At 35.8% G+C, this 57671-nt stretch carries 47 protein-coding genes, 3 tRNA genes and 1 pseudogene (1 of these 51 running past the window's edge); 12 read left to right on the top strand and 39 right to left on the bottom strand.

Going from position 1 to position 57671, the window contains the following annotated elements:
- Positions 1-2905: the 5' portion of a TonB-dependent receptor gene (locus IWX83_RS06750; RefSeq protein ID WP_196828544.1), read on the bottom strand. It extends 83 nt beyond the left edge of the window; 2905 of the gene's 2988 nt are visible here — the first part of the coding sequence; it begins with the start codon at positions 2903-2905; the stop codon falls past the left edge of the window.
- Between the two features lie 444 nt (positions 2906-3349).
- On the opposite strand from IWX83_RS06750, the gene IWX83_RS06745 reads away from it, so the two are divergent.
- The gene (locus IWX83_RS06745; protein WP_196828542.1) at positions 3350-4645 is read left to right on the top strand and encodes a TIGR00341 family protein; all 1296 of its coding nucleotides are present in this window, start codon (positions 3350-3352) and stop codon (positions 4643-4645) included.
- Between the two features lie 46 nt (positions 4646-4691).
- On the opposite strand, the gene IWX83_RS06740 is transcribed toward IWX83_RS06745, so the two are convergent.
- The 6 genes from IWX83_RS06740 to IWX83_RS06715 form a co-directional block, all read right to left on the bottom strand.
- Entirely contained in the window at positions 4692-5750 is a 1059-nt protein-coding gene (locus IWX83_RS06740; protein ID WP_196828540.1) for an ArsO family NAD(P)H-dependent flavin-containing monooxygenase, read from the bottom strand.
- 124 nt (positions 5751-5874) lie between these two features.
- Positions 5875-6948, bottom strand: a complete 1074-nt coding sequence (gene arsB, locus IWX83_RS06735; protein WP_073353420.1) for an ACR3 family arsenite efflux transporter — start codon at positions 6946-6948, stop codon at positions 5875-5877.
- Between the two features lies 1 nt (position 6949).
- Positions 6950-7582: a low molecular weight phosphatase family protein gene (locus IWX83_RS06730; RefSeq protein WP_196828538.1), complete on the bottom strand. Its 633-nt coding sequence runs from the start codon at positions 7580-7582 to the stop codon at positions 6950-6952.
- Between the two features lie 16 nt (positions 7583-7598).
- Entirely contained in the window at positions 7599-8069 is a 471-nt protein-coding gene (locus IWX83_RS06725; protein ID WP_132064953.1) for a DUF6428 family protein, read from the bottom strand.
- 18 nt (positions 8070-8087) lie between these two features.
- The gene (locus tag IWX83_RS06720; protein ID WP_196828537.1) at positions 8088-8420 is read right to left on the bottom strand and encodes a helix-turn-helix transcriptional regulator; all 333 of its coding nucleotides are present in this window, start codon (positions 8418-8420) and stop codon (positions 8088-8090) included.
- Between the two features lie 263 nt (positions 8421-8683).
- A complete protein-coding gene (locus tag IWX83_RS06715) occupies positions 8684-9736 on the bottom strand; it encodes a zinc-dependent alcohol dehydrogenase family protein (protein ID WP_231379846.1) in 1053 nt (350 codons plus the stop codon).
- A 427-nt stretch (positions 9737-10163) separates the two neighbouring features.
- Between IWX83_RS06715 and IWX83_RS06710 the strand changes: the two genes are divergently transcribed.
- From IWX83_RS06710 to IWX83_RS06700, 3 genes are all read left to right on the top strand, one after another.
- Positions 10164-10529, top strand: a complete 366-nt coding sequence (locus IWX83_RS06710; RefSeq protein ID WP_196828535.1) for a hypothetical protein — start codon at positions 10164-10166, stop codon at positions 10527-10529.
- A gap of 35 nt (positions 10530-10564) precedes the next feature.
- Positions 10565-11125, top strand: a complete 561-nt coding sequence (locus tag IWX83_RS06705) for a DNA polymerase ligase N-terminal domain-containing protein (RefSeq protein ID WP_196828533.1) — start codon at positions 10565-10567, stop codon at positions 11123-11125.
- A 486-nt stretch (positions 11126-11611) separates the two neighbouring features.
- The gene (locus tag IWX83_RS06700) at positions 11612-12520 is read left to right on the top strand and encodes an SH3 domain-containing protein (RefSeq protein WP_196828531.1); all 909 of its coding nucleotides are present in this window, start codon (positions 11612-11614) and stop codon (positions 12518-12520) included.
- 85 nt (positions 12521-12605) lie between these two features.
- On the opposite strand, the gene IWX83_RS06695 is transcribed toward IWX83_RS06700, so the two are convergent.
- From IWX83_RS06695 to thrA, 5 genes are all read right to left on the bottom strand, one after another.
- Complete coding sequence (locus tag IWX83_RS06695; protein ID WP_073353430.1) at positions 12606-14030, bottom strand: hypothetical protein; 1425 nt, start codon at positions 14028-14030, stop codon at positions 12606-12608.
- A 371-nt stretch (positions 14031-14401) separates the two neighbouring features.
- Positions 14402-14524, bottom strand: coding sequence for a hypothetical protein (locus IWX83_RS17380; RefSeq protein WP_255546279.1), 123 nt, complete (start codon positions 14522-14524; stop codon positions 14402-14404).
- A 230-nt stretch (positions 14525-14754) separates the two neighbouring features.
- A complete protein-coding gene (thrC, locus tag IWX83_RS06690; protein ID WP_196828529.1) occupies positions 14755-16047 on the bottom strand; it encodes a threonine synthase in 1293 nt (430 codons plus the stop codon).
- Positions 16048-16174: 127 nt separating this feature from the next.
- Complete coding sequence (locus IWX83_RS06685) at positions 16175-17101, bottom strand: homoserine kinase (protein ID WP_196828527.1); 927 nt, start codon at positions 17099-17101, stop codon at positions 16175-16177.
- 84 nt (positions 17102-17185) lie between these two features.
- Positions 17186-19633: a bifunctional aspartate kinase/homoserine dehydrogenase I gene (gene thrA, locus IWX83_RS06680; protein WP_196828525.1), complete on the bottom strand. Its 2448-nt coding sequence runs from the start codon at positions 19631-19633 to the stop codon at positions 17186-17188.
- A gap of 726 nt (positions 19634-20359) precedes the next feature.
- Between thrA and hutH the strand changes: the two genes are divergently transcribed.
- Genes hutH through IWX83_RS06665 form a run of 3 tightly spaced genes read left to right on the top strand, consistent with a single transcriptional unit; the run spans position 20360 to position 23882 of the window.
- On the top strand, positions 20360-21874 hold the full coding sequence (gene hutH / locus IWX83_RS06675) for a histidine ammonia-lyase (protein WP_196828523.1): 1515 nt from the start codon (positions 20360-20362) through the stop codon (positions 21872-21874).
- Positions 21875-21923: 49 nt separating this feature from the next.
- Positions 21924-22568 carry a DUF47 domain-containing protein gene (locus tag IWX83_RS06670; protein ID WP_066078630.1) on the top strand — a complete coding sequence of 215 codons (645 nt, stop codon included), beginning with the start codon at positions 21924-21926 and terminating at the stop codon, positions 22566-22568.
- Positions 22569-22598: 30 nt separating this feature from the next.
- Complete coding sequence (locus IWX83_RS06665; RefSeq protein WP_073353440.1) at positions 22599-23882, top strand: inorganic phosphate transporter; 1284 nt, start codon at positions 22599-22601, stop codon at positions 23880-23882.
- A gap of 106 nt (positions 23883-23988) precedes the next feature.
- Here the strand turns inward: IWX83_RS06665 and IWX83_RS06660 are convergent, their stop codons facing one another.
- The 4 genes from IWX83_RS06660 to IWX83_RS06645 all read right to left on the bottom strand — a co-directional run bounded on the left by IWX83_RS06660 (position 23989) and on the right by IWX83_RS06645 (position 29317).
- A complete protein-coding gene (locus tag IWX83_RS06660; protein ID WP_196828522.1) occupies positions 23989-24381 on the bottom strand; it encodes an OsmC family protein in 393 nt (130 codons plus the stop codon).
- 281 nt (positions 24382-24662) lie between these two features.
- On the bottom strand, positions 24663-25169 hold the full coding sequence (locus tag IWX83_RS06655) for a DUF421 domain-containing protein (protein WP_073353443.1): 507 nt from the start codon (positions 25167-25169) through the stop codon (positions 24663-24665).
- An 81-nt stretch (positions 25170-25250) separates the two neighbouring features.
- A complete protein-coding gene (rimK, locus tag IWX83_RS06650) occupies positions 25251-26633 on the bottom strand; it encodes a 30S ribosomal protein S6--L-glutamate ligase (RefSeq protein WP_196828520.1) in 1383 nt (460 codons plus the stop codon).
- Between the two features lie 137 nt (positions 26634-26770).
- Positions 26771-29317 carry an ATP-dependent Clp protease ATP-binding subunit gene (locus IWX83_RS06645; RefSeq protein WP_196828518.1) on the bottom strand — a complete coding sequence of 849 codons (2547 nt, stop codon included), beginning with the start codon at positions 29315-29317 and terminating at the stop codon, positions 26771-26773.
- A 256-nt stretch (positions 29318-29573) separates the two neighbouring features.
- On the opposite strand from IWX83_RS06645, the gene gyrA reads away from it, so the two are divergent.
- Complete coding sequence (gene gyrA, locus IWX83_RS06640) at positions 29574-32198, top strand: DNA gyrase subunit A (protein ID WP_073353448.1); 2625 nt, start codon at positions 29574-29576, stop codon at positions 32196-32198.
- A 47-nt stretch (positions 32199-32245) separates the two neighbouring features.
- Positions 32246-33517, top strand: a complete 1272-nt coding sequence (locus IWX83_RS06635; protein ID WP_073353450.1) for a tetratricopeptide repeat protein — start codon at positions 32246-32248, stop codon at positions 33515-33517.
- A gap of 55 nt (positions 33518-33572) precedes the next feature.
- On the opposite strand, the gene IWX83_RS06630 is transcribed toward IWX83_RS06635, so the two are convergent.
- Positions 33573-34334, bottom strand: a complete 762-nt coding sequence (locus IWX83_RS06630; RefSeq protein ID WP_196828516.1) for a C40 family peptidase — start codon at positions 34332-34334, stop codon at positions 33573-33575.
- A 71-nt stretch (positions 34335-34405) separates the two neighbouring features.
- Entirely contained in the window at positions 34406-35584 is a 1179-nt protein-coding gene (locus IWX83_RS06625) for an acetyl-CoA C-acyltransferase (protein ID WP_196828635.1), read from the bottom strand.
- 228 nt (positions 35585-35812) lie between these two features.
- Here IWX83_RS06625 and IWX83_RS06620 point away from each other — a divergent pair.
- The 3 genes from IWX83_RS06620 to IWX83_RS06610 all read left to right on the top strand — a co-directional run bounded on the left by IWX83_RS06620 (position 35813) and on the right by IWX83_RS06610 (position 36082).
- Positions 35813-35896: transfer RNA gene (locus IWX83_RS06620), tRNA-Ser, on the top strand.
- Positions 35897-35912: 16 nt separating this feature from the next.
- Positions 35913-35987, top strand: a tRNA-Pro gene (locus tag IWX83_RS06615).
- 21 nt (positions 35988-36008) lie between these two features.
- Positions 36009-36082 (top strand) — tRNA-Arg (locus tag IWX83_RS06610).
- A 589-nt stretch (positions 36083-36671) separates the two neighbouring features.
- Here the strand turns inward: IWX83_RS06610 and IWX83_RS17445 are convergent.
- The 21 genes and pseudogenes from IWX83_RS17445 to IWX83_RS17440 form a co-directional block, all read right to left on the bottom strand.
- A pseudogene (locus IWX83_RS17445) lies at positions 36672-37595 on the bottom strand (recombinase family protein); the annotation flags it as partial.
- 35 nt (positions 37596-37630) lie between these two features.
- Positions 37631-37819, bottom strand: a complete 189-nt coding sequence (locus tag IWX83_RS06600) for a hypothetical protein (protein WP_231379844.1) — start codon at positions 37817-37819, stop codon at positions 37631-37633.
- A 72-nt stretch (positions 37820-37891) separates the two neighbouring features.
- A complete protein-coding gene (locus tag IWX83_RS06595; protein WP_196828514.1) occupies positions 37892-38176 on the bottom strand; it encodes a hypothetical protein in 285 nt (94 codons plus the stop codon).
- Between the two features lie 50 nt (positions 38177-38226).
- Entirely contained in the window at positions 38227-39030 is an 804-nt protein-coding gene (locus IWX83_RS06590) for a hypothetical protein (RefSeq protein ID WP_196828512.1), read from the bottom strand.
- Between the two features lie 27 nt (positions 39031-39057).
- On the bottom strand, positions 39058-39903 hold the full coding sequence (traN, locus tag IWX83_RS06585) for a conjugative transposon protein TraN (RefSeq protein WP_196828510.1): 846 nt from the start codon (positions 39901-39903) through the stop codon (positions 39058-39060).
- Between the two features lie 18 nt (positions 39904-39921).
- The gene (gene traM, locus IWX83_RS06580) at positions 39922-41151 is read right to left on the bottom strand and encodes a conjugative transposon protein TraM (protein WP_370568392.1); all 1230 of its coding nucleotides are present in this window, start codon (positions 41149-41151) and stop codon (positions 39922-39924) included.
- Positions 41152-41221: 70 nt separating this feature from the next.
- Entirely contained in the window at positions 41222-41719 is a 498-nt protein-coding gene (locus IWX83_RS06575) for a hypothetical protein (protein WP_196828506.1), read from the bottom strand.
- Between the two features lie 14 nt (positions 41720-41733).
- A complete protein-coding gene (traK, locus tag IWX83_RS06570; RefSeq protein ID WP_196828504.1) occupies positions 41734-42354 on the bottom strand; it encodes a conjugative transposon protein TraK in 621 nt (206 codons plus the stop codon).
- 19 nt (positions 42355-42373) lie between these two features.
- Positions 42374-43570, bottom strand: coding sequence for a conjugative transposon protein TraJ (traJ, locus tag IWX83_RS06565; protein WP_196828502.1), 1197 nt, complete (start codon positions 43568-43570; stop codon positions 42374-42376).
- Between the two features lie 12 nt (positions 43571-43582).
- Positions 43583-44218 carry a TerB family tellurite resistance protein gene (locus IWX83_RS06560; protein WP_196828500.1) on the bottom strand — a complete coding sequence of 212 codons (636 nt, stop codon included), beginning with the start codon at positions 44216-44218 and terminating at the stop codon, positions 43583-43585.
- Entirely contained in the window at positions 44215-44844 is a 630-nt protein-coding gene (locus tag IWX83_RS06555; protein ID WP_196828498.1) for a hypothetical protein, read from the bottom strand. The genes IWX83_RS06560 and IWX83_RS06555 overlap by 4 nt, the downstream gene beginning before the upstream one ends.
- Before the next feature lie 4 nt (positions 44845-44848).
- The gene (locus IWX83_RS06550; protein ID WP_196828497.1) at positions 44849-45550 is read right to left on the bottom strand and encodes a conjugal transfer protein TraI; all 702 of its coding nucleotides are present in this window, start codon (positions 45548-45550) and stop codon (positions 44849-44851) included.
- 59 nt (positions 45551-45609) lie between these two features.
- A complete protein-coding gene (locus IWX83_RS06545) occupies positions 45610-48078 on the bottom strand; it encodes a TraG family conjugative transposon ATPase (protein ID WP_196828495.1) in 2469 nt (822 codons plus the stop codon).
- A 39-nt stretch (positions 48079-48117) separates the two neighbouring features.
- Positions 48118-48435: a DUF4133 domain-containing protein gene (locus tag IWX83_RS06540; protein WP_196828493.1), complete on the bottom strand. Its 318-nt coding sequence runs from the start codon at positions 48433-48435 to the stop codon at positions 48118-48120.
- Positions 48436-48444: 9 nt separating this feature from the next.
- The gene (locus IWX83_RS06535) at positions 48445-54027 is read right to left on the bottom strand and encodes a helicase-related protein (RefSeq protein ID WP_196828491.1); all 5583 of its coding nucleotides are present in this window, start codon (positions 54025-54027) and stop codon (positions 48445-48447) included.
- A 38-nt stretch (positions 54028-54065) separates the two neighbouring features.
- A complete protein-coding gene (locus IWX83_RS06530; RefSeq protein ID WP_196828489.1) occupies positions 54066-54494 on the bottom strand; it encodes a DUF1896 family protein in 429 nt (142 codons plus the stop codon).
- 11 nt (positions 54495-54505) lie between these two features.
- Complete coding sequence (locus IWX83_RS06525; protein WP_196828487.1) at positions 54506-54844, bottom strand: DUF4134 domain-containing protein; 339 nt, start codon at positions 54842-54844, stop codon at positions 54506-54508.
- Positions 54845-54975: 131 nt separating this feature from the next.
- Positions 54976-55464 (bottom strand): hypothetical protein, encoded by a 489-nt coding sequence (locus IWX83_RS06520; RefSeq protein WP_196828485.1) that lies wholly within the window; start codon positions 55462-55464, stop codon positions 54976-54978.
- Between the two features lie 272 nt (positions 55465-55736).
- Complete coding sequence (locus IWX83_RS06515) at positions 55737-56300, bottom strand: hypothetical protein (protein WP_196828483.1); 564 nt, start codon at positions 56298-56300, stop codon at positions 55737-55739.
- 30 nt (positions 56301-56330) lie between these two features.
- Positions 56331-57011, bottom strand: coding sequence for a hypothetical protein (locus IWX83_RS06510; RefSeq protein WP_196828481.1), 681 nt, complete (start codon positions 57009-57011; stop codon positions 56331-56333).
- Between the two features lie 112 nt (positions 57012-57123).
- Entirely contained in the window at positions 57124-57411 is a 288-nt protein-coding gene (locus tag IWX83_RS17440) for a helix-turn-helix domain-containing protein (RefSeq protein WP_370568393.1), read from the bottom strand.
- Positions 57412-57671: the final 260 nt, after the last annotated feature.

Below are 57671 nucleotides of genomic sequence, written 5' to 3'. Positions count from 1 at the left end.
TTCTTGCTTCAGGATCATAACCAGAATAGTTTGTAAAAGTAAGCAAGTTAACGCCGGTTGCATAGAGACGTACGCTTGTCATCCCAAGTTCTTTTATAGCATTACCTGATAAGGAGTAGCCTAATGTTAAGTTTCTTAGACGAACAAAATCAGATTTATCTAAAAATCGGGTAGACGCTCCAGTTCCATTACTACCATATAATCGGGCTTGGGGAACATTAGTGATATCTCCAGGATTTTGCCAGCGATCCAATTGATCAATTGTTTGGTTGTCAAAATAATCTGCAGCAACGGATTGATAAATACCAGCAGAATTATAGATACTAGCACCCCATTCTCCCTGGAATGTAAAAGAAAAATCAATTCCTTTGTAGTTGATTGTATTGGTTAAGCCAGCCATTAAGGTAGGAAAAGGATTTCCTGATATTACTCTTTTAGCTGTAGCGTAATTGTTGGTTGTTGATTTGTCTAGGGAGCCATCTGTATTAAGTGTGTTTTTAACAAACAAAGCATCTCCATTAGCAGGATCTACTCCAGCATATTCTACAAGATAAAAGGATGAAATATTTTCTCCTACGCGGTTAATAGTGAAGGTTCCTACGATATCCTTATTGTTATTAGGCATAGACAATACTTCGGATTCATTAGTTGTAATATTGAAACTTGTATTCCATTTAAGATTGTCAGAGTCAATGTTCTTTGTATTCAAAGTAAATTCCACTCCACTACTTTGTACTTCACCGATGTTTTGGTTGATTGAAGTTGCTCCAGAACTAATGGATAAGGGAACACTAAAAAGTAATCCATTTGTATTTTTTCTGTAATAATCCGCTTCAACGCTGATTCTGTTTAACAAACCAAATTCAACACCAAAATCAATTTGAGTTGATTTTTCCCAAGTAAGATTATCATTTCCAGCTTGAGCGAATGAAAGTCCTGATTTCAGGTTGTAAGGATTTGATCCAAACAATTGGCGTGAAGCAAAATTACCCAATTCAGCATTTCCTAATTTTCCCCAGCTTCCTTTTAGTTTTAAGAAAGTTAGCGTAGCATTGTCTTTTAAGAAGCTCTCTTCCGAAATAATCCAACCTGCCGAAAACGCGGGAAAAGTACCAAATCTCTCGTTTTTACCAAAACGGGAAGAACCATCACGACGGATACTGGCTTTGAAAATGTATTTGTCAGCAAATGAGTAAGTAAGTCTGCCGAATTGAGAGACGAAGGTGTAATCCGTTTCATTTCCAGATCCTGCATTTACTTCTGCACCACCATCAACGGTTTGAAAAGAGTCGTTTGGAAAGTAAATACTAGTAACACTTTGAAATCTTCGGTTGAATTTATTAAATTCTATACCAGCTACCGCATTAATATCGTGTTTTTCACCAAAGGTTTTATCGAAGGTCAAATAGTTACTGTAGATATACGTCTCATTATTTACAGAAGTTGCAAAAACTTCTCCATCAGTGGCCATGAAAGGGGTATTTCTACCAGACCAAGCATCTTCTGTTTGTGACAACAAGTCATAAGAGAAATCTGAATTGGCTTTTAAAGAGGGAAGAATTTTAAATTCTCCATATACTTTACCAGTAACTCTTCTCATGAGTGTTTTCCAAAACGCATTATCAATAGCTAATAAGTAATTCGCATATAAGGTATTTGGATTAGCAGTTCCGTCTGCTAAACGAGCAGGAGATAACGGAGATTGCGCTACAGCTTGTAAAGGAGTTGTAAAAGAGTTGTCATCTTGCACACGATCAATTTGGGATCTCGAAAAACTTAAATTCATACCAGCTGTAAAACGGTCTGAAATTTTGTGAGAAACATTGCTTCTCGCTGTTATTCTTTCTAATGCGTTACTATTGATAATACCAGTGGTATTGTTGTAAGCACCAGAAAAGAAATATCTTGTCTTCGCATCTCCTCCAGATACTGAAAAATCAGCATCGGTATTATATCCATCTTGAAAGGCAGTATCCTGCCAGTCTGTATCTACTTCTCGGTTTCTCCAGTCTGTTCCTTGCGCTAAAAACTCAAAAGTATCTTCAGCCTCAGCAGCATCGCCAAGTCCATTGATAGATGCCTCAGTAAACAATTCAATGTACTGATCTGCATTCAGCCATTTTCTTTTATTAGTAGCTTGGCTAACTCCTTGAGAAAGGTTGATGGAGAACGTTCCTTTACCTTCCTTACCTCTTTTTGTAGTAATTAAAACCACACCATTTGCTCCTCTAGCGCCATAAATGGCTGCTGATGATGCATCTTTAAGGACATCAATAGATTCGATTTCGTTTGGGCTTAATGTGAGCAATGGATTGGTTGGTGCTCCATTACTAGATTCATTCGTAGTCACCAAAGGAATGCCGTCCAAAACATAAAGGGGTTGTGTACCTGCACTAATACTTGCTGCACCTCGTACTCGAATGTTTATTCCTCCATCTACTTTACCATTAGTTTGCGTAATTTGTACCCCTGCTAATTTACCAACTAAGGCATTTTGAACATTAGATACTGGAATTTGTTGGATGTCTTTTGCTGTTACACGAGCAATATTATCTGTCAATTTCTTTTTGCTTTGGGTTCCATACCCAACTACAACAACTGTTTCTAGTTGATTTGAAGCATCACCGAGCTTTATCAGCATTGAGGTAGTTGCAGTAACTTCTACAGTTTTCATCCCTACAAAGCTCACTACTAAAATTTGCCCTCTTTGCGCATTTATGGTAAACTCACCATCAAAATTTGTTTGCGCGCTAATGGTTGTTCCTTTAACAATAATGTTAGCTCCAGGAATTGGAAGACCGCCCATATCGGTAACTTTACCAGTTAGGGTACTTTCTTGAGCAAATATCAATTGTACAAAAAGTACAAACAAGACGCTCAAAAAATGTTTTAATTTAATTCTCATTTTCGGATTATTTAAGATTAGTTACTTCAAATATCCAAATAAAATGTTAAATAAGGTGTATTATAGGTGTTAAAAATGTTTGTTTGTCGTTTAATTAGCAATAATTTAATTTTTTTAACATAAAAGTATAGATTTCATAATAATAGACGTTTATCAAATTAAATTTGTGAATGCTTTACGAATGGCTTTTCCTTATTGCTGTTTTTTATCATGTTAAAATGGAGATTGTTTTACTTGAATGTTTTTTCCTAATTTTAAGGTTGAATTGGTTTCACTTATTTTAAATTTAGGAATCAAACAACTGTATTGTGTAACGAATTAGAATATTGAAAGTGAAAGTTTTCAATTAGTTCAAAAATGGTTATCTTGCTGCCTTGGCGGATAACAGCAAAGGCAAAATGGTGAGGTTAGACACGCTTTCAATTAAGAAATAAACGGGCTGAAATGAATAAAGTAGTGAATTTTATTGACTTACATAGCGGAGAAGAGAACAAGAAGAAAGTGTTGGATAATGTGAAATCAAACATCTCTTTTAGAGGCTCAAACCTATGGATTTTAGCTTGTGCCATTGTAGTTGCTTCAGTAGGTTTGAATGTAAATTCAACTGCCGTTATTATTGGTGCAATGCTTATTTCTCCTTTGATGGGACCAATTATTGGAGCTGGTTTTGGCTTGGGAATTTATGATTTTAATTTGCTCAAAAGATCACTTAAAAATTTACTCATCGCTACGGTGGTAAGTTTATTAGTATCTACTATTTACTTTTTCTTAAGTCCCTTCAAAGACACCCAATCCGAACTTTTAGCCAGGACGTCACCTAATATTTACGATATTTTCATCGCTTTCTTTGGAGGATTAGTGGGAGTGATAGCGATCACAAGAGTAGAGAAGGGAAATCCTATTCCTGGAGTGGCTATTGCAACTGCATTAATGCCACCGTTGTGCACGGCCGGTTATGGATTAGCTTTAGGGAATTTTAAATTCTTTTTTGGTGCTATGTATTTGTACACCATTAATTGTGTCTTTATCTGTATTGCAACCTTTATAATTGTCAAATATTTAAAATATCCAATTGTTAAACAAACGGATGTAAAGACGGAAAAGAGAGTGAAATATATGATTTCATTTTTGACTTTAGCCTTGATTGTACCGAGTGTCTTTTTTGCCTATCAACTTTTTCAAGAAAAAAAATACAAGCAAAAAGTAGAATTATTTTTAAAATTGGAATTCTTGGATAAAGGATATACAGTATTGTATAAAAAAACACAATTTACGTCAAATCCAAAAAAAATAGATATTGCTTTTTTAAGAAGAAGACTCGATAAGGATGAAATAAAAGAACTTAACGTAAAACTAAAGACCTACGAGTTAAATAATACTGTTTTAAATATTATTCAAGATACAACTGATTTGAAACAGGATATTTTAAATGAAATTACTTTTAATAACAAAACCATGAGCGAGAAAGATTTGATTATAGCCAAGTTGCAAAGCCAAATCGTTTCTTTAAAATTTGATAACAATGCCATTTTAGGGGAAACTAAAATTTTGTTTCCTGAAATTATCAATATTGCTATAGCAAATCATGTTTTTAATGAGAATAAAGAAGATAGAAAAGTGATTACTGTGGTGCTTTATGAAAGTAAAAATGATTTAGACACAATCGAAAAGAAGAAATTGACTGCGTGGTTAAAAAATAAATTTAATACTGATGCGGTAGAAATTTTCAAAAGGCAATAATTTGATGTAGAGCTGCTCTGATAGAGCGTTTATTTTTACAGCTAAATTATTGCTTGTGTAAATAGGCTAAAATTTCGCTACAAGTTTGTTTTGCATTTCTGTTTGTGCCTATAAGTGTTGCCGATGCATAACCAGTCCAGCTTCCATAACCCGCTAACCATAATCCATCAACTTCTGTTGCTTTGCTTTGTTCCGTTTTTAGGATACCTCGATTATCTGCTGCAACACTATTTTTTAGAAAAGAAGTAGCATGCCCAAAACCCGTACACCAGATTATAGCATCAAAATCTTCTTTGGATCCGTTATTCCAAATCACGCCCTCATTATAAATACTTTTAATACCACCACTAGAGAGGAGAACACCTCTAGATCGAGCTTCTTTAACCGGCGGTACCATTACAATAGTTCCTAAATCATAATTGGCTGCATTAAATGGTTTTCCTTCTTTTTCCGCATTGTATTTGGCAGTTGCTACGTTAAAAAGATAAAAACCATCTACTTCGTCTGGTAAATATTGAGGTGGTTTGCTAGTAGACCATTTAACATTGGTAACTTTAGAAACTTCGGCTACAATTTGTGCGCCTGAATTGCCTTCGCCCACAACAAGGACTTTTAAATTTTTAAAGGATTCTGAATTTTTGTACTGTGCCGAATGGATCTGAATTCCTTTGAAGGTATCTATTCCTGCTATTTTTGGTATAAAAGGATTGCTCCAAGTGCCTGTTGCGGCAATAATAACTTTGGAAAAATACATTCCTTTATTGGTTTGTATTTTGAAAATTTTATTTTCTAAAAGCACGCTTTCTACAGTTACGGATCTCTCAATTGGCAAGTCATAACGCTTTTCGTATTGGCATAAATAATCAATTACTTCTTGTTTTAGAGGAAATAGATTTTTAGATTTTGGCATGAGCCATCCCGGTAAGGAACTGTGTTCAGCAGGAGAAAAAAGGGTTAGGCTATCCCAAGCATGAAGCCAAGCGCCACCACATTTTTCCTCTTTGTCCAAGAGAAGGAAGTTCACTTTATGGCGTCGGAGATAGTACCCGCAGGCTAGTCCACTTTGTCCGCCACCAACGACTATGACATCTAAAATTTTGTTCATTTTGTTTGAATCTGTTTAAATTGTATGTTGTTTTGGTTTTTTCGCGTCAAAGAAGCTTCACTATTAATATCGTCCAATAGGAGAATCTGGGACACACTTTAAGTACTATAAATTGTTCATACAATTAGGGATTTTCAGTTTTTGTGACTACTACTGGTTTTGAATAATATTTATTTTTCAACCAAAAAGAGACATTCACTAAAATTATCAATGCAGGAACTTCTACCAAAGGTCCAATAACACCGGCAAATGCCTGGCCACTATTGATTCCGAAAACCCCTATGGAAACTGCAATTGCTAATTCGAAATTATTTCCAGATGCGGTAAAGGAGAGCGCTACAGCGTCTCTATAATTTGCTCCAATCTTTTTTGAAACAAAGAACATCAGGAAAAACATAATGGTAAAGAAAATGACAAGTGGAATCGCAATTCGAAACACATCCATAGGCAAATCAACTATCATTTCCCCTTTTAAACTAAACATAACTACAATTGTAAAAAGTAAAGCGATCAATGTAAGTGGCGATACAAAAGGAATAAATTTTTGATTGAACCATTTGTCACCAATGAACTTCTTGATGGTGTAGCGACTAATTACCGCTAATGCAAATGGAATTCCTAAATAAATCCCAACCGTTATCGCAATCTCAGCTATAGAAATGTTCAATTCTAAACCTTTTATTCCAAATAATGGCAACATGATTTCCAAATAGAAATAAGCATATAAACTAAAAAAGAATACTTGCAGTAAACTATTTATTCCAATTAAACCGGCTGTTAATTCTCTATTTCCTTCGGCTAATTCGTTCCATACAATTACCATAGCTATGCACGGCGCAATTCCTATTATAATTAAACCTGTCATATATTCAGGATAATCTTTCAAGAAGAAGGTTGCTAATAAAAACATTAAAAAAGGACCTACAATCCACGTAATTAAAAAAGAGGCTGTCAATAATTTTGGTTTGTCAAGAATTAATGGAATTTTTGAGAAATCAATTTTGGTCAATGGTGGATACATCATTACAATTAGTCCAATTGCTAAAGGTATATTAGTGGTTCCGCTGGAGAAGGAATTGATAAAGTCATCGCTTGAAGGAATAAAATAACCAATGGAAACGCCAATTATCATGGCTATGAAAATCCAAAGGGTAAGGTACTTATCTAGAAAGTTTAATCTTTTTTTATGTAATGCCATTTTATAATTTTATTTGGGAGAATACATAGCACATTTCTGTTGCAATTTGTAAACTGCGCTCTTTGTATTTTTGCTGTTGTTGTGGCGTGTTATCAAAAACTTTCGGGTCTTCAAATGTAATGGGAATCCTTTCTTCTGCACCAGCAATAAAAGGGCATCCGCCATCCGCTTGAGAGCAAGTTAATAATGCTGCAAATTCACTTTTTGGATTAAAATCATCGTCATAGGTTTTAGAAAAACCAATAATTGGAGGTTCATTCTTTCCAAATTTTATGGTGTAAATTGGGTTATTTCCTTCAGAAATAGTATTAATTTGAAATCCAGATTGCTTTAATGTTGTGGCAATCATAGGGGATAATGCAGTAGATTCTGTACCACCGGAATAACAAAAAACATTTTTAATATTGAAATACCCCGCGGCCGTCTGTGCCCAAATTTGGGACAAATGACTTCTTCTGGAATTGTGCGTACAAATAAAGTTTAGCCTTATTTCTTGCTCTTTGGAAACTTTATTTTGGATAAAATCAAGAAGAGGTTTTAAAATAATCTTACGTTCTGAAGATATATTTTCGTAATCAAAAGCACGGATTACTTGTTCAATTTCTGAAAAGAGGATGGTTTTACTTGGGCTCATTTTATAGTTTTAAGAATTAGCAACAGCCTCCGCCTGGCGTGCAGCTATTCGTTTGAGTTGGGATTGCAGACAATTTTACTTTTTGTTTATCAGCAGGAATGCCACATTGGTCTTCAGCCAAACAAGCGGTTTGTTTGTTGATTAAAGTAAAGTCCGTTCCGTTGAAACCCAAGTCGTATTTACCAATTGTTTCTCCTTGAAACTCCACTTCAACTTCATGATCTTCAATTCCTAAAATTTTTTCAGATAATTCAATGATATCCAATAATTTTTTTGGTTTAAGTCGGTGATCAAAATCATTGGCATCCCACAACTGGAAATTCACAACGTTCTCTTTTCGAACTTTTCCGCCGCAATCAATGAAGTTTCTGGTAATTAAGCCTACTTCCGTTACGTGAAAATGTTCTGGAACATAGGTTCCGTTTGGTAATATAAAAGCAACGTTTTCTAACGCGTTCAATTCTTTTTTAATTTCTGATAGTTTCATTTTTTTATAATTTAAAAATTAGCAACATTGGTCTTTCCTGTTTTCTAAATAGGTATTGATAAGGGCAAAAAAACTTTTTATTTTCTCAAACCCTTCTTCGTTCAAGCAATAACAAATTGAAGCCCCTTCGAAATTTCCTTTGATTAACCCGGCATTTTTTAGTTCCTTCAAATGTTGCGAAACAGTAGGTTGTGCTAAAGGCAATTCGTTTACAAGGTCTCCACAGATGCAACTGTCAACTTTTATAAGATGTTCAATTATGGCAATACGAGCAGGATGACCTAATGCTTTGGCAAGTACAGCCAGTTCGTTTTGCTCCTCCGTAAAATGTTGTGTTTTAGTTACCCCCATCGTAATATATTTATATTGCAATATTACGATTAATTAGGTAACAACGATTACTTTTGGTGTTAAATTAGCATTAAGTTTTGATGGTTTAGTGGTTTTATTATTTTGTAATTATAAAATGAAAAGTACCGCAAAGGAGATGGAGTATGGAGAATCCCTCTCGATTGCATTACTTTTCACTTATTCATTAGGGATAGAATAAATCTTATAATTGCTACCCATCAGAGCATGATAACAAAAAAAATAATTTAAATTTTTACTCGTTTTTACGGTTCAATAATTACTTTCATTGCTTTCTCTTTCCCTGCATTGCCAAATACTTCATACGCTTCTAGGACCTCTTTCAATTTAAAATGATGAGTTATCAGTTTAGAAGGTTCTAATTTACCGGAGGAAACTGTTTTTAAAAGCATTGGAGTAGTATTGGTGTTTACTAATCCCATTGTTATCGTGATGTTTTGGATCCATAAATCCTGAATTTGCAGTTCTACTGGCTTTCCATGCACTCCGATATTGGCAATGTGTCCACCGGGGCGAACAATTTTTTGGCATATATCAAAGGTAGCTGGCGCTCCAACGGCTTCAATAGCCACATCTACACCATCTTTTGTTTCTGATTGAATTCTTTTTGTGACATCTTCTTTGGTAGAATTAATGGTATGCGTAGCGCCAAATTTTTTAGCCATTTCCAAACGATTTTCATCGATGTCGATCATATAGATTTTTGCCGGAGAGTAGAACTGAGCTGTCAGTAAAGCTGACATTCCTATAGGACCGGCTCCTACAATCGCAATGGTGTCTCCTGGTTTTACTCCGCCATTAATCACACCAATTTCATGTCCTGTAGGTAAAATGTCACTCAGCATTACCAGCGCTTCTTCATCAGATCCGTCTGGTATCAGATAGAGGCTGTTATCAGCATGTGGAATCCGAACGTATTCTGCCTGCGTACCATTTATAAGATGTCCTAAAATCCAACCGCCGTCCTCACAATGAGCGTACATTTGTTTTTTACAGTATTCGCAACTGCCATCTGAAGTGATACAAGAGATTATGACATGGTCTCCTTTTTTAAAATTCCGGACAGAAGTACCAATTTCTTCTATTACACCAACTCCCTCATGACCTAATGTAGTTCCCGGTTTCACCGATGGAGTTTTTCCGTGTAATATACCTAAGTCTGTACCACAAATAGTCGTTTTAAGTATTTTTACCACTGCATCAGTGCTTTTTTCAATTTTAGGAAATGGCACCTCTTTTAATTCAATCTTACCTGGTCCATCATATACAAGTGCTTTCATTGTTTTAGTCTGTTTCATTTTCATTTTTTATTAAAGGTTATAGTTCCAAATCATTTTTAAATTAATCGTAAGGCTTTAAATTTTCAATTCGTTCACTATTAAAATTTATTTAGTTGTCAATCGACAATAAATATAATTAGCTATAAATCAATAATTAATAAATCTAAAGGTCGCTAATTAATACTGCTTATTATATGATATAAGTCATTAAATGAAGATTAAAGCAAATGTTTCAAAATTATGTAGCGTCTTTCTTTTTTCGAAATGATAAAGGAATGGGCTAATGATTCTGTCCTCATTTTTTTTGGAATTAATGTTAATTTAATAAATCTAGGGAGGATTTGTCTCTTGTTTTTGGTAGGAATTGCTACTTTTAGAGTTAAATAAAATACACTTTTGAACAAAAATGAGTAACTTAGTAATCAATAATTAAATAAATAGTCTAATGGAAAATCAAAATGATAAATCAGAGTCAAATGCAGCTAAATCAGAAAAATTAGATAAAAACAAAGTACCAGATTCCCTTTTGTATCCACCAAGTGAAGATATTTACAATAAATTTCATAAGGAAAGCGATATTAATCCAGAGGATATTTCTAAAAAGAAAATACCTGTTGCAATTAATAATGTTACGGATTTTAATGAAAAAGATTTTGAAGATGATAAGACTGGAGCCGACTTGGATATACCCGGTTCAGAATTAGATGATGAGCAAGAGAAAATAGGGAGTGAGGATGAAGAAAATAACCATTACAGTATTGGGGGCGACAATCATAATGATTTAGAAGACAATACAGGGGATAAGATTTAACCTTGCATTTTTAAACAAACTAGAATCCTGGTGCAATGACTTTACATGAATACAATCAAAAGCGCAATTTTGCATCCACGTCTGAGCCAGAAGGTAAAATAAAAAAATCAGTGGCGGAAATGATTTTTGTTGTTCAAAAACATGCTGCATCTCACTTGCATTACGATTTTAGGTTAGAAAGTGAAGGAGTCTTAAAAAGTTGGGCGATACCAAAAGGTCCATCAATGAATCCTGCCCATAAAAGACTAGCTATCCAGGTGGAAGATCATCCTTATGCTTATCGTAATTTTGAAGGAATCATTCCTGAAGGTAATTACGGTGCGGGAAACGTTATAGTTTGGGATAATGGAACTTATATTCTAGTTGACGATGAAAATTATGGGAATCTAAATGCCTATTTGCAAAAAGGCCAGGTCCGATTTATCATAAAGGGCAAAAAACTGAAAGGGGAATTCGTATTAGTGAAATTGAAAGCTAAAAAAGAGAATTCGTGGCTTCTGATAAAAGCAAAAGATGACTATGCAACCGAAGAAGACGTTTTGTTGCAGGATCAATCCGTGATTGCTAATACTACAATAGACAGTTTGAAAAGTTAATTGGCAATATAAACAAGTGATGCGTTTCCTTTCAGAAATATGAAGTTATTTAGCAACGATTTCACTTTTATTTTAATTTGGAACTACCATTTTTTTTTCCTAAAAGTAAGAAATGGTAAGTAGTCAATAAATTAGTAAAACAGCAAAGAAGAAAGAGGGCATGGTAAACTAAAAATTTCTAAGATTAATAACAATGTTCATTTTGACAAAGCAGGCGAGATTACAGCATAATAATTTCTTGTTAATAGAAATTAAATCGACGAGGTTGTTGAAAATGTATTAAAAAAAAGAAGTACCAAAAAGCATCAATTTTGTCTTGGAAGAAAAAAATAGCAGGTTGGATAGCGGTGTGGTAAATATGCCAGCAATTTTTGAAATTGGATTTTTTATTAAAAATATGGTAAAATAGTAGTTTCTATTGATGCTTTCTTAGTTGTTTTTAGTATTTTGCGATTTAATTATTTTTAGATTATAAATTAGATTAATATGAAATATAGAGTAGCAACTTCGTCATTAAATCTTAGGGATTTTCCTTCGGCGAATGATAATTCTAAAATTTTAACACAAATCCCTTTTAGACATACTGTTAAATTAATTGAGAAAACGACCTCAGATTGGTGGAAGGTAAAGCTTTTGAATACTGACAAAGAAGGTTTTGTGTTTTCGCAAGATATTGAACATGTAGATGAAACGACAGATGAAATTGCAGATATCGAAGTGCCTAATTTTGAACCAGGTTCTAAAGGAAGTCTGGACAACAAATTAGAAACCTACAAGCCGCTTGGTGATCCAGCTATTCCTTTCAGAGACTTAACTAGTGTTGCATCCAAGCTATCTTCCATTCGAAAAATAATAGACACACTCGATGTTTCAAAAAGTTTTAGATATGAAAAAGATGATTCTGATACCTACTGTAATATCTACACCTTTGATTATTGCTTTTTTGCCAAAGTCTATATTCCCAGACTAAGATGGACGGATACAGCAATAGAAGCGCTTGAAAACGGAAACGAAGTACCCTTAGTTTTTGGAGAAACAGTGAGGCCTTTTTATTCTAATTATATTTATGACTGGTTTTTGCAATCGGCTAGTGCCTTTGATTGGGAAAGAGTCAGTGATGTTGATGCACTCCAAAAGAAAGTTAATGATAATGGAGGTGTAGGTGTCATTTGTGCTAAACGATTCATATTAAATAAGTCAGGGCACGTTGTAGTGGTCGTTCCAGAAACCGAAACTGAAAAGGCATTTCGGTTAGAGGGCAAGGTCATTTATCCGCTGCAATCTCAAGCAGGAATGGATAATTATAATTATTTTTCAGAAGTTAGAAAGGATTGGTGGGATAGTAAAGATCCTGAAAAAGGATATTCATCTGCTATCTTTTACTATCATGATTAAATAGTAAAGGCATTTTAAATAAAAGAGACTTCTGTACGCTAGTGGTGCAGAAGTCTTTTTTGTAATATTTAATTTCTATTAACCTTTATACTGCTACTGCAATTTTAGTGATTAGCAAGGAACTACAAAAACCATTTTCATAATATCTATCATGTAAACTAGCATATATTTGACTATAGATTGCGATAGGATCATTAGATTCTATTGTTATAGACAATATGTTTTCTAAAAGGGAAATAAGGTTTGCTGGGACTGCCGTTTCTTTTCCATGAACAATAGATTCATAGACAAAGTTATTCCATTCTAAATCGCAAATCGGATTTTCGATTTCGTTTAATATGGCATGATCCATAATGAAAATCAGAAAATTTAAAACTTCCTTGAGGTGTTTTTCATTAAAATAATCAAATATTCGAAACTCAATACCGTGATTTTTGTGTTTGTGAAAATTTACATCAAGTCCAATTTTATCGATTTTCTCATAATCTGATATTTCAGAATAGCGATTCACCCACCACAACGGATTATCGTGCATTGGATGCGCATCAAAATCCATTTGGACTATTTTTCCAGTTTTCATAACATTAGTGTCATACGTTCCAATACCTATGTACCTTGACATAGCGCATCGTTGTGATGCCTTGGTTAAGTTAACGCTACTGTCATTATGGGATAGAAAGTCAGAGGATCCAAATTTGATCATAAACAACGGACTCAACCATTGAAATAACCGAATCGTACGCTGATGTTTTTTGATAAAATCTACTTTGTCTTTAATTTCACCTTCCTTATTTAACTCTGTTGGAATCGTTAAATTAAAATGATAGGTCATGTTATTGAAAACAGAATAATTTTCATTATTAGAAACAAATATGGCAAAAGGATGATTTTCCGAGCAGATTTTTATGTTGCCAAATTGCGAAAATATATTTTCTTTTAGTAATAGTTGTTGCAAGTTTACTGTAAATTCTTGCTTTATATTTGCTAGTTCCGCAATGACAGTATCGATATCTTTTTTGTAAAAATCCTGCGTTACAAATTCAATGGTGTCACCATCAAAAATGAATTTTTTTTGATGTTCGTCAATGAAATAGTTATTGTGTTTTTGTAATATTTCAAAAATACTTTCCCCAATGTATTCTGGGTTTGGCTCATTGTCTATGGGATCTAAAACTTTATGTTGATTGTTTACATCTGTTTTTGTAAACGAATGGGAGTTCATTAAAACAGGGATTGCATACTCTTTGTCTGTTAATATTTTGAGTAGCGAATTTTCAAATACGTTTTCTTTATAATTTTTAAAATGGTTGACGCTATATTTTTCACGTATGCCATTTGTTAATAAGAAATTTTTGTCAACGATACGTTGATTATCAAATTCTAAATAACATTCATTTTCGATGCCTACTCCCCAGTAAAAATCATTGGATTGATACTGGTTCCTATATTCTTTATGCTTATCTAATACCTCAATTTCAAAACTAACTTCATTCATGTTTTGATCTGTCATAAACTTCTTCGTGTTTTTTAAAAATTTGTTAATATAAGGGTAACTAATTTGTGCGGTAGTGATGCTTGAGGTAATGCATAAATCCGAAGATTTTTGTTTCTAACAAGAGCAAACCAGTATTAAATAGCTGCCAATTTTGCTTTATGAAAACTAAGCTTTTTATTACCAGGTTGAAACCTAAATTGGGTTGCTCAATTTGATTGCAAAAGTAGATAAAATTAATGGCTTTATCAATAGGTCTATTTAATTTATTTTTCTAGTAAATTTAGTATTTAGGATCTGTTCTAAATTTTTAATTTGTAGCGGTTTAGCACGTTCATTTTTAGGTAAAATGGGCGCGGAAGTTATTTGCTGAAATCGTTTTATCTCAATTAATTTTCTGCAGTTGTACCATCATCATTTTGAAAGAAAAACAGTAAAGAAATAGGCAACCATTCAGCAGTTGCATTAGGAGTACAATTTTTTCGGTTTTTCAAGACCAGTTCTCCCGCCATGCGCTATATCTTTTGCGCCGAAAAGTCGGCACAAAAGGATGCCGCTACTGTCGGGTCTAAATAACATTTCTTGCTTGTCAGCAGATTCCTGGCCTAAAAATTTAATAGGCCAAAATGTGTTTTAAAAACAAATTTAAAGGGTTGAGAAACTTTAGATCAATTTATTATTTTAAAAAAAATCGGCGGAGTGAAATGTATAACCGGTTTCATAATGGGGAATCAAGATTGCATTATGATGCTAAAAACGTTTTCAAATCCTCATACGCGCTAATTTTTGTACTGACTTTTTCTTTATTCATCACACTTTCAATTTGTGCAGGAATGGGTAGTTTTACATTTAAAATAGGTTCAACCACATCCAAAAATTTAATTGGATGAGCAGTTTCTAAGAAAATTCCAATCGCATTGGGATAGTTTTTCATTTCTTTCTTTAGCCCTAAATAGCCCACGGCTCCGTGCGGTTCAGCTATATAGCCATCGATTTCGAAAATAGTTTTCATGGCTATTTTGGTTTCTTCATCAGTAAACGTATAAGATGAAAAATCTTTTTTAAATAGCTCTAAATCATTTTGATACATTTCTTGAATGCGAATAAAGTTACTTGGATTTCCTACGTCCATCGCATTAGAAATCGTAGCTATAGAAGGGTTCGGATCGAAAACACCGTTTTCTAAAAACCTTGGAACTGTATCATTTATATTAGTCGAGGCCACAAAATGTTGAATAGGTAAGCCCAATTTTTTAGCAATAATCCCAGCGCAAATATTCCCGAAATTCCCACTTGGACAAGAAAAAACCAATTCCTTGTTTTGTTTTTTTAAAGCTTTGTAAGCAAAGAAAAAATAAAACATTTGTGGCAACCAACGCGCGATATTAATCGAATTTGCCGAAGTTAGGTTTTTGTGTTTCAGACTTTCGTCCAAGAACGCTTTTTTGACCATATCCTGACAATCATCAAAAACGCCATCGACTTCTAGCGCTTTTATATTTTGACCTAAAGTTGTTAATTGTTTTTCCTGAATGTCGCTTACTTTTCCAGAAGGATACAAAATTACCACCTCGACGCCTGCAACGCCTAAAAAACCACTGGCAACAGCTCCTCCTGTATCTCCGGAAGTTGCCACGAGAACGGTATTTTTACTGTCTTTTTTGTCTTTGTTAAAGTAGGCCAAACAACGAGACATGAATCTCGCACCTACGTCTTTGAAAGCCATTGTTGGTCCATGAAATAGTTCAAGAGAATAGATTCCTTTTTCAACTGCTACTAAAGGGAAATCAAAACACAAGGTTTCGTCAATAATTTCTTTGAGAATGGCTGTAGGGATTTCATCGCCCACAAATTGTTGAATCGCATGAAAAGCAATTTCTTCGTTGCTTAAATTCTCGATGTTATCAAAAAAATCTTGTGGTATAGGAGTAATTGTTTCAGGAAAATACAACCCTTTATCAGTTGCTAATCCTTGTATTACTGCTTCTTTGAAAGAAACTTTGGGTGCGTTATGGTTTAAACTGTAATATTTCATTTGTTTAGTAATTGTGGAATCCCTACCATAACCCTCACCAAAGGAAAGGGAGACAAAACTGGATTCAGAATGTGTTGTTGTAATTTTTAAATCAATAATTTTATTCCTTTTATTTCCCTTTCGGAGTTTAGGTGGCTATTATTTTCATCCCTTCGTCATTCACTTTTGAAACGTGAATTTCATACGGTAAATTCATTTCGTCATAAACAGCGCTCATGGCTTTTGCAATTTTGTCTGCGGTTCCTTTTCCTTTGCTTAAAGCAAAAATAGACGGACCTGAACCCGAAATTCCAGAACCTAAAGCTCCGTTTTCTAAAGCAGTTTGCTTGATTAAATCAAATCCGGGAATCAAAACACTTCGCAACGGTTCTACTATTTCATCATGCAACGAACGCCCGATTAAGTCATAATCTTTAGTGTACAATCCAGCAATTAGTCCACCTACATTTCCCCATTGCGTGATGGCACTTTTCAAGGAAACGGTTTGCTTTAACACCGAACGTGCATCAGATGTTTTTAACTCAATTTGAGGATGAACCACCGTAGCATACAATTCAGATGGGCTTTTTATTTTGATAATATCCAATGGATTTGAACTTCTCACTAAGGTAAAACCACCTAAAAGGGCAGGAGCAACGTTATCGGCATGGGCATTTCCACTGGCTAATTTTTCGCCTTGCATCGCAAATAAAACCAATTCTTTTCGTGTGAATGGTCGTCCCAGTAATTCGTTGATTCCAAAAACAGCTCCCGCTGAACTTGCAGCACTGCTTCCAATTCCGCTACCAGCTTTGATGTTTTTATAGATTTCTATTTCGAATCCAAATTCGGTTTCAATAGTTTCTAGCATTGCCAAAGCAGATACTCCAGCCACATTTTTTTCGGTTTCCAAAGGTAAATCGGCACCCACAATTTTAGTAATGCGAATCCCTTTCACATCTGATTTCCGAATAATCATTTCATCGCCAGCAGTTTCTAAACACAGTCCAAGTACATCAAATCCACAGGAAAGATTAGCGATTGTAGCAGGGCAAAATATTTTTATTTCATTCATGATTTTTTGTTTCAGGTTTAAAGTTTAAAGTTGTAGCCAGTTCTTGAACTTGAAACTTTAAACAAAGAAAACTATAAACTATTTTTATACGTTTCCAATTCTAATCACATCAGCAAATATTCCAGAGGCGGTTACTGCCGCTCCGGCACCGGCACCTTTTATCAATAAAGGCTGGTCTACATAACGGTCTGTAAAAAATAATACGATATTGTCTTTTCCTTCCAAATTGTAAAAAGGATGATCTTTTGGAATAAAACGCAACCCAACATTTGCTTTTCCATTTTCAAATTGTGCCACGTATTTCAAGCGAGATTCCTTGCTTAATGCTTCTTTGTAAATAGCTTCAAAATGAGAAGCGTGTGCTTCTAAAGATTCGAAAAACGCTTCATTTGAAGTGGTATCCAAACATTCTGCAGGCATAAACGATTCGTTTGTAATTTCCTCAATTTCCATTTTATATCCACTTTCCCGAATCAAGATTAATATCTTTCTGGCTACATCAATTCCACTCAAATCTATTTTAGGATCTGGCTCTGTAAATCCTTGTACGCCAGCTTCTTTAACGACATTATGAAAAGTGTTGTTTTCGTCAAAATTATTAAAGATAAAGTTTAGACTTCCTGATAAAACGGCTTGAATTTTATTGACTTCATCGCCCGAAGCAACTAGATTTTTTACGGTATCAATAATTGGCAATCCTGCTCCCACATTCGTTTCAAAAAGAAAAGGAGCATTGAATTGTTGCGATAATTTCTTTAGTTTTTTGTAATTATCGTACTCGGAGGCACAAGCAATTTTGTTGCAGGTTACTACTGCAATATTTCTTTTTAAGAACTGTTCGTAGGTTTTAGATACGCTTTCATTTGCTGTTATATCCACAAAAATACTATTGCGTAAATTGAGTTGTTTTACATTAGAAATAAACTGTTCTTTATCCGCAGGTTCTCCGGTTTCTAATAAAAATTGCCATTCCTTTAGAGAAATTCCATCTTCATCAAAATACATTTTTCGGGAATTGGACAATGCAATAACGCGCATATTTATTTTCAGACTTTCTTTTAAGAATTTCTTTTGTTGGTGAATTTGCTCGATGAATTTCTCTCCCACATTTCCAACGCCCATTACAAATAGGTTTAACTGTTTGGTGTTTTCTTCGAAAAAGTTTTCGTGCAGCGTATTTAGCGCTTTTTTTACATCTCTTTCATTGATTACAGCCGAAATATTTCTTTCGGAAGCTCCTTGTGCAATCGCTCGAATATTGACATTATTTTTACCTAAAGTGCTAAACATTCTTCCGCTTAACCCTTGATGATTTTTCATATTTTCGCCTACCAAAGCAATAATGCAAAGGTTTTTCTCAACAATACAAGGTTCTATTTTATTTTGTGAAATTTCCACCTCAAACGCTTTGTTGATAACCTCTTCCGCCACATCAGCATCCGAATTTAGAATTCCGATACAAATAGAATGTTCCGAAGAGGCTTGAGTGATGAAAATTACATTGATATTTTTATTAGACAATACTTCAAAAAGCCTTTTGGAAGAGCCGGAAACACCAATCATTCCGGAGCCTTCAAGCGTAATCAATGTGATTGCATCAATATGTGTAATTCCTTTTACGGGATTGGATTGCGCAAAAACCTGATTGGAAATATAAGTTCCTTCAGCTGCTGGTTCAAAGGTATTTTTGATCAGAATAGGAATATTCTTTGTCAAAACGGGTTGAATTGTTGGCGGATATAAAACTTTGGCACCAAAATGAGACAATTCCATCGCTTCCTGATAGGAGATGAAGGCAATAGGTTGTGCTTGTTTTACAATTTTTGGATTGGCAGTAAACATACCGTTTACATCAGTCCAGATTTCTAAATCAGTGGCATGCAATGCACCGGCTACTATTGCCGCTGTGTAATCCGATCCACCGCGACCTAATGTAGTATTGATTCCGTCTAATGAAGCTGCAATAAATCCCGGCATCACCACTACCTGATTTTCATTGGAAGTAAAAAAATCAGCAATCAATTGATTTGATACTTCAAAATTTACGGCTGCTTTCCCAAAATGATTGTTGGTTTTGATTAGTTCTCGGCTGTCCTTATAACTGCTATTTTTTAGGTTTTGTTTTAATGCTTCAGCTATAATATAGGAAGAAAGTAATTCTCCAAAACTCAAAATCGTATCTGAAGTTCGTGGTGATAATTCACCTAAAAGAAAGCAACCATCCAGTAAGGTTTCAAGATGATTAACAATCCTTTTGATGTGACTCAAAAGACTGCTTTGTTCGGATACTGGAATAAGTTCTTTTAAAGCATCTAAATGTTTTTTCTCAATATCGGCAAGAATCTCTTTAAAACTTTCGTCACCAGCAGCAGCTTTTTTAGAAGCCAGTTGCAATAAATCAGTCACTTTGCTAAAGGCAGAAACGACCACGATTAATTTTTCGTCTTTTGCTTTGTTGCTAATAATATCTAAAACTAGTTTTATGTTTTGTGCATTGGCAACCGAAGTTCCGCCAAATTTTAATACTTTCATACGAAGTTTATATTTGTTTTTTAATGTAAAAAGGTACCGTCATTTGTAAAATTAACTGACTATTGAGTTACCACGATACGAATGTGTGTGTTGTGTTGTGTCTTGAAAAATCCAACTGTTTAGTATACGCCCAATAACTTTCTATCTTCCGAAAAAAAAGATATAACAATAGGATTATATGTAGTTTGTTTACCCCAATGGGGTAGTTGTTGTAGTAAACGTAACAGCAGTTGCAACCCGAATTTGAGTTGTTATCGAAGCGCGATATGTAGGTCTGTTATTTGTCATTTTTATATTCCAAAAGTACAATTTTTTATAAAAATGGATGTCTTTTAGTGTGTTTTTACGAATAATTGAAAATTCCAAGTCCTATTTGGCGATACTATATTTTTGTTTGTGTAATATCGTTCCTAGCAGAGCTATTCGTATAAATTTCCTGATTTTCTAACTCCTATACTTTGTTTGAATAAATTATATGATGCCGATAAAGTATTCAATTCCGCCTTATTGCGATTGTAAATGCTTAAAATTCGGTTAGATTTAGTACGAGCCGGAGTATAGTATTAAGGATACAATAAAATAGGAATAGTAATTAACGAACTATTTGTAATTATAGGAATGAAATTTAGTATTTGGATTTGTTTACCGATACTTTTTAAATTATCATCAATATATGTTGTGTATTTATAAAGATTTAGTCAATTTTACCATTTAAACAGGATCAAAATGGACAATACACATTACATTAGTACTGAATTACTTAGCCTCGAAATATTAAACGAAATTGTTTCGCATTATAAAGCTTTGGCTTTGTCTGATGAAGCAAAAATTAATATTCAAAAATGTAGGGACTATTTAGACAAAAAAATGGCTTCCCATTCGGAACCTATTTATGGAATAAATACAGGTTTTGGATCACTCTGTAATGTCAAAATATCTAATGAAAATCTATCAAAACTACAGGAAAACTTGGTAAAATCGCATGCTTGCGGTACGGGTGAGGAAGTGCCATCCCAGATTGTAAAGCTGATGCTATTGCTTAAAATCCAATCGTTGAGTTATGGTCACTCTGGAATACAATTGCAAACCGTCGAGCGGTTAATTGAATTTTATAATAATGATATTCTGCCTGTAATATACACACAAGGTTCGCTTGGTGCCTCCGGAGATCTAGCTCCTTTAGCGCATTTATCACTGCCTTTATTGGGCGAAGGGGATGTGTATTATGAAGGTAAAAGGGTGCATTCCAGTGTCGTTATGAAACATTTTAATTGGGAGCCAATTGTGCTACAATCCAAAGAAGGGTTGGCTTTGCTAAACGGAACTCAATTTATGAGTGCTTATGGAGCGCATATTTTGATGAAAGTAAGTAAATTTTCATATTTGGCCGATTTGATAGGAACCATTTCTCTGGAAGCTTTTGATGGAAGAATTGAACCTTTTCATGAGTTGATCCACTTTATCAGACCGCATAAAGGACAAATCGTAACTGCAAACCGCATAAAAGGTTTTCTAGATGGAAGTGAAATTATTGAACAGGCAAAAATGCACGTTCAAGATCCGTATTCTTTTAGATGTATGCCACAAGTTCACGGTGCCTCAAAAGATGCTTTTGAATATGTAAAAAAAGTTTTCAAAACTGAAATCAATTCGGTGACGGATAATCCTAATATCTTTATTGAAAGTGATCAAATCATATCTGGCGGCAATTTTCATGGACAACCTTTGGCTTTAGCCTTAGATTTTATGGCAATCGCTTTGGCAGAATTGGGTAGTATATCGGAACGTAGAACGTATCAATTGATATCAGGGTCTAGAAATCTTCCCGCATTTTTGGTCGACAACCCGGGATTAAATTCGGGTTTAATGATTCCTCAATACACAGCAGCCAGTATTGCAAGTCAAAACAAGCAATTGGCGACTCCAGCGAGTATCGATAGTATTGTTTCTAGTAACGGACAAGAGGATCATGTAAGCATGGGTGCCAATGCAGCAACAAAAGCTTTGCGAGTTTTGGATAATGTGGAGCGGATTTTAGCAATTGAATTAATGAATGCTTCTCAAGCTATTGGATATAGGAGGCCATTAAAATCTAGTGATTTTATTGAGATGTTTTTAAATGCCTATCGCGAAGAAGTTCCATTAATAAAAGAAGACCGAATTTTGCACTATGATATCGAAAAGACGGTTTCATTTTTAAATACTTTTCAAATGGAAAATGATTTGTTAATGTTAGCTTAACATTAGCCGTTAATAATGAAGTAATTTTGCCGAACTAAATTTTAACGTAATGAACATAAATAATTTTTTCCAATTTTTGGTTCCTAAGGACAAAAAGTTTTTTCCACTTTTTGAAGAAGCATCTAGTAATCTAATAGAAATTGCTACAAATTTACACGAAGCTGTTAATCTTCCTTTAAAAGAGCGTGAAGTTCTTTTTCAAAAAATTGATGCTTTAGAACAAAAAGGAGAAGATATAACGCGTCAAACCAGTTTAGAATTAAGTAGAAATTTTATTACTCCTTTTGACAGAGAAGATATCCATTCGTTGATTACATCAATTGACAATGTAGCGGATAACCTTCATGGTGCCGCAAGTAGAATGAGGTTGTATCAAGTAGATAAAATTACAAAATCAATTAGAAAACTAACAGAAATCAATCTTGAGGCATGTCAAAATATTGATGTTGCGGTTAGAGAATTAAGAGATCTGAAAAAAATTAAAAATATCACGGACGCCTGCGTTAGAATCAACAAGTTAGAAAATAAATCAGATAATGTTTATGATAAAGCAGTGCTTGATTTGTTCGAAAATGAAACGGATGCCAAAAACATTATCAAGTATAAAGAAGTACTGTCAGTTTTAGAAACTGCTGCTGATAAATGCAAAAGTGTAGCGAGTGTTTTAGAATCAATTTCTGTAAAACATTCTTAATTCAATCCGTTTTATTCTGAAATTATAATTATGGAATTTACTCTACTGATAGTTATTATTGTGTTGGCTTTAATCTTTGATTACATCAATGGTTTTCATGATGCAGCCAATGCGATAGCAACGGTTGTTGCCACAAAAGTATTAACCCCTTTTCAAGCGGTAGTTTGGGCAGCTTTTTTTAACTTTTTAGCCTATTGGGTATTTGGCTTTGGTGTAGCTGATACCGTTGCGAAAACAGCCAATACCATGGATATCAACTTGGTGGTTATTCTAGCTGGTGTTATTGCGGCAATTATTTGGAATTTATTTACGTGGTGGCAAGGAATTCCATCGAGTTCTTCTCATACTTTAATTGGGGGTTTTGCAGGAGCTGCAATTGCTCATGCAGGATTTGGAGTTGTTTCTTGGTATAAAGTAGGGAAGGATGGAGGAATGCCTTCAGGAGTTTTAATCATCGTTGCTTTTATCATATTGGCACCATTATTAGGGGCTTTAATATCTTATCTAATATCAATCTGGTTGTTAAATGCTTCTAAGAAAAGTATTTATCCTAAAATTTTCACCGCTTCTTTAATGATTTTGACGATTTGGTTTGTAGAAAGTCAAATGATTTACTTTGACGAAATTACAAAACCTCGATTTGATTCCCATTTTTGGAGTGTCGCTTTTGAAGCACACAATATCAAATGGTTTTTAGTGGCATTTATTGTACTTGCAATAAGCTCTTTTTGTTTGATATTTAGTAGTTTAAATTTAAATCAAGCTACGTCTTGGTTGAAAAAAATGCAATTGCTATCCTCTGCAGCGTTTAGTTTAGGTCATGGTGGAAATGATTCACAAAAGGTGATGGGTATTATTGCGGCAGCGGTTGCTGTTTACATCAACACTAGTGGCGTTGCGCAAGCATCTTTACCTGCTTGGTTAGATGTAGTTTTGCCCAATGATGAAGGTACATTTAGAATGCCCGCTTGGATTCCATTAGCTTGTTATTCTGCAATTGCAGCAGGAACTTTAAGCGGTGGTTGGAAAATTGTAAAAACGATGGGGTCTAAAATAACTAAAGTCACTTCTTTTGAAGGTGTTGCAGCAGAAACTGCTGGAGCATTGACATTGTATTTTACAGAGCATTTTAAAGTTCCTGTAAGTACAACACATACAATCACAGGATCAATCATTGGAGTGGGACTTACTAAAAGAGTCTCTGCGGTGCGTTGGGGTATGACGGTAAGTTTGCTGTGGGCTTGGGTTTTAACGATTCCTATATCAGCTATTTTAGCAGCTATCATCTATTATATTTTCAGTATTTTTATCTAATATAGAGTCAAATCAATATAAAAAAAACCATTCGGAGATCCCGAATGGTTTTTTTTTGCTAAAATTGTTTTTTTAATTTTGTTCAAAGATTTAATTTATGTCCTTTCTATTTTAAGATGGTGCTTATTTCTATGGTATTACTCAAAATTTTATGCATCGGACATTTATTAGCAATGTTTAATAATCGTGCAATTTGGTCATTATCTAAATCGCCAAACAGTTGAATATCCCGTATTATTTTTGTTTTGTTTTCTATTGGGTCAGTATCAAGAGTAACTTCAACTTTGACATCAGTTAATTTCCATCCTTTTCGATTGGCATACATGCGTAAAGTGATGCATGTGCAGGCTGCTAAAGAGGAAGCGAGCAATTCATTTGGCGCAAAGCCTAAACCCATTCCACCAGCACTTTCAGGTTCATCGGAGATCATTGTATGCGTAGCCGAATTTATTTCTGTTTTGTAGAGCTCTGCACCAATGTGTGCCGTTACTTTATCCATGATTTTTATTGTTTATTAAATTGATTAGATTAACGATGGAAACTTTGACTGTATTAAAAATAGTATTCTTTTATTTTTATCAGGAGATTGCTTAAATACACGAATAAAATAATTTTGGAACAACTTAAATCTTAGGTGGGTTGTTTTCTAATATCAAGAATAGTTTTTAATAATTTTTTTTATAAAATTACCTTCGCTTTGTCATGGACCTAATTTACAACTTTAACAGTGCAGAATTAAATTCAATAGGAAGGTTTTTACAGTATTGGTTTGTTTCATATTCAGCTTAAGCTTTTGTGAATGTGTTTCCGCTTATGATACGTTTGTTTCAGATTTTGATTTCCAGAAATGATACTTATATTACCATCAATTTCTAGCATAGCCAGCTTGACATCTTTAAAATATTCGATTCCATGTTCGCGCATTGCTTCTTTTAATTCATCAGAAGTAATGTTTAATTTGCTTAAAGATTTAAAATCCAAATGGCCATCATGTATTAGAATTTCTGGCTTTTCTTGCATGAAATCGCTGAATTTTGGGAATTTATACATCAATTTTTTTAAAGTAAAATTAATGCTAAATAGAACGGAAGCTGCGGCTAAACCTCCTAATAAACTAGTATCGTTTCCAACCATCGCATTTTGGACGGAGTTGCTGATTAGCAAGATTAATATAACGTCGGCAGTATTGAGCTGTGATAATTCTTTCTTGCCAAAAAGTCGCAATGCAATAACCATAAAAAAATAAACGGCACTACTTCTAAGAATTATAGCAAGATACTCGTTCATTTTTTTTAGGTTTTGTGCATTTGTTCCAGTTACTTTTGTATGCTTAAATAGTTCTTAAGCAGTACCATGCGAAAAATTCTGTTATTTAAGATCTACTTTTTGTTTGAAATTTTTTTCAATGGCCTTGATCATTTCCCCAGCAATATCTTTGTTTGTAGCTCCTTCGATTCCTTCTAATCCAGGTGATGAATTTACTTCTAGTAATAATGGTCCTTTTGCGGAACGAATAATATCTACGCCTGCTACTTTTAAGTCCATTGCTTTTGTTGCTTTGATGGCAATCCGTTTTTCCTCTGCGGTTACTTTTATTACCGATGCAGTTCCTCCTAAATGAATGTTCGCTCTGAATTCACCCGGCATCGCTTCCCGTTGAATGGCGGCAACCACTTTCCCATCTATTACAAAACAACGAATGTCTTTTCCGTTTGCTTCTTTGATGAATTCCTGAACTAATATGTTAGCATTTAGGCTTTTGAAGGCGTTAATAACACTTTCTGCAGCTTTTTTTGTTTCGGCGAGAACTACTCCTTTACCTTGTGTTCCCTCTAGTAATTTTACAATTAAAGGAGAACCTCCTACCATTTTTATCAAATCATCGGTATCCAAAGGGGAATTAGCAAAACCAGTCGTTGGGATTTCTACTCCATGATTTAGCAATAATTGTAACGAATACAATTTATCGCGCGACTGTGTAATAGCGTTCGACGAATTCAAGCAATAAACTTTTAATGCCTCAAATTGTCGGGTTAGTGCGCAACCATAAAAGGTTATACTGGGTCTGATTCTTGGAATAATGGCGTCAAATTGATTTAATATTTTTCCGCCACGGTAATGAATTTCTGGTGTTTTTGCATCCAGTTTCATATAGCATTCTTTAATATTCAGAAAGTGCATTTCGTGTCCACGCATTTCACCAGCTTCCATAATACGCTTGTTGCTGTACAATTCAGGATTACTCGCTAAAAGTCCGATGCGCAAACCAGAGCTTGCTTTTTCAGAGTTTTTATAAAGTTCTTTAAGGCTGTCTGATGTAGGTTGACCCAAAAGATATTTTTGTTCCGGATCAACTAAAACTCTTCCGCTCATGGCTTCCCGCCCTAGAAGCATTCTGAATCCCATGGAATCTCGATTGGTCAGCGTCATTTCGATAGGCCATTGTGAGGAGCCAATCTGTAAATTAGTCTGTATTACATAACGTTGCTCCCGAAAACCACTAGAACTTTTTACAATTCGTTTGTCAATTAATGGTGCTTCACAATGAATGACCGTTTTTAGATTATTTTGTATGGGATTGATGTCAAATTTTACCCAATTACTTTCATTTTTAATAAACGGAGCGATGTTTATAGCATGTAATGCTGATGTTTTTGCACCTGAATCCACCCGAGCTTTTATAGTGGGAATTCCTAATTCTGGAAAAGAGCACCACTCTTCACTCCCTAGAATAACTTTATTATCTGCCATAAATTAATTTTATTTGACCTATTTTATATAATCCAAATGTAAATATTTGTTTTCAAAAAACGGGTATTTACCATAAATAATAAACCCGTTAGGTTATATAAACGTAACGGGTTTAAAGGATTTTTTTTTAACTAAAGTTATAAATTAGTTGGTTCGCCAGCTTTGTGAACTTGTACTGTTAGTTCTTGAGCTCCTTCTTCAATATCCATAAAAATTTCATCTCCGGAACCAATTTTAGAAGTGATAATCTCTTCAGCAAGGGCGTCTTCAACATATTTTTGAATCGCTCTTTTTAATGGTCTGGCGCCAAATTGTCTATCGAAACCTTTATCCGCGATGAACGCTTTGGCTTTATCAGATAGATTTAATTGATATCCTAGTTCGGCTACGCGAGCATATAATTTTTTCAATTCAATTTCGATAATCAAATCAATATCATGTTTTTCCAAAGCATTAAATACGATTACATCATCAATTCTATTTAGGAATTCCGGCGCAAAAGTTTTTTTCAATGCGTTCTCAATGATACTTTTTGAATTGTCGTCAGCCTGAGCTACTTTTGCAGCAGTTCCAAAACCAACACCTTGACCAAAATCTTTCAATTGTCTGGCTCCAACATTCGAAGTCATAATAATTATAGTGTTTTTGAAATCAATTTTTCGGCCTAAACTATCTGTTAAATAACCATCATCCAGTACTTGTAGTAACATGTTAAATACATCAGGATGCGCTTTTTCTATCTCATCTAATAATACTACACAATAAGGTTTTCTGCGAACTTTCTCTGTTAATTGTCCACCTTCCTCATATCCTACGTATCCCGGAGGTGCTCCAACTAAACGAGAGATTGCAAATTTTTCCATGTATTCACTCATGTCAATACGAATCAACGCATCTTCAGAATCGAATAACTCTTTGGCGAGTACTTTGGCTAATTGCGTTTTACCAACACCGGTCTGTCCCAAGAAAATAAAGGAACCAATTGGTCGATTCGGATCTTTTAATCCCGCACGATTTCTTTGGATGGAGCGAGCAATTTTCATTACAGCTTCTCTTTGTCCAATTACTTTTCCTTCAATAAGTTCTGGTAATTTGGCAAGTTTGTTGCTTTCTGTTTGAGCGATACGGTTAACAGGAATACCACTCATCATTGAAACTACATCGGCAACATTGTCTTCGGTAACTTCAATTCGGTTGTTTTTGGCATCTTCTTCCCATTGTTCTTGAGCAATTGCTAAGTCTTTTTCAATGCGTTTTTCATCATCTCGAAGTTTGGCAGCCTCTTCGTATTTTTGTTTTTTGACTACAACATTTTTCAATTCGCGTACCTCTTCTAATTGACGTTCCAGATCTAAAATTTGTTTAGGAACTTCAATATTGGTAATGTGTACTCTTGAACCCGCTTCATCTAAGGCATCAATAGCTTTGTCTGGTAAAAAACGATCTGACATGTATCTGTCCGTTAATTTTACGCACGCTTCTATTGCTTCTTCGGAATAAGTAACATTGTGGTGATCTTCGTATTTATTTTTAATATTATGCAAAATAGTAATCGTTTCGGTAACAGATGTTGGTTCTACAATTATCTTTTGAAAACGTCGTTCTAAGGCGCCGTCTTTTTCGATATATTGACGGTACTCATCTAATGTTGTTGCACCAATACATTGAATCTCTCCACGAGCTAATGCAGGTTTAAACATATTGGATGCGTCTAAAGATCCTGTTGCACCACCAGCGCCAACAATAGTGTGAATTTCATCTATAAAAAGAATGATGTCGTCATTTTTCTCTAGCTCATTCATTACTGCTTTCATTCGTTCTTCAAATTGTCCACGGTATTTAGTTCCAGCTACAAGACTAGCGAGATCTAACGTAACGACCCGTTTATTGAACAAGGTGCGTGAAACTTTTTTCTGAATAATTCGCAGGGCTAAACCTTCGGCAATGGCAGATTTTCCCACTCCAGGTTCACCTATAAGTAAAGGATTATTTTTTTTGCGACGGCTCAAAATCTGAGAAACGCGCTCAATTTCTTTTTCCCGTCCTACAACAGGATCTAATTTCCCCTCTTCTGCCATTTCTGTTAAATCTCGGCCAAAATTATCCAAAACCGGAGTTTTAGATTTTTTGTTAGATTTGTTGGCTGGGTTGTTAAAAGTTCCTTCTTTTAGACTGTCATCTTGTCCTGAATCGTCATTGTAAGATTCATTTCGTGGTAATTTTTCTATAAATTCTTCTTCGCTTGGAGTCATGTTTAAATATTGTTCTTTAGCTATGTCATAATCAATTTTGAGTTTATTCAATAGCTTGGTTGTTGGATCGTTTTCGTTTCTTAAAATGCACAATAATAAATGCGCGGTGCTGATAGAGGTACTTTGAAATACCTTAGCTTCCAGGAAAGTAGTTTTCAAGGCTCGTTCAGCTTGACGTGTCAAGTGCAGGTTTTTCTTTTCAACGTTTACCTCTACGCCGGGACTTGCTGGGCTTAGAATCTCTACTTTTCTGCGTAAATGATCTAAATCAACGTCCAGATTATTCAATATTTGAATAGCTTTTCCGTTTCCGTCTCTTAGAATCCCAAGCATTAAGTGTTCTGTACCTATAAAATCGTGACCCAGTCGTAAAGCTTCCTCTTTACTGTAGGTTATAACGTCTTTTACTCTTGGTGAAAAATTATCATCCATAATATATATTTGATATCGTAAATTTAGTGAATTAGTGATAGAAAAACAAAAACCATTCCTATAAGTAGTCGTGTCAGCTAAGAGACAAAAATTATACTAATATAAGAGTTAAATTTCCCTTAAATTATTAACTAAAAGGGAAGTTTATTTTGTTGATAAATCATTGAAATAAGTGTTTTAAAATTGGTTTAAAAATTTCAAAAAAGCGTATATTGGCACGTTTTGAAACTAATATAATTATTTAATATAACAACTTATGTCTGAAGGAGAAAAGTTAATTCCCATTAACATTGAAGATGAAATGAAAACAGCCTATATCGATTATTCGATGTCGGTTATTGTGTCAAGAGCTCTTCCAGATGTTAGAGATGGCTTGAAACCAGTACATCGAAGAGTACTATTTGGAATGCATGATTTGGGTGTTAACTCAAGATCAGCTCATAAAAAGTCCGCAAGAATTGTCGGAGAAGTTTTGGGTAAATATCACCCACATGGTGATACTTCTGTTTATGATGCTATGGTTCGTATGGCTCAAGAATGGAGTATGCGTTATTTGTTGATCGATGGTCAAGGTAATTTTGGATCTGTAGATGGAGATAGTCCTGCAGCAATGCGTTATACTGAAGCTAGAATGCGTAAGATTTCTGAGGAGATTTTAGCTGACATTGACAAAGAAACAGTTGATTTTAAATTAAATTTCGATGATACGCTTGAAGAGCCAACAGTGATGCCAACGCGTGTTCCTACCTTATTAATAAATGGGGCCACGGGAATTGCTGTAGGTATGGCCACGAATATGCCTCCTCATAACTTAACTGAAGTTATCAACGGTACATTAGCTTTCATGGATAATAATGATATCGAGATTGACGAGTTGATGACGCATATTAAAGCCCCAGATTTTCCTACTGGTGGAATTATATACGGATATGAAGGTGTGCGTGAGGCTTTCAAAACAGGTAGAGGTAGAATTGTAATGCGTGCCAAAGTTGGTTTTGAAGAAGTGGAAGGTCGGGAATGTATTATCGTTACCGAAATCCCGTATCAAGTCAATAAAGCGGATATGATTAAGCGTACAGCTGATTTGGTCAATGATAAAAAGATCGAAGGAATTGCCAATATACGCGATGAATCGGATAGAAATGGGATGCGTATCGTTTATATTTTAAAACGTGATGCCACACCAAACGTGGTTTTGAACACACTTTATAAGTTTACACAATTACAATCTTCTTTCAGTGTAAATAATATTGCAATTGTTAAAGGGCGTCCACAAATGTTGAATCTGAAAGATTTGATTCACTATTTTATCGAGCATCGTCATGATGTGGTGACTCGCAGAACGCAATTTGAATTGAAAAAGGCGGAAGCAAGAGCGCATATATTAGAAGGTCTTATTATCGCGTCTGATAATATTGACGAAGTAATTGCGTTAATCAAAGCGTCGAAAAGTACGGAGGAGGCAAGAGAGAAATTAATCGAAAGATTCAATTTGTCAGATATTCAATCTCGTGCAATAGTTGAAATGCGTTTGCGTCAATTGACAGGTCTTGAACAAGATAAGTTAAGAACGGAATACGATGAAATTATGAAGTTAATTGAGCATTTGAAAGCTTTATTAGCAGATGTAAACTTGAGAATTGCTTTGATCAAAGAAGAACTTACTGAAATTAGAGATAAATATGGAGACGCTCGTCGCTCTCAAATTGAATATTCTGGCGGAGACGTGAGCATCGAAGATTTAATAGCTGATGAGAATGTAGTCATTACTATATCTCATGCAGGATATATCAAACGTACCAACCTAACCGAATATAAAACTCAGAATAGAGGAGGAGTAGGGCAAAAAAGTGCTGGAACAAGAGATCAAGATTTCTTAGAGCACATGTTTGTTGCTACAAATCACCAATATATGATGTTCTTTACTCAAAAAGGAAAATGTTTCTGGATGCGTGTTTATGAAATACCAGAAGGAAGTAAAACCGCTAAAGGTAGAGCAATTCAAAACTTAGTGAACATTGAAAGTGATGACAAAGTGAAAGCTTTTATTTGCACTCAAGATTTGAAAGATAAAGAATATATCAATAGTCATAATTTGATTATGGTGACCAAAAAAGGTCAGGTTAAGAAAACATCTTTAGAGAAATATTCTAAACCTAGAGTAAACGGTGTCGCTGCAATTACTATTAAAGAGGGTGATGAATTATTGGAAGCTAAATTAACGAATGGTGAAAGCCAAATTATATTGGCTGTAAAATCAGGTAAATTAGTTCGCTTTGAAGAAACTAAAACCCGTCCAATGGGAAGAACAGCTTCAGGAGTTCGTGGAATTACACTTAAGGATGATACGGATGAAGTTATTGGCATGGTTACTGTAAACGATATGAGCAGTGAAATATTAGTTGTAGCTGAAAATGGTTACGGTAAACGTTCTAGCCTTGATGAATATAGAATTACGAATCGTGGTGGTAAAGGAGTTAAAACCTTAAATATTACGGAGAAAACAGGAAAGCTAATTTCTATAAATTCAGTTACAGATGCAGATGATTTAATGATTATCAACAAATCTGGATTGACTATCAGAATGGCTGTTGAAGATTTGAGAGTGATGGGCCGTGCTACGCAAGGAGTGAAGTTGATTAACATTAAAGGAAATGATTCAATTGCAGCAGTTACAAAAGTTATGAAGGACGATGTGGCTGAAGTGGTTGTAGATGAGGAAGGCAATGTTGTTGAAACGGAAGCTATTGAAAGAGTTAAGCCAGTATTAGAAGTTCTTGAAGAGGACGGTTCTGAAGAAGATGAAGACGAAGACGACTCTGAAAATGAAGAAGAACTTGATGACGATAGTGACGAGGACGATTCAGATGATGAAGCATAAAATAAAATAGAAAAGTAAGAATAAGTATTAAATTAACACAGAATATTATGAAAAGTAAATATGTATTACTAGCATCAGCGTTATTGATATCAGTAGCTACTTTTGCTCAAAAAGATCAAATTAAGGCAGCCGAAAAAGCGATGAAAGGCGGTAAATCTCAAGAGGCAGCTACCATTTTAATGGAAGCAGAACCCTTAATAGCTGCAGCAACAGATGCTGAAAAGGCACAGTTTTTCTTTGTAAAAGGAAATGCTTTATTGGATTTAGCCAACAAGAATGTTGATGCGAATACCAATCTTTCACTCGCTGCAAAAGCGTATCAAGATTTAATTGGAGTGGAGAAAGTTTCTGGAAAAGTAAAATACTCAACCCAAGCAGCAGCTTCAATTACGGATATTAAATTCAAATTGATAAATGGTGCAATTGCAGATTCAAAAATTGAGAAGCATTCAGACAGTGCTAAAAAATTATATGACGCTTACCTGTTGGATAAAAAAGACACAATCAATTTATATTATGCGGCTTCAACTTATGTAAATGCAAATGAATATGACAAAGCGCTTGAGTTATACGAGAATTTGAAAAACTTGAACTATTCTGGAGTAGGGACTAGTTACTTTGCAGTGAATAAATTAACCAACCAAGAAGATTTTTTTGCTACTGCTGCAGAAAGAGATAGAATGGTGAAGTTAGGAACACATGAAAAACCAAGAACTGAAGCTATTCCTTCTAAAAGAGGAGAGATTTATAAAAATATGGCTTTGATTTTAGTTGAAAAAGGAAAAACCGACGAGGCTAAAAAAGCAATTTCTGAAGCTAGGAAAGCAAATCCAGAAGATACTTCTTTGATCTTGACAGAGGCTAATCTTTACTTAGAAACTAAAGATTTTGAAATGTACAAAAAGCTTATCGCTGAAGTTTTAGAAAAAAATCCTAATGACGCTGATTTAGTTTTTAACTTAGGAGTGATAAGTGCAAATGCTAAAAATGTTCCTGAGGCGGAGAAATATTACAAAAAAGTTATTGAAATCAATCCACAATACATCAACGCCTATATTAATTTATCTGCTTTGAAATTAGAAAATGAAAAAGTCATTATTGATGAAATGAATAAACTTGGAACTTCTACTAAGGATATGAAGCGCTATGATGATTTGAAAAAGAAGAGAGAAGATTTGTTCAAAAGTGCTATTCCTTATCTTCAAAAAGCAGTAGAATTAGATCCTAAAAACTCAGATGTTTCTAAAACACTTTTAGGCGTTTATAGTGCTCTTGAAATGACAGCAGAATACAAAGCCTTGAAAGCTAAGATTCAGTAAATCATATTATATTATTCATAAAAAAACCTATCTAGAGTATTCCAGATAGGTTTTTTTATATAATCTTTTTAATAACTCGTAATTTATGGGTGTGTTTATTTGTCTCTGCATTAAAAATTCCCAAATGATCCAATCGATCCACTCGAACTTTACCGCTGGCGTGAATGATGTAATTATCGTCCATTATGATTCCTACGTGAATAATTCTGCCTTCCTCGTTATCAAAAAAAGCTAAGTCTCCGGGTTCACTTTCTTCAATAAAACTCAAAGCTTCTCCCTGACTGGATTGTTGGGAAGCATCACGAAGTAATTTGTATCCATTCAATTTATAAACCATTTGAGTAAATCCTGAACAATCAATACCAAAAGGAGTTTTTCCTCCCCAAAGATAAGGAGCATTTAAATACATAAAGGCAGATTTAATAAGGTTCTCTTTGGTTTTTTCTCCACTTGTTTTAGTTCCCTCAAAATCAAAATTAGACGTATTGATTTCATGATTGTTAATAAACGATACGGAAGAACCAAGAGGAATTGGAATCAGTAAATTGGATGGCGCAGTTATGTATTCTATTAAGTCAGCATTGAGAATAATAGCTTCTGTGGATAATTGAGTATAACTTGATTCAGCAATTAATTGATATTGTTTAGAGTCAACCCAACCTTCATAACCATCATATTGCATTTTGATAAAAGACCACTGTTTGAGTTGTTCTAAAATTTCGAAATGTTCTCCAAATAAAACTTGAGAAACAATTTCGCTTTTATCACTTGGTTCAAACCGAAGCGGTATCATCGCTAGATTACAAATTCCAAACATGTATGTTAAGGTATGAGGTAAGAGTTGTGAGTTATACGTATCAAAACGTATAACTCACAACTCATAATTAATTAAATTCTTTCAATAACAACTGCTGATGCACCACCACCACCATTGCAAATTGCAGCAGCACCGATACTTCCATTATTTTGTTCTAAAACGTTAAGCAATGTGACAATGATTCTCACTCCAGAACAACCTAGAGGATGACCTAGGGATACAGCACCTCCATTTACATTTACTTTGCTACTGTCTAATCCTAAAATTTTAGAGTTAGCTAAACCTACTACCGCGAAAGCTTCGTTAAATTCAAAATAATCAACATCGCCAATCGCTATTCCTACTTTTGCTAAAGCTTTTGGAATTGCTTTAGAAGGGCTTGTAGTGAACCACTTCGGTTCTTGAGCCGCGTCTGCATATCCTTTGATGTAAGCCAAAGGCTTCAAACCTAATGCAAGTGCTTTTTCTTCGCTCATCAGTATTACTGCAGCAGCTCCATCGTTAATTGTGGAAGAATTAGCGGCTGTCACTGTTCCTTCTTTTGTAAATGCTGGATTTAAAGAAGGTATTTTATCAATTTTTACGTTTGTAAATTCTTCATCTATAGAAACGATAATCGGATCTCCTTTTCTTTGAGGAACGGAAACGGGAACAACTTCATTATCAAATTTTCCTTCTTTCCATGCTTTAGCGCTACGCTCGTACGATTGAATTGCGGCGTTGTCTTGATCTTCTCGGGTATAATTGTATTCAGATGCACATAAGTCGGCACAAACACCCATAGCATTGTTGTCATAGGCATCAGACAATCCGTCTCTTTGCATTCCGTCAATCATGGTTGCTGGTCCAAACTTTGTTCCATTTCTCAAATGCATGTAATGTGGAATTAAACTCATGTTTTCCATTCCACCTGCTACTACAATTTCGGCATCACCACATTGAATGGCTTGTGCGCCTAACATGACTGCTTTCATTCCAGAAGCACATACTTTGTTTATTGTGGTACAGGCCACGGTATTTGGTAAACCTGCAAATATAGCGGCTTGACGAGCAGGAGCTTGACCTACGCCAGCTTGAACTACGTTGCCCATAAATACTTCATCAACTAAATTAGGATCTAATTTTATTTTGTCCAAAGCGCCTTTAATAGCGATTGCGCCTAATCGAGGAGCAGTGACTGTAGATAATCCCCCCATAAAACTTCCGATAGGTGTTCTAACGGCAGAAACGATAACAACTCTTTTGTTCATGACTTTCATAATGTTGGTTTATGAAGCAAATTTAATCTTTTTTAAACAATTTCATATTTTGACAAGGACATTATCTTTTTTATATTTATTTCTCTTCTATTTGTTTGATTGTGAAGTCTTTTTGAAAAAACGACAAAAAAGATTAAAAAAAAGGCTTGAAATAGTTGTGAGAAGTCTAAAGATGTCTTAAATTTGCAACCGCAAAACAGGACACGTTTCCTTGAGCTTGGAGGGGTGCCAGAGTGGTAATGGAGCAGTTTGCTAAACTGTCACCGAGCAATCGGTGCCAGGGTTCGAGTCCCTGTCCCTCCGCTTTATAATTTTTTTTCGGGGTGTAGCGTAGCTCGGTTATCGCGCCTGCTTTGGGAGCAGGAGGCCGCAGGTTCGAATCCTGCCACCCCGACTAGTTTTTTACAGCAGCAATGGAGGCATAGCTCAGCTGGATAGAGCACCTGCCTTCTAAGCAGGCGGTCGAAGGTTCGAATCCTTCTGCCTTCACATACTGGGACAAATCAGATTTTTGCTGATTTGTCCCTTTTTTTTTACTATCTAAATCCTTGTATAACAACAACATAAGTCTTAGTCCTTCATTGATTCTAGTGGTTCGAACTTGATTATTTTCAAAAGTGAGTTTTTCAGGAAATATCGAACCAATTATCTTTCTTTTACTGGTGGCAGATCCCTCTTCATATAATTTCCCAAGTTGTGAAATTTGGCTTATAGCCTTATTTAAAAGAGGTCCCACATTAGTAACATTACTATTTTTTGTAGTTAGCATCGATTCAAGTCTGTTTATTCTTTCACCTGTCTCAATTTTTATCTTGCGATAATCATCTGCATCTAAATCTCCTGCAATTAATAAATTTCTTGCTTTGGTCAATCTTATATTTGTCTCTTCAAGTTCTTTTGTCAATTGATTACTATCGCTTCGCTGGTATTTAGTTTTATTTTGAAATACAGATGTTATTGCTTGTTTATATAACTCCAGAAAAGGTAGTGGTCTAACATATTTTTGTATTTCTTCTGCAATTCTTTCATTTACTATAGGGGCTTTTTCGCGGAATGTGCACCCTAAAGTACAATGATAATAGTAATAATATTTGTATCGTCCCTTAGAGGCACTTCCAGTTAGTAATCTTCCACATTTCGGACATATTAGATAACCTCTTAACGGAATCTCTGGATCTACTGTAACAGTAGTTCTTTTCTTTTTCTTGCGACCATCAAGTACATCTTGAACTTCATAAAATAAGGATTCTGGTATTAGCGGCTCATGTTGTCCTTGAGCTAAGTAACTTTCTTCATCCTTATATTTAGGAATGAATACCTTTCCATAGTAGATAGGATTTCTTAGCGCAATCCAAAAGCTATTTTTATAAGAATTTAAGCCTTTTGCATTAGCTAATCTCCAAATTTGTTGTGTATTTATTTGGCCCTTTGCTAGTTCTTCAAATACCCATCGCATAATAATCGCTTCATCTTCTTTAATTGCAATACTTTTTTTTCCTTCTTCATTAATTTTATTTTTATATCCTAAAGGGGCTCTTCCCATAACACGTCCTTCTTTTTTAGCCCTACGCATTCCGTTAAATATATTCATAGATCGGCGGTCATTTTCTACTTCTGGAGCTGCAAGGTAAAATGCAAGCATCATTTTATTTTCGGGAATAGATAGATCTAAAGGCTGTTCTACAGCCTGAGGTTCTACACCTAAATTTCTGAGAGTATTTATCATTTGATAAGAATCTCCTGCATTTCGACTAAATCTGTCCCATTTTGTGAAAAGCACTAAATCTGATTGTCCTCTGCGAGTGCGAAGTTCTATCAATAGTTTTTTCCATGATGGACGGTTAAATGTTTTTGCCGAATGATCTTCAGTAATCACATTACGTACCTGAAGCGAATTCGATTCACAATATTTGCGTAAACGTTCTTCTTGATCGCGTTGCGAATATCCTTTCTCTGCCTGTTCATCTGTACTTACCCGGATATATAAATCTGCAATTTTCATGATTTTAAGATTGATTAGTTAAGCTTACTTACTCGTCACTCATGTGTTGGTAAATATACTTTTTTTTGTTGATCTAAATACGTATCAACCACTATTTCAGCCATTTCATATAGAAAATCCAAAACGATTTTTGTTTGTTCTAAATCTAAATCAATACCATCTTTTCTTAATAATACCATCGCCTTTTGTGGTGTTATTCTACCAATCTCCTCTTCTCTCATCATGCACCTCCTTCTTTTGATAGCAAAAGCCCGCGAACGGGCTTTACTGATTTTTACTTTGATTGATTCAATTGCTTATATATAGAAATAAATCGTGCTCCTTTGGTTTCTGTTTCGGGTTGGCACATACTTAATGTAGCCATACTCATTTAGTTCATGCATACATTTATGGTATGTTTTTGGGGAAGAAATCATTGCTATCTCCATAATTTCATAACTGTATACTTGAATTGGATTAATATAGCCTCTATCCGCTCTAAATTGAAGCAATGCAGCATAGATACCAATATGCGTGACGCTAATACGGCAATCTTTCTTTATTGCCTTAAAGAAATCGGATAAAGGTTTTAGTATTTCCATTAAGCGCTAGTTTATTAATTTTAAGCAGACTTTGTTTATCACCCTTTCTGCTACATGGAATTAGACTGGCTTTTCCTTTTTTTCTTAGTATCCTTTGGTACCTCTGGGCCGTCGTCGTCAGCACTCTGGTTTTGCTTTTTACTATCCTGTTTAACCGAAGCTTTTTCGACTTCGGACTGCTTTTCCTCTTTGGAGTGACGGTTGTCAATTCGTTGCATATTACCATCATACATATTGATAGTTTTGAATTGTGGACTAGCCTCAATATATTGTTTCAACTCATTGCCTTCTTTTAAGAAAGTAGCAGATTGCAGGTTTCCTTTTTTCATGGAATCCATCAGATCCTCTTTGTACTTAGGATTTTCTAGTTCCTTGATTGGATGTTTAGCCAATGTTGCCTCAAGATCATAACCATAATTCTGATGGTATTGGTTTAACTTAAAGTTTCCGTTAGTATCGGCTTGTTTAAAATCCATCTGCACCCAAGCGCTGTATATTTCTCCTTCTTTATTGGTAAGGTCTTTGTTTACGGATCTTCCCTCCATAAGATTAAAAGCTTCTTTCATGGTAATGTTACTACCTTTATTGATATAAAAGGTTTGTTCCAGAGCTTCCTTGGAATTCTCCTTTTGCAATTCCACCTTGTAGGAATTAAAAAAATACATATCGCTTTGATCTGATTTTTTAAAATTCAATGTTGCCACAGCGGTATCATTACCGTATTGTGCAATATGGTTCAAAGTGAAATTTGGTTCCTCTTTCTGCATTTTTGCTTTTAATTCACTTTCCAGTCCTTCACCGAAACCGGTGTACTTAACCTGGTCTTTTAAGTATTCAAAATTTTTCTCGTTCATGACTAAATTCTTTAAATGATTAATAATTTATAGTTTGGGCAGTACGGTGACCTTTGCCAGCTTTTTGTTTTTAACATGCAATTCCACATGTCTACCACCATTTTTTTCCATTAGCTGTATTGCTAGGTATTTTTTCTCTGGAATCCTAAATTTTGGAAGAGCAAATACAAATGTGTTTTCCGCTTCCCCGTCAATTTTAACTACATTATTTAGAATGTAGATTGGTGTAATTTCGATTTCCTGTGAAGCAGTTCGTTTCACTTTTTTAGTATCACGAATAAAAAAGCGAAGCTGGTCAACATCATAATTGATTTTAGAATTGTTTGTTACCTTTATTCTATAGTGCATTACATCATCCCGTATGAAAATTCCACTGAGTTGAAAGTCAATATCATAATTGCTTTCCTTTTCACCTCGTATTTTCTTCTTATCGTAAAAAGCCAATTTGGAATATTCCTGGACATCCTCTTCGTTTCCACTTTCAGACGAAAAATAAATTTCCTGACCTTCCGGTTTGATCTTATTCACGGCGAGATTCAATTGTGGCGATTTCTCATCATAGTTTAGGACGAAAGAATATAATTTGCCATCGGCAGTTACCACCGTAAGGTTGGTCTGAAAAAATCCTTTCTGCGCTGCCTTAATCTGAAGTATGTTTTCAAGACCTTTCGCTTTCTGTACCAGTACATCCTGACTTCCTCTGTCAACACTTTTAATAGCAAAAGGAAATACGATATTGGTCGTTTTTGAATAGGCTATTGTTATAGAATCCGGCTCAATTTTAGATAGACGGTTTTTGTCTGTTTGTTGTGCAAATGCACTGATAGTAAGAAGTAATAGATACCCCATCGCCAATAGATTAAAATTTTTCATATTTATAATTTTTAGTTTTTAATTGGAATCTTTTTGTTTTTGATTTTCATCGCGAAGCAGTACCATATAGCCGGCTTTTACAACCACTTTGACTAGTTTTACTTTTTTACTCAGAAGACTTTTAGCGGCCTCAATTCCAGCCCCCGCCGCCTGCGCTCCCCAAGAATCATCAAGGCTTGCAACACCGAGCGTTTGCAAAGAACGGTCAGCAGATGCTTTGGCCACATCACGGTTGATGGCGCCTGGAATATAGATCCCACTGAGTCCATCTATATCATATACGGACAAGTCAACAGGAAATAGGGAGTTGTTGTATCTTAGGCTGTTTATCTTAATTGCCAGTCTTTCTTCTTTTAGAGAAGCTGTGCCAAAAAGAAAATTGTCCTTTGGAATTTTTATTCCATTTATAAAAATATCATTAGAAAGTCGCAACTTAACTGTTGAACCATTTACAATAGTCTGGGTTTCATGGATGACAGCTTCCACGGCATTTTGTGTATAGTCAGGACTTGCCCGCTCATCCAAAGAATAAAATCCATTGTGTCCGGATTGTCCAGCAAAGGCAGTAGTATTTACCGAAGTACTTTGCAATGAAGAAATATTATCTTCCTTGGTTTTAGTAGCGATGGCAAATACCTGTCCTCGTTGTTGTTCCGAGGCTTTTCTTAATTTTTCCTGTATCCTGCCTGGATGTTGAATATCAAGGATGTTTTCGAGCATTCCGCTGAGCTGTTGTAATTCGGGATCCTGATCGCCACTTTGACCGTTCATGGATTGCATCATTTGTTCCAGCCTGTCAACATCATTGGAATGCATCGAGGTCTCATTTGATTTTGTATATTTAGTATAATCCCGATTTTGTACTGGAGATACTACCGGCGTATTTATCACCTTCTGTAATGCTTCCAATTTTTGATACACTTTTTCTTCGTTCGGATCACGATACACCGATGTATTTAAACCAGTACTTCCTTTTCTAAAAGTAACGTCACTACTATCTTCAGTTGAATCTATCTGAAAAGACTGGCTCAAATAGTTTGGGTCTTTTTTGATGAGTTCATCAAGCTTTATAGAGTCAAGGGTTGCCTGATCATAATAATTCATCTTATCCAATGAGAGTCCTTCCTTCAGATTCGCGTCGGGGAGCTTTATATTGAAACCCTTTTTTTCTACTGCTTGTGTATTTGCAGCCTCCACTTTTCCACCACCCAATGCCCAAAACATAACGGTTACAAATGGGAGAACCATTAGCGGTAATACAACTAACAGCTTGCGCTGTCTTAACATTTTTAATGATTTTGTTTTTTGTTCCATGATATTAATTTTTAAATTGTGAGTGATAATACTGTTCTACTATGGTGATACTGTCCAGAATTCCGGGGCGATAGTGCAGAATACTGTCATACAGTTTTTTTCCAGTGGGACTGCGACCGAGGCTATCCATATACCTGCGAAAGCGGACAATTTTTTCAAATTCGGTTTTACTGATGGCCACATTTAGCTGGATGGACTTCTCCTTAAATGGTACCACATTGGTTGGTTTGGTAATCGGAGCTACAGTGATACTTTTAGTTGTATTCCCTGAAAGGCTATTCACAATCAGGTAAATGCTACAACCGCCTGTAAACACTGTAAAATAGAACAGGATAATAATCCAACTTTTACGTGATAAATGTGCTGTCTTACGCTCTAACCAGTTGGCACACTTATATTGTAACCGAAGATTCGCTTCATCAAATCTTTGTAATAAACTACTCCTGAAACTATCAGCCTCAGCAGGACTATTTTTACTGTTTTTTTTAATGGTGAATTTCATAATCAGCAGTTTAATTATTTTCTATTTTCGGTACTTAAATCACGATTCTCGATTGTGTTCCACCGTTCGATCAAAAATCCATGTGGATTGTTATCACTACGCGATACATTGCGAAGATTGCCTTTCGTTATCAAGTTTCGATGTGCAATGCTGGTAGTTCTGGTAATATTTTGGATAGCGTAACACCGGAATTGATAGGGATAGGTATTGATGTCAATTGTTATACTGTCCACCTGTATGGTCTGGCTGATATTCCCTGATATGATACCAGAGTAATACCCATTTTCCTTTAAATCATCGTATATCCGTTTTGCACTGTCATCAGCAAGATAAAGTGCCTTGGTTACGTTACTTTTGATTACTTTATCGTCCGGATCAAGGGTAAAGAATAACTTATGAAAGGTCTTTACATGATCTCGTGCTTCAACGGGTATATTATCTTTCCTGTCCGAAGCATAGGCTTCCAGCGCTTTTCCATTAGCAAGTATATAGACCTTATCCTGCATTTGCGATACTAAACTGAAACTCTTGTAAAGGGCGAAGCAGCAGATTACGATACAACCAGCTATCACTAACATGGTAAAGCCGCGAACATGCCGAAAGGCGGTGTCAATATTTTTCATTTTGCTAAACATGATATTTTCTTTTTAAGGATTATGAATTGCCTTTTAACTTATCGCCCATGTAGCTGTCCTTATCCTTGAAGTAAGGAGCCGAAGCACCTGAACCAGACATACTTTGGGATATGCGTCCAGCGGTATTGCCCATCGCATCCACTACCATCCCTGCACCAGCAGATGCGGTGTTAACCGCTGAATTTGTGGAGTTGCTGAAGATACTGGTCACTTTTTGGCTTAAAGCCCCGCCACCGCCTGCGTGAACAATATAATTAGCAACTGAGGGAACTGTAAAATAGCCCACAATACCGATAATCATAAATACCAGATACGCTATATCCGTCCTGCTAAAGAAGGTATCCCCATAATCATTGGCCTGTGCTATGTCAATCTTTAGCATCTTCTCCTGAATCCTGCCGATGATACTGCCAAAAATATTGGCCACTGGAAGCCATAGGTAAATATTAATATAGCGTGCCAGCCAAACTGTAAGCGTATGTTGGAAACCATCGAAAACCGATATGCCAAAAACGAGTGGACCTAAAATAGATAGCACCACCAATTGAAAAGTTCGGAGCGTATCAATACAAAGCGAGGCGGCTTCAAAAAGCACGCGTAATACTTCACTCATCCATTCCTTCACTGAATTGCGAAAATTATAGGATGCCTTGGACATGGCAAATTTGATATCGTTTCCAATGCTAGCAAATGCTCCTTCAGTACTAGGATTCTTATCATCATGGGCGTATTTGTACCATTTATCACGATCACCGCTTCCATCAGCCCCAACATACATCTGCCAAGGATCGGTACTCTTTAGTGCATCTTCTTTTTGTTGAAGCAGTACTTCAATAGCTTTGTTCGACCCTTCAACCATCGCAGCAGTTGCTGTAACGGTAGGTTTCATAACCCCATTGATAATGTCCAGAACTGAAGGAAAAATCATGATGCAAAACCCAATCACAAATGGACGAAACAGCGGGTAAAAGTCTATCGGTTCTGCACTGGCAATATGCCTCCAAACTCTAGAGGCGATATACCAGATAGCTGCAAAGCCTGCGATTCCCTGTCCAACTCCCAAAAGGTTGCTACATAAAGGCATCATCTCGTCATACAATTGTTCCAATACACCATGCAGACTATTCATGTCGTCTGCCAGCCCTTGTGCTTGGCTCGAAAAAGGCAATGCTATTCCTAGGATAGCAAATAATGCCCCCTTGTTTTTCTTTATCATGTTAGTTAGTTTTTAGTTATTTACCTTGTAGATGCTACGCATTGCATTCACATCATTACGCTCTTTTGCACGTTGTATCGCCAGTACTGAAGTGTTGTTGTTGAAGCTTCGCAGAAACAAAAGCTTATCCTGCATATCAGCATAAATTTTGTCAATAGCTACCAGTCGTTCATCATCGGACATTCGCATTTTGTTAGCAGTAATGACAGTGGTGAGCTCGTCAATATTTCTAAGGCTCTGCTTAAAAAGATTATTGTACACCCTTTCGAGATAGGCAATCTCATCGGGATTGAAATTTCCACTGTTTTTGAAACGGTTAAACGCAGCCTTGTATTCCTTTACCAAAAGCACCTGATAGTTGACGATATCACCAACACGTCTGTAATTTCGAATCGTTGGACTTACCTGCATGAGCGCATCAAGGAATGTTTCATGAAGGTTAAAATTTCCCTGAGATAATTTTTTCACCGTATTATAACCACCATTAAGAATTTCATAGCCCTTTTTCATATCCTTGAGGATCTGCCTGAATTGGGCAAGCTTTTCTATGTTCAAAATCAATTGCTGCATTTCCTGTGCTTGGGCGGTAATCTTGGTCGGCAACAATAAACCGACAAGCAGAATTCCTGTAATTACTATTTTTTTCATGGTAAATCAGTATTAATGCCACGCAAGGCACGGCTAGTTTTTACCTCTCTAGTATCCTTAGCCCTTGACAAGGACTTCAATCTGGTTTGATTGCTGAAACTCTCACAAAAAGTGTAGTTTTCCAGCATATTCTGATACAATACATCAATTCGTTTCATTCGCTCATCATCTTTCATTTCCAGCTGTCCGTCGGTTACAATAGTGATGAGTTCCTCTAAATTGTCGTCACAATTTTCAATTAGGCGATAGAATACCCGTTTGATATAATCCACTTCATCCCCGTGGAATAAATCATCTTGTTGGATTTGTCCGTAAATGGTACCGTAACTTTTTATAATCTTTACCTGAAGGGATATAATTTCAGCAACCCTTGCATACTTTTTTATTTTCGGGTTAACTGTTTTGAGCGAATTGAAATAATCAGTGTGAAGATTAAATTCGCCACGTTTGAAATCTCCTATGGTATTGAGTCCTTTTTTAGTAACGGAATAGCCTTTTTGGGCATAGCCTATATAGATTTGAAGGGCGGCAATTTGTTTCAGGAGTACTTCTCTTTGTTTTGCTTGTGCATAAATGCTTCCATTTAAGAATCCTGAAAAGAGCAGGAATAGAACTATTTTTTTCATAACTTTAGGGTTTTAGTACTGGAATCCCATAAAATTTCTTAACAGCATCCACGTCATTTTTTGTTTTCGCTCTCTGCAAGCTTAAGAGTACATTTTGCCTATTGAACAACATAAGATCATCGTAGTTGGCGTCAATATGATCAGCTGCGATATTAATGATTTCAAGTCTTTTGGCATCGCTCATCTGTGTGGTAAATGAATCAAGGATTAAAAAGATCTGGTCAATATTTTTCATGCTTTCATTCAATATGCCTGAGTATACTTTTTGCATATAGACCAATTCGTCCACATTAAAATGATTGTCTTGCTGAAATAGGCCCCAAGCCCTTTCGTACTCATGTACAAGACGTACCTGTTTTTGGGTGATGTCCCTGATGCGCTGGTAATAGGTAATGATGGATTTGACCTTCATCAGTTCATCATAGTAATTTTTGTATAAGTCTTTTTGCTTCTGGGTCCAATTTGATATCTCATCCAGTTTTAATTTGGAGAGCGTATTTTCTAATTTCTTTTGGGCATTCTGCAACCATATCGTTTTGTTTTGCAGCCTTTGAATCCGCAGATCAATTGCTAATATGACTTTCTTTACTGCCTCTTTAATCAATCCAATTATTGGAAAAGCCGCAACGGTTGCTGCCGGTCTTGCAGGAGTGCTTAGGAGTAACAGGCACAGCAGGCAAACCATCATTTTTTTCTTTGCTTTCATAATTATGTATTTTAGTGTGCGTTTCTTATTTATTCTGCGATGTTATTCAAATTTCATCCTCAAGCCTGCGCCCGCAAATCATTAGCCAGTGCCGCTATTCCTTTTTTGATGTCGCCATCAAATTTTTTAGCGTAAGCTTGCACTTTTACTTTTTCAGTTTCTTCGGTGGTGTAGGTGAGGTATTCTTCAAGGGATACTTCGGTGCGGTATACTTTAGATTGTATTCCACCCAAAGAAATAAATACTTCCTTGTATTTTTTATCAGGATCATTGGCTTTGTTTACCGAAAGCACCAGTGCTTTTTCCTTTTCTGTAAGTCCCAGCAGTTCCTGGATTTGCTCAAATTTATTTTGGTACTTACTCTGATCTAGCAATATTTTGCAATCACTGTTATTGATGATGGCCTGCTTCACTACAGGGGATGAAATGATATCTTCCACTTCTTGAGTTACTACAATAGCCTCTCCAAAAAATTTTCTGACTGTCTTAAATAAATACTTTATATATTCTGCCATACCTTCTTTGGCAATGGCTTTCCAGGCTTCTTCAATAAGAATCATTTTACGGACACCTTTAAGCTTTCGCATCTTACTAATGAAGACTTCCATGATGATAATGGTCACAACCGGAAAGAGAATTGGATGATCCTTGATATTATCCAACTCAAAAACGATAAAGCGTTCTTTTAATAGTTCTAGATTTTCGGTTGCATTCAAGAGGTAATCAAATTCACCTCCCTGATAGTAAGGGCGCAATACGTAAAGAAAATTATTCACATCAAAATCCTTTTCCTTAACCTTGTCTCCTTCCAATATTATCACAAAATCGCCTTTCAGGAAATCGTAAAAAGTATTGAAGCAAGGAAACAAATTGGGATTGGCATCGAGCTTTTCATAGTAGAGTTGCAACGCATTGGATAATGCCACATATTCACTTCTGTTGAATGTTTCATTGTCCTTTTTCCATAAAGCCAAAAGCAATGTTTTGATACTTTCTTTTTTCTCTGTATCCAAATTATCCCCTTCGCTAATGTAGAACGGGTTGAATCGTATTGGATTTTTTTCATCATAAGTAAAATAATAACCACCCACCATATCGCACAATCCTTTATAGCTGTGTCCCACATCTACCAAAACAATATGGGTTCCCTGCTCGTAGTAGCTTCTGACCATATGATTGGTGAAAAAGGATTTTCCGCTCCCTGAAGGACCCAGTATAAATTTGTTTCGATTCGTACAGATTCCGTTTTTCACAGGCTCGTCGCTGATGTCCACATGAACTGGTTTTCCCGTCAAGCGGTCTCCCAGTCGGATTCCAATGGGACTAAGGGAAGAACGATAACCCGTTTCTAAATTCAGAAAGCAGGTGGCTTGTTCTGCGAACGTATCAAAGGTGTCATTCATTGGAAAGTCTGCCGAGTTTCCTGGAATACCCGCCCAGAAAATCTGTGCAGCTCCAATAGTTTCCTGTTTAGCGGCTGCATCCATCTGCGCCAGTGCAGAAGAAACTTTGTTCTTCAGGTCTTTCAGTTCCTCTTTATCGTCAGTCCAGACCAATACATTAAAATGTGCCTTGACAGGTAACCGTTGCTGGCTAATAGCCTCATTAAGAAAATCATTAGTGGCATCACGTGCAATCAGATTTTCTCTGCTATACGCGGATAAGGACTGTAATCGCAATCTTTTGCTTTCCAGTTTCTGCAACGTTTTTTGGAAATCCTCTATAAAAATATACTGGTTGTAAATGTGGTTGCAGGAAAGCAATTGACCCAGCGTTGAAGCAAAACCAATACTGAACTTGGTCTTATCAGTAGAATATCGGTCATAGTTAATTCTAGACCCACATAATGCAGGTAAATCGGCAGCATCACCTAATGTATAAATTTGACAATGCTTGTCGCCAACCTGCAGACCATCATTGAAAGCTATATCTTTAAAAACAAACGAATTTTCCTTTTCAGAAAGAAAGCAGTACCGCTCTATAATTCCAATTTTTCTACTGTGACTGCGGAGTTCATCATTACCAAGACGTGTCAGTTTTACAAAACCACTGTCTTCTAAGATTCGTGCAAATTGTCCAGTACTGTCAATAAATTCCTGGCGCAATTGTGCTTTTAATGTTTCTTCAGGAACTATGGAGGTTCGCAGTAAATTAGAAAACAAAGAACTAGATGTTTTTCTTCCTTGCGGTTTCTTTGTCAGGAAAATGTAACACGAATGATCCAGAAAAGGACGCTCGTTAAAAAAAAGCTCACTGCTGCGGGTAAGGAAACTATTGTCTTCACTTATAAAATCCGCTTGAAACTTGCTGTCAATAAACCAGTCCTGTTTATGGAACACGCTGAACTTTGGCAGTAACTTTATAGCTTTAAGCCATGCCTGATGGAACCCTTCGTATTCCTGATCCGATAAGGTAAATATCTCAGGTAGTTCGGCCTTGAATACTACGGTCACATCTCCTTGTTTGGACAGGATACAGTCGTGCTCCACATCCATAATCGGTAAAATATCTTCTATCATCCTTTCCATCTTCATTTTTATTTGCCTGTCATTAATTTTAACCAAATGCTATTTTTCCATTTTGAAAATTTTCCTGCTTTGAACTCTGATTGCTTTTGGAACCTGTCGTTTAGCCAAAGCTTTCATCATACCATGTTCTCCGTATTTATGACTCATGCGGTATATATACAAAACCAATAGCGCACCTGAAATCCCAATAATTCCTACGCAAACAAATGACGGCAGGCCTACTATGTACATTGCGGCAAACAGAATCATAAGAACTACAAAACCCCCTCCCAAATACCATATGTACTGTGCCTTCAACCCCTTGAATTCTATACTTTGGTTAATTCCTTTGTTGATTTGATATACACTATTTACCATGTTGTTATTTTAAAATTTCATTCTGCTATTTTTTCTCATCCCTGCATAGGATTGTTGTTGCCATTTGTCACTATTACTTTCGGAGGTTGAAAAACGGTTTGATTTTTCTATATGCTCCTCTCCATTCTTAACAGCTAATTGAATTATCGGTACTTCATTAGATTCTACTGTTTCTCCATTCATACTGGTATCTTCTGGATTATCTTGCTTTAATTGATTCTCCTGAATTTTTAAGGCTATTTCCCTTTCGAGGCTGGAGAGTTCATTTTTCATCTGTTGCAACTCATGCTCCTTGCTAAAGGGTTTTGCAGTTAATTGCTGTAATTTTGGCAACTGCTCTTCAATATCATTCAAGGTCTTTTGATACTTTTCCCTGAGATGCTCGACTCTGTCAATGGCACTTAAGAAATGACGAGCCGCCAATTTTGGATTGTCCACATTAGGAGTTCCTCCATTGAGACTATATTTAATGCCTTCCTCCAAACGCTGTGCATAAAAGCTATTAGAGTATCGGTATTGGTACAGCCCATCATTCTGATAGGCCTCGCGTTCCCTTTTTATATACAGTCCAAAATTATAGAGCTTACCAATTTGTTTCGTTTCGCTTTCTCCATCTGGAGGTTTCCAATTTTTATAGAGATCAATAACCTGCTTACCGATACTTTCGGAATCTTGCGCTTTAAAATTATGCAGCTGTATGGGATTTGCCTTTGTGCCATCACTTTCATACTTCAGGCTCTTTTTGTAAAAACCTTCGTCCACAGTGAGCTTATCCAATGTTTTGGCAGTAACCATTTTCTCTTCCAATAGATATTCAACCTGATGCTTCATTCTTGAAATTTCCTTATAATGTGCTTTTTTGAGACTTTCCATCACGGCTACTTTCTTTTCCAATTTTGATTTTTCCAACAAGGAAGTATCTCCCGATAATACTGCTATATATTCCGAAAAATTCATTCCGCTCTTCTCATCCATTGAACCTTCATCAATTGACCTGACATTAAGTTCACAGTTTTTCATCTGACTGATAAAAGTCTGTTTGTTTTTCAAAAGATTGAACTTGTAATTGTCTAGTGATTGTTCTGTGGCATATATAAAATTCTTTACTTTGTTATCGTAATGTTGTTTGGCAACCTCATTGCCTTGTCTGCCACCCCGTCCATTACGTTGCCCTAAATCCGATGGCCTCCACGGAATATCCAAATGATGCATGGCCACAACACGTTTTTGTACATTTAGTCCTGTACCCGCTTTTTCTGTACTCCCCAAAAGAATTCGTATTTCGCCTGTATTCATTTTGGAAAACAGTTGCGCTTTCTTTTTATCCGTCCAGTCGTGGATATAGGTAATTTCATTAGCGGTGATATTAAAGTCCGTCACCAGTTTTTCTTTAAGGGCATCATACATATTGAATGCGTCTGGCTTGGGTGTTCCGATATCCGAAAAGACAATCTGAGTCCCTTTATGTTGGGTTGAAGCATTATAAATTTCAGCCACATTTCGAGCGCAGGTATTGACTTTATTGTCGGGATGATCACTATACCCTTCATCTATCAGGCGCATATCGGCAGCCATCTTTTTAGCATAATTAGTGGCTATTAGCATCCTTCCTCTATCTTCCTCTCTAGTAAGGGGGGCTCTTCCAATAAGTGTCGCGTCTCCCGTCTTTGCAAACTGCATCAACTGTGTAATGAACTCGCTTTGTTCTGGTGTCGGGCTGATATTGACAAGTCGCTCATCTATTTCCGGTTTGTCCAAATCAATATGTCTTGCTGTTTTATAATCAGTAATCTCATTATAGAACAATGCCAGTTCTGGTACTTTAATAAAATGACGGAAACGTTCTTTGGCAATAATTTCATTGGTGACCGAAAATTCAAAATCCGTTGTTTTCCTTGCAAAAACAGATGCCCATCCGTCAAAGTTTTCAATATGTTGGCGTTCCATTTCCTTTGGACGCAGGTATTTAAAAAGTAAATACATCTCCGTTAAGCTGTTTGAAATAGGTGTACCAGAAAGAAAGGTTACACACAAATCCGAATCAAATTTTTCCTGAAGCGAACGGACAGCAAACAGCATATTAAGCGCTTTTTGACTTCCTTGGATATTTCCAATGCCTGCTACACGGTCATGACGGGTCGTAAAGGTCAGATTCTTGAACTTGTGCGATTCATCCACAAACAAATGGTCAATACCCATTTCCCTAAAGTTGATACCGTTGTCTTTCTTTTCCTCAATATCCTTTAATATACCTTTCAGCTTTCCATCCAGATTATTTTTCCGTATCTCAAGCCCCTTTAGTATCTTTTTGGATATATCTCCACCCAAATCTTTTGCAGTATCCAAATCACGTTCCACATTATCCAATTCATTTTGCAATATCTCTTTTTGGATTTCCGGTGATTGCGGTATTTTTCCAAACTGGTCGTGTGTCAAAATGATGCAATCCCAATTGTTGTTTTTTATTTCATGGAATAGCCTTACTCTTTTGGCTGGCGTAAAATCATTTTCACCAAGAGCTAAAATTCGGGCATTAGGATAGGCTTTACGATAGGTTGATGCAATTTGGTCAACGTTTGCATGAAGCGCCAGTATCGCTGGTTTGTGTATAATTCCCAATCGCTTCATTTCATTGGCTGCAACAATCATGGTAAGTGTTTTACCTAGTCCTACCTCATGGTCAATTAATGCACCTCGGTTCTGAATGATACGCCATGTAGCGTTTTTCTGCGAACTATACAAATCCTCAATTTCAAGAGCTTTTTTATCCAGAGCTGGAAAACTTAAATGGCTTCCATCATACTCCCGTAGCACATAACAATTGAACGTTTCGTTATACAGGTTTTCCAATTTTTTCTTATCGCTTTCTAGCAATTCCTGTAGCCATTCTATAAAACCATTACGGATGTTCTCAATTTTTTGATGTGCCAATTGTATGGCTTCATTGTCGGGTAGCCGTATTGGTTTACCTCCAGGTCCGTCTACTTCATAGGTGAAAAATGGAGTGGTGTTTTCCAGCGCATGTTCCAATATCGTATAGCCGTAGGTTGTTCTTCCACTTTTGGGCGTTACTGCAAATTCCCTGTCAATTTTGGTATTATGCCCCGTACTGACTTTAAAGGTATCCAGTGATGGGAAGTAATTAATTTCAGTTGACTGTTCAAACAATTGCCTGGCAAAATTCTCATAGTAATTGATAGGTATCCATCGTTCACCAAGGTTAAAGTCAAGTAATTCAAAAGGTATGCGCTCTGGCTGTACCTTTTCCAGTGCCTGCATTCCTTTATAATATTGAATATTTTCAGGATATTGCTGTACCGCCTGTTTAGCCTGTTGCAACTTTTCCACAACATTACCACTTAGATACAGGTCTGAAGTCTCCCAATCCTGACGGATAGGGTTTAGATAAATATGATGGTTGAGGCTTTCTATGGCCTCGCTTTCTTCAAGTCCAGTTGCAGCGGTTATAAATCCCAGATCTACATTTCCTTTTTCATTCAGGCTTCGGGCAAGTGCTTCGGTTGGATCATCAGTAAAATACCGGTCCTGTTGTTTTACTATGGATTCGCTTAAAATATCCGACTTCACATACCGTTCGCCCTCCTTGCGTTCCAGTGAAGAAAGTATCGTGAAGCCAAAAGCCGAATCCTGCATAATTAATCTGCGATTCTCAGCACTGTTAAGAATGCCATAGTGAGAAACAAATTTTGTGTAATGCACGTCCAGATTTTTTCGCACTTCATCACTGGCGGCTTCATCTGATTGTTCTTTTTCAAACAGTTCCAAGTAATTATCCCTAATAACAATATAGGAATCGTAAAATTTCAGATTCCCTTGCGATAGTAATGGCTGGAAAAAAGCCTGTTTATGTTCGTTATTTATATCATTGATCGTTCCTATTGCTTCTCCGAGCCGAACCAGTGTTCCTTCTTTATAGAAGGATTTGAAGGCGGTAACTTCTTCATAAAGCTGTCTTTCAAGGTTAAAGGCTGACTCAAGAGTTTTATCTCCTTCATAAATATAAGCATGGTCATATTGCTGTAGCGTATTGGATAAAGCCAATAATTCATGAGGTAATAATCCGCCATTCATCCAGTTAGCTGAAAAGCCATCTATCTCTTTTACATTAGAATATAACTTGTACAGGTATCGATTAGTCTTGTTCTGTTTTGCGGTAATAAGCACGACATTTTCATGAGAAGGATTATCTGTTGTGCGTATGGTACTTAACATTCTTGCTGTTTTTTTGTCAACTACCGTTTCATCCAATGGATTAATATAGTCCATCGCACGATTGATATTCTCCGTCGACACCGTGTCAAACAATCCTAGCTGAACAGAGATACCACTTGCTTTGCTTTCAGGCATTGGGATATAAGTGAATTTTTGTCCTAGTACTTCGAGCTGTTTAACAATACTTGTTTGTTGAGACTGTTCAAAGCGATCCTTGTTAAAATTCTCTTTTAATCCATCAGTGATTGTTTGGGCAAGCCTGTCTTCAATTGAATTGATATCGCCACTTTGCCATACCCTTTGATGTGCTTGTCCATATTGGTTTTTACCAGCTTGTACTTCATTACCAATTAGTAGTTCCGGTCGATGGTACAGGTATTTATTAATACTGTATTTTCCAAACTCGTTTTCCATACCAACAGTTTGCAACAGGTCAGTTTCATTATCAGATAACGTTTCCTTGTGCTCGTTTTTTTGCACAATAAGCAAATGATTAGGAGCTTCCGTATTACCTGTTTCCTTCATCAAATTATCAGGCATAACAGCCAGACTCACAAAATCTGCATTTTGAAAAAGGTATTCACGTACACTCTGATTCGAAGAACTATTCAAAAAACCATCCGTAGTGATATACGCCATCAATCCGCCATCGGCTAGTTTCTCCAGTCCTTTTGCAAAAAAATAATTGTGGATTTTCCCTGAAATTGCTTTATCAGGATAAGCCTGGTCATAAACAGAAAAATTGCCAAAAGGAATATTGCTGACCACAAGATCATAGCTGCCATTATCATTTGTTGGGGTTTCCTCCAATCCTGTAATATGCGTGGTAGTGTTTGTTACCAGAGTACTGTTTAATGCCGAAAGCACTAGTCCGCTAAGCTTGTCTTTTTCAACAGCGGTAATTTGTTCCAACTTCGGGAATACTTTTTCTGCTTCTGTGATAAAAATCCCTGAACCCGCCGATGGTTCATATAATCTTTTAGGAGCAATGCCTTGTCCTTTTAAAGTATTGTACAATGTTCTGGGAACAATTTCCGGTGTGTAAAAGGCAGTAAGTACACTATTGCGAAGCGATGAAACAACCGTATTGTATTCCTTTTCAGAGTAGCGTTCCTGCAACAATTCATGTAGGCGCATCATCTCTGGATGCAGCTTCAGGTCTTCTTTAGTTGCTCCGGACTTTAACCAGTCTTCGGTAGTGCCATATGGATATAACACAGCCTTGATACCCCCAAAACCAGTATATGTCTGTAGTGTTGCTATAGCTTCTTCAGCAAGAACGTCACCCTGCTGCCATTGCTTGGCAATAGTAATCGCCTTGATATTAGTACTTAGTTTTTGGGATAGATTGTAAGTCATAATTACTTATTTTCATACTGTGCAATTCCATAAATAGCTCAACTGAGATAGTCAGCAATCTGACCAATAAGGGCATTCCTCAAAGTAGGATCTTCTTCATTTTCATTTGTAAAACCAATAGTTTCAAAAACTTCCTTACAGCTTTCCGTAAGGTTGATTACCTCATAAGTAAGGATGCCTGATTCATGAAAAGTGGTATAGGTTTTCTCAAACTCCTCAGCCAATAGGGAGCGGATATATATAAATCGGGAAGGCTTCAGATCTTCGGTAAGTACATTGAGGCAAATTTCTTCTATGATATATTGGGGCGTACCTTCTGATAACATATCTTCCAATATGGATTTTACACCATTTACTTTTTCATTGAGATAACCCAATACATTGTACTCTTCCTGTAGCGTAAACATCAGATCGGGATTGTTATGAATGATATAGAACCATAGCTTCTCTTTGAGTATATTTTCCATAGCGATTTGTTTTAAATTCCAAAGAAGGATTTAATTACAGTGGCAACTACAACCAGAAAAACACAACTGCCAAACCATGCTGCAGCAACTTTACCGGTATCAGGGTCGCCTGCATTCCATTTTTGATATACCTTGACAGCCCCTATTAAAGCCAATAGCGCGCCAATAGCATACATTAATTCCGTGCCGGCATCGAAATAACTTCGTACCTGTTGGTTGGCCTCATTAATCCCTGCTAGTCCGTCTTGGGCGTAGGTCTGATAATTAAATGCCAGCAATAGAAGGACGATAGTAGTGATAGCAATCATTTGTTGGGTAAATATTTTAAAATTCCAGTTGCACTTTTTCATGACACATTATTTTAAAGTTCAAATATTTAGATAAAAAAACGAAGGGGTTGCCACTGTCGCAATTCCACTTTCCTGTTACATAAGCCATACCGCGTAGGGACGGACAGGGGCATTTCCTTCGCTATCTTGTTTTAGTCTTTTTCATCCCACAATCCTTCCGCCTCTGTCTGAGTTAAAGTGATGGATTCGAGTTTGTCACATTCTGAGACAATCAGCTCGCTTACTGAGGAACGAAATGGAGAATCTTTTACAGATGTATACTCACTAAGAATTGATTTGATGTAGTCCAGAAATTCCTGTTTATGAAATTTTCTTTTGGCAGCATCTGCGACAACGTTTTTCAATCGTTCTACCAGACTATCTACGTCTTGAAAAGTAGTATCAAACTCTCCAAATGAAGATTGGGTTGAAGTCACTTCAGGTGAATTCTGATAGTTTAATTCAGATTGAGGTTCTTGGTAATTTGTTTTTCCTAATCTGTGGAATTGAAGTTTCCGCTTTCCTGTCACGATTTCTTTGATGTCATCAAAATAAAATCGCAATCCAACAAATAAATACCAACTTGCCAATAGCAGAACAACTACAACTATGTAATTGCCCCATGAAATGTTTGTAAACATACTTTCTTCATTTTATCGTTCTACATTAGTTCTTTGCGATCCGTTTAATGGAAAGTTTTCCAAATCCGGACCTTCATCATTACAGGGCAAAGAAACGATAGACAACAAACTGCTACAAGTACAACTTTATGTTGTACCCCAGTTGTACCCAGTTGTACCCTCAGTAAAATCAAGGAAAAAAAATAAAAAAAAATGTAGAAAAAATCAAATAGCCTCCACAATGGAGGCTATTTGATGATGAAATAAATTATTTTAGGATAGTTATTGCTATTCTAAAATGATAAAAATTCAATTTCCGACTTTTTATCCATTAGCCGCCAGCCATCATCGGTTCGTATAAAATACACTTCATAATTCAGTGTGTCTCGCAAACCATTTTTAACAGCAGCAGCAGCAGCAGCAGCAGCAAAAACATTCTTTTTACGAATAGTATTGTAAGCCACAATTGCCTTATTACCGGAACTCATAATCCTGATTTCTTTAATTGCTCCAAACTCTTCATCTGCTACTTTTACACGTTGAATTTTATATATTTTATCAGCTTTAGGTGTAGGCAGTAAGTAAGGTTTTGCTGCAGCGGTAAAACTCACGAAAGAGGTAGTGTCGCCAAGTTTCTTGCTTTGAAGCACTTTTACAAGTCCCTTTTCTATCAATCCGGATTTAAAAATGGTGTAAGCGTGTGCAGGATCATTACAGAAAACATCATGGTCTATAATAGTAGGATAATGGTTTTTTTCTATAATAAGGGCAGTAGCCAATTTCTCATCTAGCGTTTTAGGTTGGCAGCCTGTTATCATCAGAATCACCACTGTCAAAATGTAGGGTAGCTTTTTCATGTTTTTAAATTTTAAATTATTAGTATTTAGTTAATATTCTTTAATCTGTTTAATCATGCGTTCCAATGTTTCAATTGCTATTTCCTTATCCCTTTCTTCAGCAACGTATGCTTTGCTCCGCATAGCATTATAAGAAAGATCTACTTTATTTGGAGTGGATAAAAAAGGAACAATTGTTTTAAATAAATGATTCATTGATTTTGAAATAAGAATTTTTAATTCATCGGAAGCCCTTAGTATTAGGGCTGTTTGATCGGTCGAAAGTTTACATAAAACTTTACCGGAAGGGGAATCTATTGTAGAGAGATTATTGGTCTTGCTTTGAATAATTTGAGAGGGAGCACCTAAATAATTTGCAAATCTTGACTCTACAAAGATTATTAATTCATCCAAACAAGAAATTAAAGTTGTTATAACCTCTTTTAGATTATCTCCATCAAAATCGTTGCGATTATTTATTTCTCTGATTTTATCTAAAAGGAATAGCAATGAAGAGTAATAATTTCCAACTAAAATTTTAATCTGTTTCTCCTTGGTAAGCGAAAAAACCTGAATTGTAATTTGTGACTGGATCAATTGTGTTTCTTGGGTAGCTTTTTCAATAATCATTTTTGACTGAACTGACGTAATTTGAACATCATCATTTTTTCTCGGATTAAGAGTCGATGTCACCACCGAATCCAGCCACTCTAAAAGATAGGTTTGAGTCATGTTTTTTTTACTTTTACTTAGTAAATCTTTCTCTCGATCGTAGATCGACAGTACTCTAAATCAATACTTATAGAACAATTCTTATCCGATCAAAACATGTATTTTATAGTATTCAATGGAAATTTAATTTTGAACGATATTCAGAAGGGGACAGGGAAGTATGCCTTTTAAAAAAAGTACTAAAAAAAGAAGAATTACTGAATTGCAATTCTTCTGAAATATCCAAAATAGTTAAATGGTTATAGTGAAGCAAAATTTTAGCTTCTAAGATTATGGCTTGCTCTATATGCTGCTTTGCAGTTTTTTCGGTAACTTGTTTGACAGTTTTGCTAAGATGGTCTGTCGTGACCAGTAAAGTATCCGCATAGAATTTTACACTATGTTGTTTTCTGCAATTCATTTCTAAAATGGTAATAAATTGCATAACTAGTTTTTCCTTTTTTGTATGTTTTATTGGTATATTCCAAGAGGATCTATGGTACATTCCCGCTAATTCATACAGTAACAGATTAAAACTAAAAAGGATTGTCTCATTTTTAAAAATATGGATACTGGAACGCAGTACCTATTTTAGCCCCCGATAAGTTCGGAGTGTTATTTTAAATTTCAAACTTATATATTTGAAACATGAAATACAAGAAATGGACTTTAGATCAGAAG

The sequence above is a fragment of the Flavobacterium sp. CG_9.1 genome (assembly GCF_015751645.1).
In the GTDB taxonomy this organism is placed as follows: Bacteria; Bacteroidota; Bacteroidia; order Flavobacteriales; family Flavobacteriaceae; genus Flavobacterium; species Flavobacterium xanthum.
This window is presented reverse-complemented; position numbering and strand designations above follow the sequence as displayed.

Bases quoted from the DNA above. Each gene is read 5' to 3' on its own strand.
- IWX83_RS06540 (WP_196828493.1), bottom strand. From the start codon at position 48,435: ATGGTAAATAGTGTATATCAAATCAACAAAGGAATTAACCAAAGTATA.
- IWX83_RS06720 (WP_196828537.1), bottom strand. From the start codon at position 8,420: ATGGGGGTAACTAAAACACAACATTTTACGGAGGAGCAAAACGAACTG.
- thrC (WP_196828529.1), bottom strand. From the start codon at position 16,047: ATGAAATATTACAGTTTAAACCATAACGCACCCAAAGTTTCTTTCAAA.
- IWX83_RS06710 (WP_196828535.1), top strand. From the start codon at position 10,164: ATGGAAAATCAAAATGATAAATCAGAGTCAAATGCAGCTAAATCAGAA.
- IWX83_RS06715 (WP_231379846.1), bottom strand. From the start codon at position 9,736: ATGAAACAGACTAAAACAATGAAAGCACTTGTATATGATGGACCAGGT.
- IWX83_RS06625 (WP_196828635.1), bottom strand. From the start codon at position 35,584: ATGAACAAAAGAGTTGTTATCGTTTCTGCCGTTAGAACACCTATCGGA.
- thrA (WP_196828525.1), bottom strand. From the start codon at position 19,633: ATGAAAGTATTAAAATTTGGCGGAACTTCGGTTGCCAATGCACAAAAC.
- IWX83_RS06510 (WP_196828481.1), bottom strand. From the start codon at position 57,011: ATGACTCAAACCTATCTTTTAGAGTGGCTGGATTCGGTGGTGACATCG.
- IWX83_RS06575 (WP_196828506.1), bottom strand. From the start codon at position 41,719: ATGAAATTCACCATTAAAAAAAACAGTAAAAATAGTCCTGCTGAGGCT.
- IWX83_RS06635 (WP_073353450.1), top strand. From the start codon at position 32,246: ATGAAAAGTAAATATGTATTACTAGCATCAGCGTTATTGATATCAGTA.
- IWX83_RS06600 (WP_231379844.1), bottom strand. From the start codon at position 37,819: ATGATGAGAGAAGAGGAGATTGGTAGAATAACACCACAAAAGGCGATG.
- traN (WP_196828510.1), bottom strand. From the start codon at position 39,903: ATGAAAAATTTTAATCTATTGGCGATGGGGTATCTATTACTTCTTACT.
- traJ (WP_196828502.1), bottom strand. From the start codon at position 43,570: ATGATAAAGAAAAACAAGGGGGCATTATTTGCTATCCTAGGAATAGCA.
- arsB (WP_073353420.1), bottom strand. From the start codon at position 6,948: ATGGCATTACATAAAAAAAGATTAAACTTTCTAGATAAGTACCTTACC.
- IWX83_RS06645 (WP_196828518.1), bottom strand. From the start codon at position 29,317: ATGGATGATAATTTTTCACCAAGAGTAAAAGACGTTATAACCTACAGT.
- traM (WP_370568392.1), bottom strand. From the start codon at position 41,151: ATGGTTCTCCCATTTGTAACCGTTATGTTTTGGGCATTGGGTGGTGGA.
- IWX83_RS06630 (WP_196828516.1), bottom strand. From the start codon at position 34,334: ATGTTTGGAATTTGTAATCTAGCGATGATACCGCTTCGGTTTGAACCA.
- IWX83_RS06745 (WP_196828542.1), top strand. From the start codon at position 3,350: ATGAATAAAGTAGTGAATTTTATTGACTTACATAGCGGAGAAGAGAAC.
- IWX83_RS06695 (WP_073353430.1), bottom strand. From the start codon at position 14,030: ATGACAGATCAAAACATGAATGAAGTTAGTTTTGAAATTGAGGTATTA.
- IWX83_RS06520 (WP_196828485.1), bottom strand. From the start codon at position 55,464: ATGTTTACAAACATTTCATGGGGCAATTACATAGTTGTAGTTGTTCTG.
- traK (WP_196828504.1), bottom strand. From the start codon at position 42,354: ATGTTTAGCAAAATGAAAAATATTGACACCGCCTTTCGGCATGTTCGC.
- gyrA (WP_073353448.1), top strand. From the start codon at position 29,574: ATGTCTGAAGGAGAAAAGTTAATTCCCATTAACATTGAAGATGAAATG.
- IWX83_RS06660 (WP_196828522.1), bottom strand. From the start codon at position 24,381: ATGGATAAAGTAACGGCACACATTGGTGCAGAGCTCTACAAAACAGAA.
- IWX83_RS06595 (WP_196828514.1), bottom strand. From the start codon at position 38,176: ATGGAAATACTAAAACCTTTATCCGATTTCTTTAAGGCAATAAAGAAA.
- rimK (WP_196828520.1), bottom strand. From the start codon at position 26,633: ATGGCAGATAATAAAGTTATTCTAGGGAGTGAAGAGTGGTGCTCTTTT.
- IWX83_RS06730 (WP_196828538.1), bottom strand. From the start codon at position 7,582: ATGAGCCCAAGTAAAACCATCCTCTTTTCAGAAATTGAACAAGTAATC.
- IWX83_RS06535 (WP_196828491.1), bottom strand. From the start codon at position 54,027: ATGACTTACAATCTATCCCAAAAACTAAGTACTAATATCAAGGCGATT.
- IWX83_RS06700 (WP_196828531.1), top strand. From the start codon at position 11,612: ATGAAATATAGAGTAGCAACTTCGTCATTAAATCTTAGGGATTTTCCT.
- hutH (WP_196828523.1), top strand. From the start codon at position 20,360: ATGGACAATACACATTACATTAGTACTGAATTACTTAGCCTCGAAATA.
- IWX83_RS06590 (WP_196828512.1), bottom strand. From the start codon at position 39,030: ATGAACGAGAAAAATTTTGAATACTTAAAAGACCAGGTTAAGTACACC.
- IWX83_RS06705 (WP_196828533.1), top strand. From the start codon at position 10,565: ATGACTTTACATGAATACAATCAAAAGCGCAATTTTGCATCCACGTCT.
- IWX83_RS06550 (WP_196828497.1), bottom strand. From the start codon at position 45,550: ATGAAAGCAAAGAAAAAAATGATGGTTTGCCTGCTGTGCCTGTTACTC.
- IWX83_RS06560 (WP_196828500.1), bottom strand. From the start codon at position 44,218: ATGAAAAAAATAGTAATTACAGGAATTCTGCTTGTCGGTTTATTGTTG.
- IWX83_RS06665 (WP_073353440.1), top strand. From the start codon at position 22,599: ATGGAATTTACTCTACTGATAGTTATTATTGTGTTGGCTTTAATCTTT.
- IWX83_RS06545 (WP_196828495.1), bottom strand. From the start codon at position 48,078: ATGGAAAGGATGATAGAAGATATTTTACCGATTATGGATGTGGAGCAC.
- IWX83_RS06670 (WP_066078630.1), top strand. From the start codon at position 21,924: ATGAACATAAATAATTTTTTCCAATTTTTGGTTCCTAAGGACAAAAAG.
- IWX83_RS06555 (WP_196828498.1), bottom strand. From the start codon at position 44,844: ATGAAAAAAATAGTTCTATTCCTGCTCTTTTCAGGATTCTTAAATGGA.
- IWX83_RS06655 (WP_073353443.1), bottom strand. From the start codon at position 25,169: ATGAACGAGTATCTTGCTATAATTCTTAGAAGTAGTGCCGTTTATTTT.
- IWX83_RS06740 (WP_196828540.1), bottom strand. From the start codon at position 5,750: ATGAACAAAATTTTAGATGTCATAGTCGTTGGTGGCGGACAAAGTGGA.
- IWX83_RS06530 (WP_196828489.1), bottom strand. From the start codon at position 54,494: ATGGAAAATATACTCAAAGAGAAGCTATGGTTCTATATCATTCATAAC.
- IWX83_RS06515 (WP_196828483.1), bottom strand. From the start codon at position 56,300: ATGAAAAAGCTACCCTACATTTTGACAGTGGTGATTCTGATGATAACA.
- IWX83_RS06525 (WP_196828487.1), bottom strand. From the start codon at position 54,844: ATGAAAAAGTGCAACTGGAATTTTAAAATATTTACCCAACAAATGATT.
- IWX83_RS06725 (WP_132064953.1), bottom strand. From the start codon at position 8,069: ATGAAACTATCAGAAATTAAAAAAGAATTGAACGCGTTAGAAAACGTT.
- IWX83_RS06685 (WP_196828527.1), bottom strand. From the start codon at position 17,101: ATGAATGAAATAAAAATATTTTGCCCTGCTACAATCGCTAATCTTTCC.
- IWX83_RS17440 (WP_370568393.1), bottom strand. From the start codon at position 57,411: ATGAATTGCAGAAAACAACATAGTGTAAAATTCTATGCGGATACTTTA.
- IWX83_RS17380 (WP_255546279.1), bottom strand. From the start codon at position 14,524: ATGGCGGGAGAACTGGTCTTGAAAAACCGAAAAAATTGTACTCCTAAT.